The 57,031-nt window shown below is 72.8% G+C and carries 46 protein-coding genes; 26 read left to right on the top strand and 20 right to left on the bottom strand.

Annotated elements, in window-relative coordinates:
• The first annotated feature begins 21 nt into the window (after positions 1-21).
• From ACZ60Q_RS20000 to ACZ60Q_RS19955, 10 genes are all read left to right on the top strand, one after another.
• A complete protein-coding gene (locus ACZ60Q_RS20000) occupies positions 22-1,521 on the top strand; it encodes a sodium:solute symporter family protein (RefSeq protein WP_469636083.1) in 1,500 nt (499 codons plus the stop codon).
• 204 nt (positions 1,522-1,725) lie between these two features.
• On the top strand, positions 1,726-2,712 hold the full coding sequence (gene speB / locus ACZ60Q_RS19995; RefSeq protein ID WP_469636080.1) for an agmatinase: 987 nt from the start codon (positions 1,726-1,728) through the stop codon (positions 2,710-2,712).
• Positions 2,709-4,391: a thiamine pyrophosphate-binding protein gene (locus tag ACZ60Q_RS19990; RefSeq protein WP_469636077.1), complete on the top strand. Its 1,683-nt coding sequence runs from the start codon at positions 2,709-2,711 to the stop codon at positions 4,389-4,391. Before speB ends, ACZ60Q_RS19990 begins: the two co-directional genes overlap by 4 nt.
• Before the next feature lie 247 nt (positions 4,392-4,638).
• The gene (locus tag ACZ60Q_RS19985; RefSeq protein ID WP_469636074.1) at positions 4,639-8,370 is read left to right on the top strand and encodes an ABC transporter ATP-binding protein; all 3,732 of its coding nucleotides are present in this window, start codon (positions 4,639-4,641) and stop codon (positions 8,368-8,370) included.
• A 152-nt stretch (positions 8,371-8,522) separates the two neighbouring features.
• Positions 8,523-8,999 (top strand): hypothetical protein, encoded by a 477-nt coding sequence (locus ACZ60Q_RS19980; RefSeq protein WP_469636071.1) that lies wholly within the window; start codon positions 8,523-8,525, stop codon positions 8,997-8,999.
• 112 nt (positions 9,000-9,111) lie between these two features.
• Positions 9,112-10,596, top strand: a complete 1,485-nt coding sequence (locus tag ACZ60Q_RS19975) for a S28 family serine protease (protein WP_469636068.1) — start codon at positions 9,112-9,114, stop codon at positions 10,594-10,596.
• Positions 10,597-10,674: 78 nt separating this feature from the next.
• Positions 10,675-10,896 carry a helix-turn-helix domain-containing protein gene (locus ACZ60Q_RS19970; protein ID WP_469636065.1) on the top strand — a complete coding sequence of 74 codons (222 nt, stop codon included), beginning with the start codon at positions 10,675-10,677 and terminating at the stop codon, positions 10,894-10,896.
• Between the two features lie 33 nt (positions 10,897-10,929).
• Entirely contained in the window at positions 10,930-11,514 is a 585-nt protein-coding gene (locus tag ACZ60Q_RS19965) for a TetR/AcrR family transcriptional regulator (protein WP_469636062.1), read from the top strand.
• A gap of 79 nt (positions 11,515-11,593) precedes the next feature.
• Positions 11,594-12,940, top strand: a complete 1,347-nt coding sequence (locus tag ACZ60Q_RS19960) for an MFS transporter (RefSeq protein ID WP_469636059.1) — start codon at positions 11,594-11,596, stop codon at positions 12,938-12,940.
• A gap of 25 nt (positions 12,941-12,965) precedes the next feature.
• Entirely contained in the window at positions 12,966-13,724 is a 759-nt protein-coding gene (locus ACZ60Q_RS19955) for an SDR family NAD(P)-dependent oxidoreductase (protein WP_469636056.1), read from the top strand.
• A 314-nt stretch (positions 13,725-14,038) separates the two neighbouring features.
• Here ACZ60Q_RS19955 and ACZ60Q_RS19950 read toward each other — a convergent pair whose 3' ends face one another.
• The 8 genes from ACZ60Q_RS19950 to ACZ60Q_RS19915 form a co-directional block, all read right to left on the bottom strand.
• Positions 14,039-15,889, bottom strand: coding sequence for a glycoside hydrolase family 3 protein (locus tag ACZ60Q_RS19950; RefSeq protein WP_469636053.1), 1,851 nt, complete (start codon positions 15,887-15,889; stop codon positions 14,039-14,041).
• A 257-nt stretch (positions 15,890-16,146) separates the two neighbouring features.
• Positions 16,147-16,935 (bottom strand): sugar phosphate isomerase/epimerase family protein, encoded by a 789-nt coding sequence (locus ACZ60Q_RS19945; RefSeq protein ID WP_469636050.1) that lies wholly within the window; start codon positions 16,933-16,935, stop codon positions 16,147-16,149.
• Between the two features lie 130 nt (positions 16,936-17,065).
• Positions 17,066-17,695, bottom strand: coding sequence for a GAF domain-containing protein (locus ACZ60Q_RS19940; RefSeq protein ID WP_469636047.1), 630 nt, complete (start codon positions 17,693-17,695; stop codon positions 17,066-17,068).
• Positions 17,679-18,611: a S8 family peptidase gene (locus ACZ60Q_RS19935; RefSeq protein ID WP_469636046.1), complete on the bottom strand. Its 933-nt coding sequence runs from the start codon at positions 18,609-18,611 to the stop codon at positions 17,679-17,681. The genes ACZ60Q_RS19940 and ACZ60Q_RS19935 overlap by 17 nt, the downstream gene beginning before the upstream one ends.
• Positions 18,612-18,614: 3 nt before the next feature.
• Positions 18,615-21,917: an AAA family ATPase gene (locus ACZ60Q_RS19930; protein WP_469636044.1), complete on the bottom strand. Its 3,303-nt coding sequence runs from the start codon at positions 21,915-21,917 to the stop codon at positions 18,615-18,617.
• Between the two features lie 140 nt (positions 21,918-22,057).
• On the bottom strand, positions 22,058-22,276 hold the full coding sequence (locus tag ACZ60Q_RS19925) for an aroma-sacti cluster domain-containing protein (RefSeq protein ID WP_469636041.1): 219 nt from the start codon (positions 22,274-22,276) through the stop codon (positions 22,058-22,060).
• The gene (locus ACZ60Q_RS19920) at positions 22,273-23,028 is read right to left on the bottom strand and encodes an iron-containing redox enzyme family protein (RefSeq protein WP_469636038.1); all 756 of its coding nucleotides are present in this window, start codon (positions 23,026-23,028) and stop codon (positions 22,273-22,275) included. Before ACZ60Q_RS19920 ends, ACZ60Q_RS19925 begins: the two co-directional genes overlap by 4 nt.
• Positions 23,025-24,179 (bottom strand): radical SAM protein, encoded by a 1,155-nt coding sequence (locus ACZ60Q_RS19915; RefSeq protein WP_469636036.1) that lies wholly within the window; start codon positions 24,177-24,179, stop codon positions 23,025-23,027. The genes ACZ60Q_RS19920 and ACZ60Q_RS19915 overlap by 4 nt, the downstream gene beginning before the upstream one ends.
• A gap of 322 nt (positions 24,180-24,501) precedes the next feature.
• On the opposite strand from ACZ60Q_RS19915, the gene ACZ60Q_RS19910 reads away from it, so the two are divergent.
• From ACZ60Q_RS19910 to lanKC, 3 genes are all read left to right on the top strand, one after another.
• The gene (locus ACZ60Q_RS19910) at positions 24,502-24,657 is read left to right on the top strand and encodes a hypothetical protein (RefSeq protein ID WP_469636836.1); all 156 of its coding nucleotides are present in this window, start codon (positions 24,502-24,504) and stop codon (positions 24,655-24,657) included.
• Between the two features lie 144 nt (positions 24,658-24,801).
• Complete coding sequence (locus tag ACZ60Q_RS19905) at positions 24,802-26,217, top strand: MFS transporter (RefSeq protein WP_469636033.1); 1,416 nt, start codon at positions 24,802-24,804, stop codon at positions 26,215-26,217.
• An 11-nt stretch (positions 26,218-26,228) separates the two neighbouring features.
• A complete protein-coding gene (lanKC, locus tag ACZ60Q_RS19900) occupies positions 26,229-28,904 on the top strand; it encodes a class III lanthionine synthetase LanKC (RefSeq protein WP_469636030.1) in 2,676 nt (891 codons plus the stop codon).
• Here the strand turns inward: lanKC and ACZ60Q_RS19895 are convergent.
• The 4 genes from ACZ60Q_RS19895 to ACZ60Q_RS19880 all read right to left on the bottom strand — a co-directional run bounded on the left by ACZ60Q_RS19895 (position 28,891) and on the right by ACZ60Q_RS19880 (position 37,678).
• On the bottom strand, positions 28,891-30,852 hold the full coding sequence (locus tag ACZ60Q_RS19895) for an AfsR/SARP family transcriptional regulator (RefSeq protein ID WP_469636027.1): 1,962 nt from the start codon (positions 30,850-30,852) through the stop codon (positions 28,891-28,893). The two genes, lanKC and ACZ60Q_RS19895, sit on opposite strands and share 14 nt — an antisense overlap.
• 186 nt (positions 30,853-31,038) lie before the next feature.
• Positions 31,039-33,960 (bottom strand): helix-turn-helix transcriptional regulator, encoded by a 2,922-nt coding sequence (locus ACZ60Q_RS19890; RefSeq protein ID WP_469636024.1) that lies wholly within the window; start codon positions 33,958-33,960, stop codon positions 31,039-31,041.
• 79 nt (positions 33,961-34,039) lie between these two features.
• A complete protein-coding gene (locus tag ACZ60Q_RS19885) occupies positions 34,040-34,237 on the bottom strand; it encodes a hypothetical protein (protein WP_469636021.1) in 198 nt (65 codons plus the stop codon).
• A 135-nt stretch (positions 34,238-34,372) separates the two neighbouring features.
• Positions 34,373-37,678 carry a type 2 lanthipeptide synthetase LanM family protein gene (locus ACZ60Q_RS19880; RefSeq protein WP_469636018.1) on the bottom strand — a complete coding sequence of 1,102 codons (3,306 nt, stop codon included), beginning with the start codon at positions 37,676-37,678 and terminating at the stop codon, positions 34,373-34,375.
• Positions 37,679-38,055: 377 nt separating this feature from the next.
• Here ACZ60Q_RS19880 and ACZ60Q_RS19875 point away from each other — a divergent pair, with 377 nt between their 5' ends.
• Both ACZ60Q_RS19875 and ACZ60Q_RS19870 read left to right on the top strand, forming a co-directional pair.
• The gene (locus ACZ60Q_RS19875; RefSeq protein WP_469636797.1) at positions 38,056-38,517 is read left to right on the top strand and encodes a DUF6232 family protein; all 462 of its coding nucleotides are present in this window, start codon (positions 38,056-38,058) and stop codon (positions 38,515-38,517) included.
• Positions 38,514-38,858, top strand: a complete 345-nt coding sequence (locus tag ACZ60Q_RS19870) for a hypothetical protein (protein WP_469636015.1) — start codon at positions 38,514-38,516, stop codon at positions 38,856-38,858. Before ACZ60Q_RS19875 ends, ACZ60Q_RS19870 begins: the two co-directional genes overlap by 4 nt.
• A gap of 67 nt (positions 38,859-38,925) precedes the next feature.
• Here the strand turns inward: ACZ60Q_RS19870 and ACZ60Q_RS19865 are convergent, their stop codons facing one another.
• Positions 38,926-40,026, bottom strand: coding sequence for a LacI family DNA-binding transcriptional regulator (locus ACZ60Q_RS19865; protein WP_469636012.1), 1,101 nt, complete (start codon positions 40,024-40,026; stop codon positions 38,926-38,928).
• A gap of 109 nt (positions 40,027-40,135) precedes the next feature.
• Between ACZ60Q_RS19865 and ACZ60Q_RS19860 the strand changes: the two genes are divergently transcribed.
• Genes ACZ60Q_RS19860 through ACZ60Q_RS19850 form a run of 3 tightly spaced genes read left to right on the top strand, consistent with a single transcriptional unit; the run spans position 40,136 to position 43,309 of the window.
• Positions 40,136-41,287 (top strand): Gfo/Idh/MocA family protein, encoded by a 1,152-nt coding sequence (locus tag ACZ60Q_RS19860; RefSeq protein WP_469636009.1) that lies wholly within the window; start codon positions 40,136-40,138, stop codon positions 41,285-41,287.
• Positions 41,288-41,327: 40 nt separating this feature from the next.
• On the top strand, positions 41,328-42,476 hold the full coding sequence (locus tag ACZ60Q_RS19855; RefSeq protein ID WP_469636007.1) for a dihydrodipicolinate synthase family protein: 1,149 nt from the start codon (positions 41,328-41,330) through the stop codon (positions 42,474-42,476).
• On the top strand, positions 42,473-43,309 hold the full coding sequence (locus ACZ60Q_RS19850; protein WP_469636004.1) for a sugar phosphate isomerase/epimerase family protein: 837 nt from the start codon (positions 42,473-42,475) through the stop codon (positions 43,307-43,309). Before ACZ60Q_RS19855 ends, ACZ60Q_RS19850 begins: the two co-directional genes overlap by 4 nt.
• A 316-nt stretch (positions 43,310-43,625) precedes the next feature.
• Here the strand turns inward: ACZ60Q_RS19850 and ACZ60Q_RS19845 are convergent, their stop codons facing one another.
• Positions 43,626-44,333, bottom strand: coding sequence for a bleomycin resistance protein (locus ACZ60Q_RS19845; RefSeq protein ID WP_469636001.1), 708 nt, complete (start codon positions 44,331-44,333; stop codon positions 43,626-43,628).
• Positions 44,334-44,582: 249 nt separating this feature from the next.
• Between ACZ60Q_RS19845 and ACZ60Q_RS19840 the strand changes: the two genes are divergently transcribed.
• On the top strand, positions 44,583-45,464 hold the full coding sequence (locus ACZ60Q_RS19840; protein ID WP_469635999.1) for a lysozyme: 882 nt from the start codon (positions 44,583-44,585) through the stop codon (positions 45,462-45,464).
• A gap of 124 nt (positions 45,465-45,588) precedes the next feature.
• Positions 45,589-46,236, top strand: coding sequence for a peptidoglycan recognition protein family protein (locus ACZ60Q_RS19835; protein WP_469635996.1), 648 nt, complete (start codon positions 45,589-45,591; stop codon positions 46,234-46,236).
• Positions 46,237-46,364: 128 nt separating this feature from the next.
• Here ACZ60Q_RS19835 and ACZ60Q_RS19830 read toward each other — a convergent pair whose 3' ends face one another.
• The 3 genes from ACZ60Q_RS19830 to ACZ60Q_RS19820 are packed head-to-tail and all read right to left on the bottom strand — an operon-like array spanning position 46,365 to position 47,673.
• Positions 46,365-46,586, bottom strand: coding sequence for a DUF397 domain-containing protein (locus ACZ60Q_RS19830; protein WP_469635993.1), 222 nt, complete (start codon positions 46,584-46,586; stop codon positions 46,365-46,367).
• Between the two features lie 51 nt (positions 46,587-46,637).
• The gene (locus tag ACZ60Q_RS19825; protein WP_469635991.1) at positions 46,638-46,862 is read right to left on the bottom strand and encodes a DUF397 domain-containing protein; all 225 of its coding nucleotides are present in this window, start codon (positions 46,860-46,862) and stop codon (positions 46,638-46,640) included.
• The gene (locus tag ACZ60Q_RS19820) at positions 46,849-47,673 is read right to left on the bottom strand and encodes a helix-turn-helix domain-containing protein (RefSeq protein WP_469635988.1); all 825 of its coding nucleotides are present in this window, start codon (positions 47,671-47,673) and stop codon (positions 46,849-46,851) included. The genes ACZ60Q_RS19825 and ACZ60Q_RS19820 overlap by 14 nt, the downstream gene beginning before the upstream one ends.
• 143 nt (positions 47,674-47,816) lie before the next feature.
• Here ACZ60Q_RS19820 and ACZ60Q_RS19815 point away from each other — a divergent pair, with 143 nt between their 5' ends.
• Genes ACZ60Q_RS19815 through ACZ60Q_RS19805 form a run of 3 tightly spaced genes read left to right on the top strand, consistent with a single transcriptional unit; the run spans position 47,817 to position 48,905 of the window.
• Complete coding sequence (locus ACZ60Q_RS19815; protein ID WP_469635985.1) at positions 47,817-48,155, top strand: hypothetical protein; 339 nt, start codon at positions 47,817-47,819, stop codon at positions 48,153-48,155.
• Positions 48,152-48,505 carry a hypothetical protein gene (locus ACZ60Q_RS19810; RefSeq protein WP_469635983.1) on the top strand — a complete coding sequence of 118 codons (354 nt, stop codon included), beginning with the start codon at positions 48,152-48,154 and terminating at the stop codon, positions 48,503-48,505. Before ACZ60Q_RS19815 ends, ACZ60Q_RS19810 begins: the two co-directional genes overlap by 4 nt.
• 10 nt (positions 48,506-48,515) lie before the next feature.
• A complete protein-coding gene (locus ACZ60Q_RS19805) occupies positions 48,516-48,905 on the top strand; it encodes a hypothetical protein (protein WP_469635980.1) in 390 nt (129 codons plus the stop codon).
• Here ACZ60Q_RS19805 and ACZ60Q_RS19800 read toward each other — a convergent pair.
• Positions 48,878-49,384: a DUF6584 family protein gene (locus ACZ60Q_RS19800; RefSeq protein ID WP_469635978.1), complete on the bottom strand. Its 507-nt coding sequence runs from the start codon at positions 49,382-49,384 to the stop codon at positions 48,878-48,880. The two genes, ACZ60Q_RS19805 and ACZ60Q_RS19800, sit on opposite strands and share 28 nt — an antisense overlap.
• A 45-nt stretch (positions 49,385-49,429) precedes the next feature.
• Entirely contained in the window at positions 49,430-51,088 is a 1,659-nt protein-coding gene (locus tag ACZ60Q_RS19795) for an MFS transporter (protein WP_469635976.1), read from the bottom strand.
• A 148-nt stretch (positions 51,089-51,236) separates the two neighbouring features.
• Here ACZ60Q_RS19795 and ACZ60Q_RS19790 point away from each other — a divergent pair, with 148 nt between their 5' ends.
• The 3 genes from ACZ60Q_RS19790 to ACZ60Q_RS19780 all read left to right on the top strand — a co-directional run bounded on the left by ACZ60Q_RS19790 (position 51,237) and on the right by ACZ60Q_RS19780 (position 55,675).
• Positions 51,237-51,785: a MarR family winged helix-turn-helix transcriptional regulator gene (locus ACZ60Q_RS19790; RefSeq protein ID WP_469635973.1), complete on the top strand. Its 549-nt coding sequence runs from the start codon at positions 51,237-51,239 to the stop codon at positions 51,783-51,785.
• A gap of 150 nt (positions 51,786-51,935) precedes the next feature.
• Complete coding sequence (recD2, locus tag ACZ60Q_RS19785) at positions 51,936-54,161, top strand: SF1B family DNA helicase RecD2 (protein WP_469635970.1); 2,226 nt, start codon at positions 51,936-51,938, stop codon at positions 54,159-54,161.
• A gap of 215 nt (positions 54,162-54,376) precedes the next feature.
• Positions 54,377-55,675 (top strand): citrate synthase, encoded by a 1,299-nt coding sequence (locus ACZ60Q_RS19780; protein WP_469635967.1) that lies wholly within the window; start codon positions 54,377-54,379, stop codon positions 55,673-55,675.
• Between the two features lie 645 nt (positions 55,676-56,320).
• Here ACZ60Q_RS19780 and ACZ60Q_RS19775 read toward each other — a convergent pair.
• On the bottom strand, positions 56,321-57,031 hold a 711-nt coding region (locus ACZ60Q_RS19775; RefSeq protein WP_469635964.1), incomplete at its 5' end, for an HAD-IC family P-type ATPase.

Genomic DNA, 57,031 nt, shown 5'->3' with positions numbered 1-57,031 from the left:
GCGCGAGACGGAGGGAAGCCCATGGCTGTCGACTACGCCGTGATCGTCGTCTACCTGGCCGGCATGCTCGCCATGGGCTGGTGGGGCATGCGCCGCGCCAAGTCGAAGAGCGAGTTCCTGGTCGCGGGCCGCCGACTCGGGCCGGGCATGTACTCCGGCACCATGGCCGCGATCGTCCTCGGCGGCGCGTCCACCATCGGCGGCGTCGGCCTCGGCTACCAGTACGGTCTCTCCGGCGCCTGGATGGTCTTCACCATCGGACTCGGCCTGCTCGCGCTGTCGGTCTTCTTCTCCGCGCGGATCGCCCGGCTGAAGGTCTACACCGTCTCCGAGATGCTCGACCTGCGCTACGGCGGCCGGGCCGGGGTCATCTCGGGCGTCGTGATGTGGGCGTACACCCTGATGCTCGCGGTCACCTCGACCATCGCGTACGCCACCATCTTCGACGTCCTCTTCGACGTGGACCGCACCGTCTCGATCGTCCTCGGCGGCGCGATCGTCGTCGCGTACTCGACGCTCGGCGGCATGTGGTCGATCACGCTCACCGACATGGTCCAGTTCGTCGTCAAGACCATCGGGGTGCTGCTGCTCCTGCTGCCGATCGCCGTCGTCAAGGCGGGCGGCTTCAGCGAGATGAAGGCCCAACTGCCGACCGAGTACTTCGACCCGCTCGGCATCGGCGGCGAGACGATCTTCACGTATGTGCTGATCTACACGTTCGGCATGCTCATCGGGCAGGACATCTGGCAGCGCGTGTTCACCGCGCGCAGCGACACGACGGCCCGCTGGGGCGGCACGGTCGCCGGTACGTACTGTCTCGTCTACGCCATCGCCGGGGCCGTCATCGGCACCGCCGCCAAGGTGATGTACCCGAACCTGGCGAGCTCGGACGCCGCCTTCGCGACGATCGTCAAGGACGAGCTGCCGGTCGGCGTGCGCGGGCTGGTGCTCGCCGCCGCGCTGGCCGCCGTGATGTCGACCTCCTCCGGCGCGCTGATCGCCTGCGCGACGGTGGCCAACAACGACATCTGGTCCCGGCTGCGGGGCGTCGTCGGCCGGGGCGGGGGCGGCGAGGAGCCGCACGACGAGGTCAAGGGCAACCGGATCTTCATCCTGATCATGGGCATCGGCGTCATCCTCATCGCCATCGCGCTGAACGACGTGGTCGAGGCGCTGACCGTCGCCTACAACCTGCTGGTCGGCGGGCTGCTCGTGCCGATCATCGGCGGGCTGCTGTGGCGGCGCGGCACGGCGGCCGGGGCGCTGTCGGCGGTGTGCGTGGGTGGTGTCGCGGTGATCGGGCTGATGGCGCGCTACGGGATCCTCGCCAACCAGCCGATCTACTACGGGCTGCTGGCGTCGCTGGCCGTGTACGTCGTCGTCTCGCTGGCCACGCCGCCGACGGACGCGGCGGTGCTTGCCGCTTGGCGCGAGCGGTTGGCGGGGCGCGGTGGCCCGGACGCGGATGCGGATGCCGCCGCCGGGGCCCCGTCGGCCGCCCCCAGCCCGTCCGGCGCTTGAGGACGGAACCCTGTTGCCGGACCGGGGCGACCTCAAAGACGTCCTCAATCGCCGGACGGGCTGGGGTTGGCCGGTCGAGGCCGAAGACGTCCTCAATCGCCGGACGGGTCGCCCCACGGGCCGGACGTGGCCCGGCGGGCCGAGGTTGTCCGTCGGACCCCGCACACTTGACACCGTACGAAACCGAAGGAGAGGCACACCCCCATGAGCAGCACCGAATCGCCGCGCGGCCCCATCGACTCCTCCCGCGTCCCGCGGTACGCCGGGCCCGCGACGTTCGCCCGGCTGCCCCGGCTCGACGAGGTCGGCCGTACCGACGTCGCCGTGGTCGGCGTGCCCTTCGACACCGGGGTCTCCTACCGGCCCGGCGCCCGCTTCGGCGGCAACGCGATCCGTGAGGCGTCCCGGCTGCTGCGCCCGTACAACCCGGCGCAGGACGCCTCCCCGTTCGCCCTCGCGCAGGTCGCCGACGCCGGGGACATCGCGGCGAACCCGTTCGACATCAACGAGGCCGTCGAGACCATCGAGGCCGCGGCCGACGACCTGCTGGGCACCGGCGCACGCCTGATGACGCTCGGCGGCGACCACACCATCGCCCTGCCCCTCCTGCGCTCCGTCGCCAAGAAGCACGGGCCCGTCGCCCTGCTCCACTTCGACGCACACCTGGACACCTGGGACACCTACTTCGGTGCCGAGTACACCCACGGCACCCCGTTCCGCCGGGCCGTCGAGGAGGGCATCCTCGACACCTCCGCCCTCTCCCACGTCGGCACCCGGGGCCCGCTGTACGGCAAGCAGGACCTGACCGACGACGAGAAGATGGGCTTCGGCATCGTCACCTCCGCCGACGTCATGCGGCGCGGCGTCGACGAGATCGCCGACCAGCTGCGCCGGCGCATCGGGGACCGGCCGCTGTACATCTCCATCGACATCGACGTCCTGGACCCGGCGCACGCCCCCGGCACCGGCACCCCCGAGGCCGGCGGCCTCACCTCCCGCGAGCTGCTGGAGATCCTGCGCGGGCTCTCCTCCTGCCACCTGGTCTCCGCCGACCTGGTGGAGGTCGCCCCCGCCTACGACCACGCCGAGATCACCTCCGTGGCCGCCTCGCACGCCGCGTACGAGCTGACGACGATCATGTCCCGCCAGATCGCCGCGGCGAAGGAGACGAAGGAGGCCGCAGCCAAGTGAGCCACGACCACGACGACCGGCCGCGGCTCACCGCCGCCCAGGCCGCGGCAGTCCTGACCCCGCCGGCCGGCCGCAACGGCGGCGACCTCGTCGTCGAGTCCCTGCAGGGGCTCGGCGCGACCACCGTCTTCGGGCTGCCCGGCCAGCACGCGCTCGGCATGTTCGACGCGCTGCGCCGCTCCTCCCTCTCGTACGTCGGACTCCGCGTCGAGAACAACGCGGGCTTCGCCGCCGACGCGTACGGCCGGATCACCGGCGAGGTGGCCCCGCTCCTGCTCTCGACCGGACCCGGCGCGCTCACCTCGCTCGCCGCGCTCCAGGAGGCCGCCGCCGCCTCCGCGCCCGTCCTCGCCATCTCCAGCCAGATCCCCACGGCCGGGCTCGGCGGCGGGCGCCACGGCTACCTCCACGAGCTGCGCGACCAGCAGGCCTCCGTCCGCGACATCGTGAAGTCCGTCCACACCGTGCGGTCCGCCTCGCAGATTCCCTCCGCGATCGCCGCCGCCTGGGAGTCCGCGCTGACCGCCCCGCACGGGCCGGTCTGGGTGGAGATCCCGCAGGACGTGCTGCTGACCGAGACGGTCCTGCCGGTCGTCAGCGCCATGGACGCCACCCCGCGCGAGCTGTATCCGCGCCCCGAGCTGACGATCGCCGCCGCGCACCTGCTGTCGAACGCCGAGCGGCCCGTGATCATCGCGGGCGGCGGAGTCGTACGCTCCGACGCCTCCGGCAAGCTGCGCGCGCTGGCCGAGAAGCTCGACGCCCCTGTCGTCACCACCTTCGGGGGCAAGGGCGCCTTCCCCTGGGAGCACCCGCTCTCGCTCCGCTCCTGGCTGGAGGACCGGCACACCACCGACTTCCTGGAGGACGCGGACGTCCTGCTCGTCGTCGGCTCGGGGCTCGGCGAACTCTCCTCGAACTACCACACCTTCCGCCCGCGCGGCCGGGTGATCCAGATCGAGGCGGACGCCGGGAAGCTGGAGTCCAACCACCCCGCGCTCGGCATCCACTCCGACGCCCGCGAGGCCCTGGCCGACCTCCTGGAGACCGTCGAGCGGCGCGAGGACGCCGGTGCCGCCGAGCGGGTGGCCACGGTGCTGGAGAAGGTACGGGTCCGGATCGAGGCCCAGGGCCTCACCCTGGAGCAGCGGGTCCTCGCAGCCGTCCGCGAGGCACTGCCCGACGCCGCGCCCAGCTTCTGGGACATGACGATCCTGGCGTACTGGGCCTGGTCCGCGTTCGACGCCCGCCGCCCCAACACCATGCACTCCGCCCAGGGCGCGGGCGGCCTCGGCTACGGCTTCCCGGCGGCCATCGGCGCGGCGGCCGCCGACCCGACGAAGCCCGTGCTCGCGGTCTCCGGCGACGGCGGCGCGATGTACTCCATCGCGGAGCTGGCCACCGCCCGCCAGTACGATCTGCCGCTGACCTGGCTGATCGTCGACGACGGCGGCTACGGCATCCTGCGCGAGTACATGACGGGAACCTTCGGCGAGGCCACCGCCACCGAGCTGTCCCGCCCGGACTTCGTCGCGCTCGCCGAGTCCTTCGGCGTCCCCGCCGTCCGTACGACACCGGAGTCCCTCGCCGGGGATCTGGGCAAGGCGCTGGCTGCCCCGGGGCCGTCCGTCGTCGTGCTGCCGGCGCTGCTGCGGATGTTCGAGTCGACGCACCTGTAGGCCGCGCGTCCGTGGCGGCGGGCCCCTGGTCCCGGTTGGTGGCGGCGGCCGGATACCGGCCCGCACGCCCCCCGGCCACCGGCCCCGTTTCCCGCCCCCCTTTTGTTGCGGTGGGATGAAATCCGCGGCCCCGGGCGTTGGTGCCTTCCGGTAGCCCAGGTGGAACGGCTGGATCACAGGTGGATCACGGGTGGATCAGCTGGATCAGCGGACAGGCCGGGGAGAAGGCCGAAACGGGAGGCAACGCGTGACGGGCGCAGAGCGACAGGGGTGGGGCCGGCGGCTGACCGGGTACGCGTGGCGGTACCGGCGCAACGTCGTGCTCGCCCTCGGCTCGTCGCTCGCCGGAATGGCCGTCATGGCCCTCGTGCCGCTCATCACCAAGGTGATCATCGACGACGTGGTCACCGACCACACCCGCTCCCTCGAGCTCTGGACCGGACTGCTCATAGGCGCGGCGGTCCTCGTCTACATAGCCACCTACATCCGCCGGTACTACGGCGGCCGGCTCGCCCTGGACGTCCAGCACGACCTGCGTACGGACATGTACACGACGATCACCCGGCTCGACGGGAAGCGTCAGGACGAGCTGTCCACCGGGCAGGTCGTCGGCCGTGCCACCAGCGACCTCCAGCTGATCCAGGGGCTGCTGTTCATGCTCCCGATGACCATCGGGAACGTGCTGCTCTTCCTCATCTCCCTGGTGATCATGGCGTGGCTCTCGCTGCCCCTGACCCTGGTGGCCCTCGCCGTCGCCCCCGCCCTCTGGTTCATCGCCCGCCGCTCCCGCACCCGTCTCTTCCCCGCCACCTGGTACGCCCAGAGCCAGGCCGCCGCCGTCGCCGGAGTCGTCGACGGGGCCGTCTCCGGAGTCCGGGTCGTCAAGGGCTTCGGCCAGGAGGACCAGGAGACCGGCAAGCTCCGCGAGGTCGGGCGCCGGCTGTTCGCCGGGCGGCTGCGCACCATCCGCCTGAACTCCCGTTACACCCCCGCCCTCCAGGCCGTGCCCGCGCTCGGCCAGGTCGCCATGCTCGCCCTCGGCGGCTGGCTGGCCACCCGGGGCGAGATCACGCTGGGCACGTTCGTCGCCTTCTCCACCTACCTCGCCCAGCTCGTCGGCCCGGTCCGGATGCTCGCCATGGTCCTCACCGTCGGCCAGCAGGCCCGGGCCGGTGTGGAACGCGTCCTGGAGCTCATCGACACCGAGCCCTCCATGCGGGACGGCACCAAGGAGCTGCCCGCCGACGCCCCGGCCGGGATCGAGTTCGACGACGTACGGTTCGGGTACGACGACGAGCGCCCGGTCCTCGACGGGTTCTCGCTCACCGTCGAACCCGGCGAGACCGTCGCCGTCGTCGGTGCGTCCGGCAGCGGCAAGTCCACCGTCTCGCTCCTGCTGCCCCGCTTCTACGACGTGTCCCACGGGGCCGTCCTCATCGGCGGCCACGACGTCCGCGAGCTCACCCAGGCGTCCCTGCGCTCCGCCATCGGGCTCGTCCCCGAGGACAGCTTCCTCTTCTCCGACACCATCCGCGCCAACATCGCCTACGGCCACCCCGACGCCACCCGGGAACAGATCGAACAGGCCGCCCGCGCCGCCCAGGCCGACCGGTTCATCGCCGAACTGCCGAAGGGTTACGACACAGCCGTCGGCGAGCACGGGCTCACCCTCTCCGGAGGCCAGCGCCAACGCGTGGCCCTCGCCCGCGCCATCCTCACCGACCCCAGGCTCCTCCTCCTCGACGACGCGACCTCCGCCGTCGACGCCCGGGTCGAGCACGAGATCCACCAGGCCCTGAGGCAGGTGATGGCGGGACGCACCACCCTGCTCATCGCCCACCGCCGCTCCACCCTCCAGCTCGCCGACCGCATCGCCGTCCTGGACGGCGGGAAGCTCGCCGCGATCGGCACCCACGAGGAGCTGGAGCGCACCTCCCCGCTCTACCGCCGCCTGCTCACCGACCCCGACGAGCTCGGCGGCACCTCGCCCGGCCACCGGCCGCCGCGCACCGCGACGGACCCCGAGGGCGACCGCGCCCTCCAGGAGGAGCTGGACGCCGAGTTCGACGCGGAGCGCGGCATCACCCCCGCGCTGTGGATCCGCGAGGAGGAGGAGCGGGACACCGCCGTCGCGGGCATGCCCGCGACGCCCGAGCTGCTCGCCCAGGTCGAGGCCCTGCCACCCGCCACCGACACCCCCGAGGTCGACGAGGCCGCCGCCGTGCGGGCCGAGGACTCCTACGGGCTGCGCCGGCTGCTGCGCGGCTTCGGCCCGGTCCTGCTCATCAGCCTCGGGCTCGTCGCCGTCGACGCCGGCATGGGCCTGCTGCTGCCGGTCCTGATCCGGCACGGCATCGACGAGGGCGTCTCCCAGCTCTCGACCGGCGCGGTGTGGGCGGCCTCCGCGATCGCGTTGATCGCCGTGCTCGTCCAGTGGGTGGCCCAGACCGGCGAGATCCGGATGACCGGCCGGACCGGCGAGCGGGTCCTCTACTCGCTCCGCCTGAAGATCTTCGCCCAGCTCCAGCGCCTCGGCCTCGACTACTACGAGCGGGAACTGACCGGCCGGATCATGACCCGGATGACGACGGACGTGGACGCGCTCGCCACGTTCCTCCAGACCGGGCTCGTCACCGCGTTCGTCTCCGTGGTCACCTTCTTCGGCATCATGGTCGCGCTGCTGATCCTGGACGTCCAGCTCGCCCTGGTCGTCTTCGCCACCCTGCCCGTGCTGATCATCGGCACCGTCTTCTTCCGGCGCGGCAGCGTCAAGGCGTACGAGCTGGCCCGGACCCGGATCAGCGCCGTCAACGCCGACCTCCAGGAGTCCGTCTCCGGCCTCCGTATCGTCCAGGCCTTCGGCCGCGAGCACGACGGGGCCGCCCGCTTCGCCGAGCGCAGCGACCACTACCGCCAGGCCCGGGTACGCGGCCAGTGGCTGATCTCCGTCTACTTCCCGTTCGTCCAGCTGCTGGCCTCCGTCGCCGGCGCCGCCGTGATAATCGTCGGCGCGGGCCGGATCGACAACGGCACGCTGACCACCGGAGCCCTGGTCGCCTACCTCCTCTACATCGAACTGTTCTTCGCCCCCGTCCAGCAGCTCTCCCAGGTCTTCGACGGCTATCAGCAGGCGACCGTCTCCCTCGGCCGCATCCAGGAGCTGCTGCGCGAACCCACCTCGACCGCCGACCCGGACGAGCCGCTCGACGTGCTCTCGCTGCGCGGCGAGATCGCGTTCGAGGACGTCACCTTCGCGTACGGCTCGGACGAGGAGGCCCTGACCGGTGTCGACCTGCGCATACCGGCCGGCCAGACGGTGGCGTTCGTCGGGGAGACGGGGGCCGGGAAGTCGACCCTCGTCAAGCTCGTCGCCCGGTACTACGACCCCACGGGTGGGCGCGTCACCGCCGACGGAGCCGATCTGCGCACCCTCGACATGACCGCCTACCGGCACCGCCTCGGCGTCGTCCCGCAGGAGGCGTACCTCTTCGCCGGCACGGTCCGCGACGCCATCGCCTACGGGCTGCCCGACGCCACCGACGCCCGGGTGGAGGCAGCCGCGCGCGCGGTCGGCGCACACGAGATGATCGCCACGCTGGAGGACGGCTATCTCCACGAGGTCGCCGAGCGCGGCCGTAACCTCTCCGCCGGGCAGCGCCAGCTCATCGCGCTGGCCCGCGCCGAACTCGTCGACCCGGACATCCTGCTCCTGGACGAGGCCACCGCCGCCCTGGACCTCGCCACGGAGGCCCTGGTCAACCAGGCCACCGACCGCCTCGCCGGCCGCCGCACCACGCTGGTGGTGGCCCACCGGCTGACCACCGCCGCCCGCGCCGACCGCGTCGTGGTCATGGACCACGGGCGCGTCGTCGAGGACGGCACACACGACGAGTTGCTCGCCCGGGGCGGGCAGTACGCCCGGCTGTGGCGGACCTTCCTCGGCGAGGGCATCGGGGAGGACGAGCCGGCGGGCGTCTGAGCGGCCACCGGGGCTGCCCCGGTGGCCGCCGAGTCCGCCGGGTCCGCCCAGGGGTCACCGGGGCCGCCGGTGCTGCCGTGCAACCTCCCACCGGTCTGCTGCGTCGTAGCCGGAGACGCACGGGTACGCACAGACGTCAGGTGGGGGCGAAGGTGTTCGACAGAGCAGCGGGACCGGCGGGACCGGCGCAACCGGACGGGCCCGGGACGGCCGCCCGGCCGGGCGGACCGGGCGGACCGAGGACACGGCGCCTCCTCGTGCGCCTCCTGGTCCTTCCCCTCCTCGCCGGGCTCGTACCGCTGATCGCCGCGCCCACCACCGCGCAGGCGACCGCGCAGGCGGCCGCCGGCTGCTCCGGCCGCCCCGCGAAGACCGTCGAGTTCTCCACGGGAGAACTGCGCGTCTACAAGAGCCGCGCGCAGGCGTGCGCGGTGACCGTGGCCAAGAAGCCCGGAAAGCGGCGGACGATGAGCGTCACGCTCCAGGCGCGCGGCGGACACCCCGTCACCGACAAGGGCTCGTACACGAAGATGGCCGGGCCCGTCACGGTCAGCGCGCTGAACCGCTGCGTCCGGGCCACCGGCGCGATCGGCAGGAAGTCCGCATCCACCGGGTGGATTCTGTGCTGATTTGGCCCGCCACCTGACCGGTCTTCTCCACTGACACGGGCAACCAGGTCTGGCGTGGCGTGTCTTGCCCCGATAAGTTCACGGCGAATGTTGTGAATCAAGGGGAGGGTGCATGCGCAAGTCGCTCACAGGGGTTCTTTCGCTCGCTGTGCTCATAGGCACGGTCGGAGCCACGGGGGCCTCGGCCGGTGCGGCCACCGCCGCGGAGCCGGCCGCGAAGCGGAGCAGCGGCGCTGCCGGAGGCAGCGAAGCGAGCAACGAGGACATCAAGGACCGCATCCTGGCCATCCCGGGGATGAGCCTGATCCAGGAGAAGCCGTACGCGGGCTACCGCTACTTCGTCCTCAACTACACCCAGCCGGTGGACCACCGGCGCCCGTCCAAGGGCACGTTCCAGCAGCGCCTGACGCTGCTGCACAAGGACGTGAGCCGCCCGACGGTCTTCTTCACCAGCGGCTACAACGTCTCCACGAACCCCAGCCGCAGCGAGCCGACGCAGATCATCGACGGCAACCAGCTCTCGCTGGAGTACCGTTACTTCACCCCGTCCCGGCCGGCCCCCGCCGACTGGTCCAAGCTGGACATCTGGCAGGCCGCCAGCGACCAGCACCGGGCGTTCACGGCGCTGAAGAAGATCTACGACAAGAAGTGGCTGGCCACCGGCGGGTCCAAGGGCGGCATGACCGCCACGTACTTCGAGCGCTTCTACCCGAAGGACATGGACGGCGTCGTCGCCTACGTCGCGCCCAACGACGTCAACAACGACGAGGACTCGGCGTACGACCGGTTCTTCCGCAACGTCGGCACCGAGGAGTGCCGCGACCAGCTGGCCGGTGTGCAGCGCGAGGCGCTGATCCGCCGGGCCCCGCTCCAGAAGAAGTACAAGGAGCTGGCCGCCGCCAACGGCTGGACCTTCAACACCGTCGGCTCCCTCGACCGCGCCTACGAGGCCACGGTCATGGACTACGGGTGGGCGTTCTGGCAGTACAGCCTGGTCGCCGACTGCGTGGACATCCCGGCCGACGCCGAGAAGGCCACCGACGAGGACATCTGGAACTCCGTCGACGCCATCTCCGGCTTCTCCGCCTACGTCGACCAGGGCCTTCAGACGTACACCCCGTACTACTACCAGGCGGGCACCGAGCTCGGGTCGCCGGACATCAAGCAGCCCTGGCTCGGCAACCTGAGCCGCTACGGCTACCAGCCCCCGCGCAACTTCGTGCCCCGCTCCATCCCGATGACGTTCGACCGGGGCGCGATGCGGGACATCGACCGCTGGGTCAAGGGCAACGCCCGGCAGATGATGTACGTCAACGGCGAGAACGACCCGTGGAGCGCGGAGCCGTTCCGCCTCGGGCGCGGTGCGCAGGACAGCTACGTCTACACCGTTCCCGGCGGCAACCACGGCGCGAGGGTCTCCGGTCTCGTCGCCGACGAGAAGGCGAAGGCCACCGCCGCGATCCTGCGCTGGGCGGGCGTCGCCCCGGCGGCCGTCGAGGCCGACCCGGCCAAGGCGAAGCCGCTGGCGAAGTTCGACAAGAAGCTGGACAAGCGCAACGGCGAGATCGGGCGCGACGAGGCCACGCTGCGCCCGTAGCGGTCGCGCGGTTCTCCTGGCGGCGTCTGTGGTGTCTGCGGCGTCTCACGTGGGCCGCGTCCTTCGGTCACTCTCCCGGTGACCGGCGGGCGCGGCCCACCGGCCCCGTTCCGCGGCAAGCAGCCTAAACTCTCCGCCCGTCAGCAGGCCTACCTCGTCGAGCAGCACGCCACCGGCGAGCGCACCATCGCTGACCTCGCCGAACTACTCTCCGTCTCTCGCGCGACGGTGTACCGGGTTCTGGAGCGCGCGGGAAGTCAAGAGTCGTCACGGACCCGGCCACGGTGCGCAGTTATTTGACTGACCGTTCCAGATGCGTCTATGGTCTTCGACGTGGCCAGGACCAAGGAATTCGATCCGGACGCCGCGCTGCAGTCGGCCCTTGAGCTGTTCTGGCGGCGCGGCTACGAAGCGACGTCGATGACGGACCTCGTCGAGTACCTCGGCATCGGCCGCGCCAGCATCTACGCGACCTTTGGCAGTAAGCACGAGCTGTATCTGAAGGCCATGGACCGGTACGTCGAGACGCGCGACCCGGCTCTCCTCGCCGAGTTGTCCCAGCCGGGCCCCGCACTGCCCGCGGTGCGGGCGGTAGTGCGCCGCTTCGCCGCAGAGGCCGCCTCCCCGGAAGGCCGGCTGAGCGGCTGTTTCGTCACCAATACCGCGGCTGAGCTGGCCCCGCACGACCCTGCGGCGGCCCGCCGGGTCGAGATCAGCTGGGAGCACATCGAGACCCTGCTGCACTCCGCGCTCGTACGGGCCGAGGCTCAGGGCGAGCTGCCCGAGGGCCGCGATCCGCGTGCGCTGGCCCGCCTGCTGCTCGTCCTGCTGCAGGGGGTTCGGATCGTCGGCAAGGCGTCGAACGATCCCGCCCGGGTGCGGGATGCGGCCGAACAGGCCCTGGCCCTGCTGGACTGACTCACACCCACCGAAGCCACCGGGCTTCCTTCCGTATGCCCAAATAATGAACCGATCGGTCAAATATCAGGAGGAAGGCATGACCGCCACGGACGCTGCCCGCGTCGCCACTACGCAGCAGCGATACGCCTTCGTCCTCCTCGGTGGCGTCCAGACCACGCTGATCTTCACGCTCGCTGCGCTCGCCGTACCGCTGCCCCTCATCGGGCGCGAATTAGGCCTGGAGCGCGCCGACTTGATCCTGCTCAGCGCTGCCTACGGACTGACCTTCGCCGGGCTGCTGCTCTTCGGCGGACGCCTCGCGGACCGCTATGGCGGGCGGCGTGCCCTCACCGCGGGCCTGGTCCTCTTCGCCGCTGCCTCGGCCGCCGCCCCGCTCGCCCCCGGCATGGGGACATTGCTCGCAGCGCGCTTCGCGCAGGGCGTGGGGGCTGCTCTGATCGCGCCCGCCGCCATGGCCGTGCTGCGCGCCGTCTTCCCCTCCCCACCCGCGTACGGCAGGGCGATGGCCGCCTGGGGCGGGCTCTCGGTTCTCGGCGCGACCGCGGGCAATCTGCTCTCCGGCGTCATCTCGGCGCTGCTGTCCTGGCGTTGGACCTTCGCCGTACCGCTCGTGGTGGCCCTCGCAGCCCTCGCCCTCACGTTCCGGCTGCTGCCGGACACCACGCCGAGCCGGGGCGGGACTCTCGACCTGCCGGGTGCCCTGCTCGCCACCGCCGGGATCACCCTCGCCAGTTACGGACTCGTCGTCACCGACGCCCGCCCCTGGTCGTCGGCCGGCGTGCTCGTGCCGCTGCTCGGCGGGGCCGCGCTGCTCGCCGCGTTCTGGTACGCCGAGCGCCGCGCCCGCGACCCGCTGCTGCCGCCCAGCTTCCTGCTCGGCCGGCGGCGGGCCTTCGCCCTCGCGGCCATCGCACTGAGCGCCTGCGGGACCGCGATGACCTTCGTGGTCCTCTCGCTCCACCTCCAGCAGGTGCGCGACTGGTCACAGCTGCAGACCTCGGCGGCGTTCCTGCCGTTCGCTGTTGCGCTGATCGCCTCGGGCCGGGCGGCAGGACCGCTCATCGGCCGGTACGGGGCCCGAACCGTCACAGCGGCCGGGCTCTGCACCGGCGCGGCCGGGCTCGCCCTCCTCGCGCTCACCGGGATCGACGCACACATCTCATACGGGTATGGACTGCTGCCGGGCCTCGTGCTGCTGCCGGCCGGCGCGGCGGCCTCCTTCGCGGGAGCCGCCGTGCTCGCCACCGAAGGCGTGCCGCAGCAGCAAACGGGGCTCGCGGGCGGCGTGCTGAACACCGCGATGGAATTCGGCCCGACCGTCCTGTTCGCGATCCTGCTCACGCTCGGCAGCGACGCCTGGTCGCTCGCCGCGACGGGGGCCGGCCTGGCCCTCGTGGCCCTCCTGAACCACCGCACCAGGTAATCCATCACTCAAGGGAGCCACCGAAATGAACCGCTTTACGGGCAAGACCGTCCTCGTCACCGGTGCGGGCTCCGGCCTCGGCCGCGCGATCGCGCTCGCCTTCGCCGCTGAGGGCGCATCCGTGGTTGCCGCGGGACGCACCGCGGCCTCCCTGGACGAGACGGTCGGTCTCATCGAGGCCACCGGCGGCACGGCCACCGCCGTCACCGCCGATGTCACCGACTCCGGCCAGCTCCAGAACCTCGTGCGCGAGAGCGTCACCCGCTTCGGCGGACTGGACATCGCGGTCAACAACGCCGGAATACTCCGCGGCACCGGACCCGTCAGCGAGGTGAGTGAGGAGGACTGGGACGCGGTGCTGCGAACCAATGTCACCGGTATCTGGCTGGCCATGAAACACGAGATCGCGCACATGAGGGAGAACGGCGGCGGTGCCATCGTCAACATCTCCTCCAACCTCGGCGCGCACCTGCGGATCCCGAACGTCGCCGCCTACATCACCTCAAAGGCTGCAGTCTCCGCGCTGACCCGCGCCGCCGCTCTCGACCACATCCACCAGGGCATCCGCATCAACGCGGTCAGCCCGGGTCCCGCTGCCACGTCCATGTCGCTGCTGCCCGGTGAGACCGAGGCCGGCCGTACCGAGCGGATGAAGACGGCGACTCCGCTCGGCCGGGTCGCGGAAGCCGAAGAAGTGGCGGCCGCGGTGCTCTACCTCGCCTCGCCCGCGGCCGGCGCGGTGGTCGGCACCGACCTGGTCATCGACAGTGGATCCTCGGCCTGACGGTTCGTGGGCTTCGGCGGCACCCTTCCCCTACGAGGTCCGCTCCATCGAGGTCACGCCGCCGGTTCCCGCCCCTTGATAGGAAAACGATCACTTCCGCGCGGGACCGTACCAGGGTGACCGGCGACCCCCACCGACAGCCGACCCGGAGACACTGGTCACCCTCTCGAGATCGCGCTGCCATCCCTTTCGGCCGTATCTCGGCTGACCCTCACGAACGGATCCGCCGGTCCTGCCCTCCGGGCAGACGTCGCTACTTTCTGAACGCGGCTGAGGGCTTGCAGGGAAGCAACACCTTGATTCCCTGCAAGCCCTTAGTACGACAGCCCGTGGCCCACCGGATACAGCACCTGCGTCGGGTCGTCCGCGCGCCGCACCGGAACCGGCAGGGTGCCCTCCGGTTCCGCGTGGCCGGCGATCACCCGGGCGGCGGCGCGCAGTTCGACGTCGGTCCAGGAGTACGCGGCGAGGCACGCGGCGACTCCGGTCCCGGTGAGGTGGGCGACGTCGTGGGGGTTGCGGACGGCGACGGTGACCACCGGGACGCCGGTCGCCACGAGAGCGGTGACCAGGGTGCGCTGCGAGCTGGTCGCCGTGACGTTGTACGTCGCCACGACCACCGCGTCCCGGCCCTCGGCGGCGGCGACCGCTTCGGCGATCTTCGCCCGGTTCGGGGCCGTACCGGTGGACAACGCGCGTGCGGTGAAGCCCAGTTCGCCGAAAGCTTCGCTCAGGGTGCTGGTCGGTGGGCCCGTCGTCCCGGAGGGGGATGCCGGATCCGCTCCCACCACCAGCAGATTTCGGTGGCTGCGGCGGGAGAGCGGCAGCAGTGTGCCCGGGTCGGCGAGCAGGGTCGTCGTGCGCTCGGCGATCCGGTCGGCGGCGGCCCGGTGGGCGCGGCTGCCGACCGTGCGCTCGACGTCCCGCGGGCTGACGAACGGGTCCCGGAACAGGCCCAGTCGGCTCTTCAGCCGCAGGATCCGCAGGATCGATGCGTCGATCCTCGCCTCGCTGAGCTCGCCGCCCCGCACCGCCTCCAGCACGGCGTTCCAGGCGACGGAGAGGTGCGGCGGGTTCAGCAGCTGGTCCACGCCCGCCAGCAGCGCGAGGACCGGCACGCGGTCGTCGCCGTACTTCGTGCGCACCCCTTCCATGCCGAGCGAGTCGGTGACCACCACCCCGTCGTAGCCGAGCTCCTCGCGGAGGATGCCGGTGAGGATCGGCCGGGAGAGCGTGGCCGGGTCCTCGGACGGGTCGAGTGCGGGGACCACGATGTGCGCGGTCATGATCGAGTCGATCCGGGCCCGGATCGCGGCGCGGAACGGCGGGGCGTCCAGCTCCTCCCACTGCGCGCGGGTGTGGTTGATGACGGGCAGCCCGGTGTGGCTGTCGGTGCTGGTGTCGCCGTGGCCGGGGAAGTGCTTGGCGGTCGACGCGACGCCCGCGCCCTGGTAGCCCTTCACCTGCTCCGCGACCAGGGCGGCCACCGCGTCGGGGTCCGAGCCGAAGGACCGTACGCCGATGACGGGGTTGGCCGGGTTGACGTTGACGTCGGCGTCCGGCGCGTAGTTCTGGTTGACGCCGAGCGCGGCCAGTTCGGCGCCCGCGATCCAGGCCGCCCGGCGGGTGTCGGAGCGTGAGCCGCCCGCGCCGAGCGCCATCGCGCCCGGTAGCAGCGTGGCGGGTTCGCCGACCCGGCAGACGATGCCGTGCTCCTGGTCGGTGGAGACGAGCAGGGGCAGTCGGGAGCGCCCGGCGAGCGCGGCGCGCTGGAGGCCGTTGGAGAGGTCGGCGATCTGGTGCGGGTCGCGGGTGTTGTGCGCCCAGGTGAAGTAGATGATCCCGCCGACGTGGTACGTGGAGATCAGCTCGGCGGCGGTGCGGACCCCGATCTCGGTGAGGTTCGCGTCGATGTCGGCCTGGTCGGGTTCGGTGGCGGAGTGCCCGTAGACCCGCATCACGAAGAGCTGGCCGACCTTCTCCTCCAGGCTCATCCCGGCGATGATCCGTCGCAGCCGGCGGTCGGTGGAGGCGTTCGCGTTCGCTTTCGTGGAGTGTGCGGATGCGGATGCGGCGGAGGAGGTGGCGAGGGCGCCGGTGGCAGCCGCCGCGGTGGCTGCCGCGGTGACGGTGAGGAGGGTGCGTCGTGAGGTGCGGTGGGGCATGTGAGCTCCTTCCCGGGGTGAAAGAAACTTCCAAGTAAGTACGCTTATAGGGAAAGTAACTTCCGGTCAAGAGGCCGGGCCGCTCGCGTCACACCCCGCACGCGAACGGAGGGACGCGAACGGGACGACACGGGTATGCGGGGCACGCCGCCCCGCACCGACGCGGAAGCCGTACGGGCACGCCGCCCCGCACGGACGGGAAAGCGCGGGGGCACGCCGCCTCGCACCGGCCCCCGCGCCCTCGTACCGCCCCGCCGTTACTGCTTCGGCGCTCCGATCCGCAGCAGGTACTCGCGCCCCGCGTCCAGCAGACCCGGCAGCTCCGCCGCCCCCGGGTGCCAGCGCTTCTCGTACTCCCAGCACACCCACGTATCCGGATCGAGCCCGTCCAGGCAGTCCGCCAGCCCCAGCACCCCGGAGCCCAGCGCCACCGGAGTGAGGTCGTCCGCCGAGGCGACGTCCTTCACCTGGACGTATCCCAGGTGCGGAGCGAGCACCGCATGACTCGCGGCCGGCTCCTCACCGGCGAGCCAGGTGTGCAGCACGTCCCAGATCGCGCCGACCCGGGGGTGCCCGACCGTGGCGAGCACCCGGGCGGCGTCGAGGCCCGCCCGGTGCGAGTCATGGGTCTCCAGCAGGATGCTCACGCCCATGTCGGCGGCGGCCGGTGCGGCCGCACCGAGCCGCCGGGCCGCCGTCGCGTCGGCCTCCCCCCGCTCCTGGCCGCCGCCGCCGGGGAAGACCCGGACGGAGGACGCGCCCAGGTCCCGTGCGAGCTTCACCAGCTCGGACAGCTCCGCCAGGACCGGTTCGTCGTCGCCCTCGGCAGCCACCTTCACATACCCGGCGAGAGCCAGGATCTCCACCCCGCCGGCCTTGAACGCCTCGACCACATCGGCCCGTTCCAGTGACGAGAGCCCCAGGTGCACCGGCTCCTCGGGGTGGACGCGCAGCTCCACTCCCTGGTAGCCGTTCCCGGCGGCGAGCCGGACGACCTCGGAGACCGGCGTTCCCGGCACTCCGAGGGTGGAGAATGCGAGCTTCATCGTGCGTGTCCTTCCCTTGTGCCGACGCCCCGCTCCTGCCCGCCGGGCCAGTGGCTACTCCCGGGTGCCGGGCCTCGGCCACCTGCCCGGACCCGGCCGCCGGGCCGGCGGCCATCCCGGGTGCCGCTCCTCAGCCGGTGCCCCGCAGCAGTCGCTCCAGGCTACCCAGCAGCTTCAGCGCGTCCTCGCGCCGCGCGCCCTCCAGCGCGCCCGCGTCGGACACCGCGTGCCGCTCGGCCTCCGGCACCCGCTCCGGGGTGATCACCCGCAGGGCGGCGGCGGCCTGCCGGGCGAACATCGCGAGCAGATCCAGCTCCCGGACGCCCGACCGGGCCTGCGGGGAGGGGTCCAGCACCTCCAGCACGCCCAGGATCCGGGAGTCGCTGATGAGCGGGGCCGCCATCAGGGAGTTCGGCACGTACGCGGTCGACTCCGCCAGCGAGCGGTCGAAGGACGGATCGTCGCTCAGGTCGTCCACCACCATCGGCTCGCCCGAGGTCGCCACCCACCCGGCGATCCCCCGGCCGGCCGGGAAGCGGCGGCCCACGAGGAACTCCTCGCCCTGCCCGGACACGGCCTGGAAGACCAGCTCGTCCGCCTCCTCGTCGAGCAGGAAGACCGAACTGGCCTCGGCCCCGAAGATGGCTCGGGCCACGTCGACGACCGACTGGAGCAGCTCGCTGCGCGGCGCGTCGGCGACCGTCGCGGCGGCGGTGGGGGAGAGGGACGGGGACGAGGCGGAATCAGTTCTCGGAGTCATCACGGATATCTCCTGCCGCAGGGGAAGGGCGCGGCACGTGGCGCACATTGGCCGCGGACAGATAGAGGGCGTTCTTGAGCTGGAAGGCCGTCATCCGCGGATGCGCGGACAGGACGCGGGCGCACAGCCCGGCGACGTACGGCGTGGCGAAGCTGTTCCCCGTGGTGCGGATCGTCCGGCCGCCCAGCCACGGCACGGTCACGTTCTGGCCAGGACCGAAGAACTCCACCGGGGGATCCGGGTTGTACAGGTGCAGTTCGGGGTCGTCCTCCTGGTGGCTGCCCACCGAGATCACCGACGCGAACCGCCAGGGGAAGCTCTCCACCGGGGTGTTGTGGGCCGAGGCGACGATCACCGTACGGGCGAAGTAGGCGTTGTCGGCCAGGCTGTGCAGCTCCTGCGCGAACCGTGTGCGGGTCGTCGACAGGCTGAGGTTGACCACGTCGAAGCCCTGCTCCACCGCCCAGCGCAGCCCGGCCATCAGGATGTCGCCGGTGCCGGAGAACCGCTCCCCGAGCACCCGAACACTGTGGATCTCGCACTCCGGGGCGGTCCGGCGGACGATGCCCGCGCACGCGGTGCCGTGCCCGCAGGTGTCCCCGGTGGTCGTCGGCTCGACCGTGATCTCCCCGCTCTCCCCGTCCTTGACGACCACCCAGGAACCGGCCAGCGGGCCGATCAGCGGATGGTCCCGCTCCACACCCGAATCCACCACGCACACACGTACGCCGCGCCCGGTGGCGGGCCCGGCGGGGCGGCCGTCCGGCGGTCCGGCGTCCGCCAGTACCGGTACGTCCTCGGGGCCGCGCCCGCGCAGACTCCAGGTCAGCCCCTGCCCCGGGGCCCTGCCCGCTCCCGGCCCGGTCCGCGGCTGCCCCGGTTCCGCCCGTGTCCGTTCCGGTTCCGTGGTCGTCATCGGTCAGCTCCTCTCCCTCGTCGTGGCCATGGGCCGGGGCGGGTGCGCGAGGAACCGGGCGACCCGGCGCGCCCCCGGCAGATGCCCCTTGCCCGTGAAGTGCGCCCCGGCCGCACGGGCCGAGGCCCCGGCCTCCGGCCACCGGCCCAGGGCGGCGAGCGCCTGCGCCCGGTCCAGCTCGGCCGTCGCCTGCACCAGCGGGGAGTCCGTGAGCAGCGAGGCCCGGACCGCCCGGTCCGCGTGTTCCGCCGCCTCTTCGGGGCGGTCCCGCACCGCCAGCCGGGCCCGCAACCCCGCCAGGTCCACCGCGTCCGCACGGCTCAGCCCCGACGTGTCGCCGACGCCCGCCAGCCGGGCGGCCGCCGGGTCCTCACGGCCCGCGTCCAGTTCGAGGCGGGCCGCGTCCAAGGCCACCGCCGTCCGCATCCCGGCCGCCCCCGTGCGCCGGGCCGCCGCGTCCGCCCGGCCCAGCAGGTCCACGGCCTCCGTGCCGTTGCCGAGCAGCGCCTCCACCGTCGCCCGGAACACCGGAAGGAAGACCTCCGCCTCGGCGAACCCCAGCTTCCCGGCCAGCCGTTCCGCCTCGGCCAGGCAGCGGTACGCCTCATCGGGCCGCTCCTGGAGCGCGTACAGCACCGCCAGCGGGCAGTTGAGGGTGACCCGGACCGTGGGCCGGCCCGCCCCGTGCGCCGCCAGCAGCGTCCGGCAGCGGACCACCGCGGCGGGCACCGGAACAGGCCCCCGCCACAGGGAGACGCCGATCGCGCCGAGCGCCCCGGCCCGTTCCGGCTCCGCACCGGCCAGCACCGCGTGCTCCAGGGCCCGCGCCTGGTCCCGCTCCGCCTCCTCGTGCCGCCCGGACCGCTGGAACTGCTGGGCGAGCCGCAGATGGGCCCGCGCCCGGCCGGCCGAGTCCCCGGCCGCCTCGAACACCGGGAGCACGGCCCGGGCCACGGCGGCGGGGCCGGGGCCCGGGCCGCCCGGATCCAGCACCGCGAGTGCGAGGCGGGCATGCGCGGCCTCCACCGGGTCGGCCCCCGAGTCCCGCACCTGGCGCAGCAGTTCGGCCCCCTCCCCGGTGCGGCCCAGCGCCACCCGTACCTCGCCGAGCCGCCGCGTCGCCGCCGGATCCCCGGGGTGCAGGTCGACCGCCCGCTCCAGCAGGCCGTGCGCCCAGTGCAGATCGGACCGGGCGGCGGCCTGTGCCCCGGCCCGGCCCAGCGCGGCGGCGGCCCGCTCGCGCAGCCGCCGGGCCGGATCGTCCAGCAGGCCCAGCTCCGCGCGGTAGCGGTAGGCGCGCTCGAGATGGCCGCCTACCGCACCGTCGCCGCTCCGCAGCACACTGGGCAGCTCCGCCGCCCAGGCATGGCGTTCCGCCTTGGCCCGCTTGGACAGCGACGCGTACGCGACCTCGTGCACCAGTCCGCTGCTGAACCGGTACGGCGCCGCCTCGCGACCCCCCGGGACCCCCGACTCCACCAGCCGGCGACGGCCCAGCACCGCCAACGCCTCCTCGACGCGTCGGCGGTGTTCCGGGGCGGCCCCGGTCGCCCCGGCGAGCCGCCCGGCGTCGTGGCCCTCCCCGGCCCGTACGGACAGCTCCAGCCGGACCAGCTCCGGCGCGGTGAACTCCCGGCCGATCACCGCGGCCAGGTCCACCACTCCGCGCTCCGCCCGGGCCAGGGCCCCGATGCGCGCGCCCAGCAGGGCCTGGAGCGTGGGCGGCAGATCCTCCTGGGCGGCGGGTTCGCCCGGGCGGGAGGAGACGGCCGGGTCCGCCCGGTCGCCGACCAGGAGCTGTTCCAGGTAGAGCGGATTGCCTCCGGCCCGCGCCAGGAGCCGGTCGTCCACCGGGGCCGGCGCTCCGTCCGGACCCGCGAGACCGGCGGCGAGCCGCGCCGCCTCCTCGGGCGGCAGGCCGGTGACCTGGAGGCGCCCCGTACCGGCGGAGGGCCCGGCCCCCTCCGCTCCCTCGTCCGGCCCGTCCGGACCCTCCGGTCCGTCGGGCCGTCCGGCGCAGAGCACCAGCACCCCGGCGCAGCCCGAGCCGTCCGCCAACCGGTGCACCGTGCGGACCAGCAACGGGGCCGCCGCGTGCCAGTCGTCCAGCACCAGCACGACCGGGCGGGCCCGGGCGGCCCGTTCCAGGACCGCCGTCAGGGCCGCGCACATGTCCTCGAAGGGAGCGTTCGGTGTGCCGTCGCGCAGGAGGCCCCCGGACAGCAGGGCCATCGCGTCCTCGACCGCGAGACCGCCGGCCGTGTCCTTCGCGTCGTCCCCGGTACCGGACGCCGGCCCGGGTTCGGCCGCGGGCCCGGGGCCGGACGTGGTCGCGGGCCCGGCCGCCACCAGCGAACGCACCGCCTCGGCCAACGGGGCGAGCGTGCCCTGGTCCCCGTAACTGCGGCACCGCCCCGCACCGTACGTGAGCGACCCGGACGCCGACCGCCGCGCCAGCCACTCCCGTACCAGCCGGGTCTTGCCGATGCCCGCCTCCCCGGTGACCCGGAGCAACCCCGCCCCGCCACCGTGGGCAGCCCGCTCCAAGGCGGCGTCCAGCGCCTGCCGCTCGGCGTCGCGGCCGACGAAGGGGACGTCGAAACGGCGCAGCAGCTCGGGGTCGTCCGCGCCCAGCGCCAGCAGCCGGTAGGCCTCCACACTGTCCCGCTTGCCCTTCAGCCGCAGCGGCCCGGTGGGCTCGGCGCTCACCGTCGGGCCGGCGGCGAGCAGGGTCCCCGCGCCGATCAGGATCTCGCCGCGGCCCGCGTTCTGCTCCAGCCGGGCGGCGATGTTGACGGTCTCCCCGGAGACCAGGGCCTGCCGGGCGGTCGTATCCGAACCCGCCACCACCTGACCGGTGTTGACGCCGATCCGGGTGGCCAGCTCGATGCCCAGGGTGGCGTCCAGCTCCTCGTTCAGCCGGGTCAGCGCCCGACGCATCCCGAGCGCCGCCGCCAGCGCCCGGCGGGCGTCGTCGTCACGGACCACCGGTACGCCGAACACCGCCATCACCGCGTCCCCGATGAACTTCTCCGGAGTGCCGCCCCGCGCCACGATCTCCGCGCTCATCGCCTCGAAGTACCGCAGGGTCACCGTGCGCAGCGTCTCCGGGTCGAGCACCCCCGACAGCGCGGTGGACCCGACGAGGTCGCAGAACAGCACGGTCACCGGCTTGCGTTCGTCACCGGGAGGTGCGGCGGGGGCCGGCCCGGCCCCGGCGGTACCGGTGGTCGCGCACGGCGTCCCGCAGGACGAACAGAACCGGGCCGTCGGCGGCAGATCCTGCTGGCACGAGGAGCAGTTCATGGCGGACCTTCTCTCCCGGGGGTCGTGCGGTCAAGGGGTGTCGGGCGGGTTCACCGGGCGCTCGCACCCCGGCGGGGACGGGCCCGGCGGCGGTGAACCCGGCGCCGGGCCCGTAGCGGTGACCGGTCACCGGCCGCCGGTCAGAACAGGGCGCCGCCGGCTATCTCGCCGTGCGCCTGGACCTCCGGCCCCACGGCGTCCAGCCGGCCCTTGACGTCCAGCAGCACCGCCAGCTCCTGCGGGGTCAGCCCGCTCAGCACCTCGCGCTGCTCCTCGGTGAGCAGGTCCACGGGGAAGCCCGCCTCGTACAACGCGTCGGGCAGCCCCGGCCGTCGGCCGTTCTCGGGTGGTCCGGTCATGGTGTGACTCCCATCGGTGGGACAGATCCGGCTCTCCGCAGCGACGGTGCCGGTGCGGAGCGCCCGAGCCGGACGAACAGCCTGGTGAGCGCGTCGAGGGAGTGCAGTGCGCTGACCGCCACGGCCGCTTCCGGCCCCCGGCCGAGCGGCAGCCGGTCCAGCAGCGCGTACAGCTCGTCCAGGTGCTCCGTGTCGATCACCGAGTGCTCCCGTACGGTCCGCAGCGCGGCGGCGGGCAGTCCGGTCAGCCGGGCGATGCGGCCGGTGAGACCGGGGGCGGGCGCGTAGCCCTCCAGTACGGCGATGTAGCCGAGCAGGGCGACCGGGTGGTGGTGCTCGATCCAGTAGTACTGGGACCCGACGAGCGAGGCGACCAGGGGAGGGGGCAGCGGACCGAGCGCGTCCCCGGGGTCGCCGCCCGCCGCCCGGAGGTCCTGAAGCAGCCAGGCGTCATGGCCCTCCTCCTCCTGGATGTGCTGCTCCAGGTACGCGGAGAGCGGCGCCGCCAGCGGATCGCCGGACGCGGCCAGACAGCGGGCGCGGCCGAGGGCCAGCTCCATCAGCGGGACGGAGGCGCGGATGACGGCGTGCATGGTGCACAGATACGTCCGGTAGCGCGTCAACAGCCCATCGGAACGCCACATGTGGTGCGTGGCGTCCCGGAACTCGGGCTCCAGCAGCAGGAGTTTGACCCGGAGCCGCGCGGAGGCCCCCGCGTATCCGGACCGCGTACCGCCGGTCGCCGTGCTCATCGGACATCCTGCGCGTCGCTCGAAGGCGGTGGCGGCCCGCCCGTGACCACCAGCGGCGCGTACGCCGCACAGCCGTGGCGGCGCACGACGCCCTGCGCGCCCTCCCGGGAGCCGCGCACCGCGGCAGTGAGGTCCAGCAGGGCTCCGGCCGCCCCGCCCGCCACGGCACGGGCCCCGGCCGCCGCCGCCTCGTCGCCGCCGAGCGCCCGGCAGCCGTCGCAGTAGGAGCCCGTCCCGGGGCCGGAGCCGTACCGGGCGGCCAGATGCGTGGGCCCGACCGTGCGGAGCATGCGCAGCACCGGGGACTCCAGTGCCCGGCGGCGTACGGTCGCCCAGTCGTCGACGCCGATGTGCCCGAGATCCAGATGGGCGGGTACGGGCCGCTTGTCGACGGTGTCCTGGTTGCAGCAGGCCAGCACGCGGCCGTCGAAGGCGACCACCGGCCAGGCGGCCATCGAGCACGGCGACGCCGCCGTCGGGTCGGGGCCGGTGCGGGCGGGCCTGGCCCAGGACGCGGCCCGGCCGAACGGCCGCACCTCGTTGACCAGGCAGGGGACTGCGCCGCCGAACTCCTGCTCCACCGCCCGGGTGATGTCGGCGAGATACGGGTCGGACGCGCCGGTCCCGGTGAGGTGGAAGCTCACGGCCACACCCTCGTCCCGGATCCGGTGCAGGGCGCGGAACACGTCGGCGCGCGGAACCTCGCGCTCGTGGTGGATGTCGAGGGAGGCCGAGAAATGGTCGACGGAGCGGATCGCGCGCAGGATCGCGGGGGGAATCGCCCTCCCGCCCCGACCGCTTCGCCCCGCCCGCCCGCCGAGCCCGCCCCGGGGGCTCCCGGACCGGGCGAAGAACATGCCGCTGAGCAGCGCGGTACGGGACCCGGCGCGGCGCGCCAGCGTGCTCAGCCGTTCGGCGAGCGCGGGCAGCAGCAGGGGCTCCCCGCCGGTGAGCATGACGACGTCGGGCCGGTCCTCCTCGCTGAACGAGCCGACGAAGCGCTCCAGTTGACCGCCGTCCGGTCCCTCCCGGGTGAACAGGTCCGATCCGGTCGAGCAGTGCGCGCAGCGCAGCGGGCAGCGTCGGGTGAGGCCGAGGAGCAGACCGGCGGCCGGGAAGGGCCGCCGTGCGACGAGTTCGGCGAGTTCCATGCGGGCCGCCTCCTTCGGGGCCGGGGCGCGTCGGGCGCGTACCCAGGCTGCGCGCCATCGGTTCACGGACGGTCCGGCGGTGCTTCGGCGGCGGTATGGGCCCAGGTCGGGGCGGTCCGCGGGCCGCCGGCCAGGCCCGCGGACCGGGTTCCGTACGCCTTCAACTGGCCCGATACCGGACCCATACCGCCGCCGAAGCGATCGCCAGGCCCGGCTTCCTAACGTTCTCGGCAACGGCAGGCATCGGCCGGCCGCACCGGAGACCGGGGGGCGATCCCCGACGGAACCCGGGCCCCGCTGTGACGAGTGGATGGAGATCACCATGTCCGAGAACACCCAGCCCGCGGCCGGCGACGCCGAGGAGACCCCCGAGGTCGAGGCCCACTCCGTCCTGGACCTCCAGGAGACGGCCAACAACCACGACATCATCGATGTCCCGGGCAACTGCGTCAGCACCGTGAGCCTCGTCCTCGGCTGATCGGACGGACCATCCGGTCGTAGCCACGTCCGACGGGGCCGGGCCCCGCAGTCGTGGCGCCGGCCGAAGCCGGGGCGGCCTTCGCGCACCACGGAGGCCGCCCCGTCCCGCGCTGCCGACGACCACGGACAACAGGAGCCCCCGATGGCCGAGCCGCTCCGTTCCAACCGGGATTTCCGGCTGCTCTGGTTGAGCGGCCTCTTCGCCGTTCTGGGCAGTCAGATGAGCGCCATCGCGCTGCCCCTGCTGATCCTCAAGGAGACCGGCTCCGCCGTGCAGGCCGGCGCTGTGGGCACGGTGGCCGTCTGCGCCGTGCTGATCACGATGCTGCCGGGCGGGGTCATGGCCGACCGGGTCGAACGCCGCCGGCTGATGCGGGTGTGCGACGTGGGCAGTCTGGCGGCCGTCACCGCCCTGGCCGTCGCCGTATGGAACGGGCACGCCCCGATGGCCCTCGTCCTGCTGGTCGCGACCTCCGGCGCCGTACTGAACAGCGTCTACGCCCCCGCCGCCTTCGGTCTGATGCGCGCGGTCGTGCCGCCGGACCGGATGAGCGCGGCGACCGCCCGGCTCCAGGCGCGCACCTCCACGGCCCGGCTGGTCGGCCCGCTCGTCGGCGGGGCGCTGTTCGGCGTGCACCAGGCCCTGCCCTTCACCGCTCAGTTCCTCGGGCTGTTCCTCTCCACCGTCTGTGTGGCGCTCGTGCGGACCCGCTCGGAGGCCAGGACCAAGGCGGGTTCGGTGTTCAGCCGCCGGGAACTCACCGCAGGGCTCAACTTCCTGTGGCAACTGCCTTATTTGCGCACGGTGTTGCTCGTCTTCGGGCTGGGGATGAACTTCTCCTTCGGTGCCCTCACCTTCACGGCGCTCGCGGTCTTCTCCGACAGTGGGCGCTCCGGCCTCGGCGGCGGCTTCGTCATCACCTGCGTCTCGGCGGGTGCCCTCGCCGGTGCGCTGATCGCGCCCCGGTTCGCGGCGGAGCGTCATGTCCGGGCGCTCATCGTCATCACCTGCTGGAGCTGCGTGGGGACGGCCGCCGTGCTCGCCTGGCTCAGCAGCCCGCTGGTGGCCGGCCTGCTCTGCGCGCTCTGCATGTGCCTCTCGACGGTCGCCAGCATCGGCTTCCTCTCGACCCTGCTGGTCGTCACTCCCGAGGAGCGGATCGGGCGGGTGCAGAGCGCCGCGGGCTTCCTCTCCTCGATCGTCCAGCCGTTCGGACCGCTCGTCGGCGGCTTCCTGCTCACCACGCTGGGCAGCGGCGCCGCCTTCGGCGTGATCGGCTGCGTGCTGGCCGTCTCGGCGGCCGTCGTCACGCTCGCCCCCTCCGTCCGCGCCGGGGCGGGCGGGTCCCGGGAGAAGCCGGAGGCGGCCGGGGAGCGGGAGAGGACCGGGGCACCGGAACCGGCGCGGGAGACGGCGGGGCCGCGGACGCCCGAAGGGCCGGACCCGGAACCGGCCGGAACCGTATCCACCGGAACCGTGTCCACCCGCCCGGCGGTCGCCCCGGAGCGGACCGCGGCCGGGCCGGTCCCCGACGCCGCGGGTCCCGGCGCACCCTGAGGAGGAACCCCGTGCCCGGTCTCCAGGAGACCCAGCTCTACTGCCTCGCCGACGTGACGTACTACGAGACCCCCGCCCGGCTCCAGGACGAGAGCACCCGCTACCCGCTGGACTCCGACCCGCCGCCCGAGGGCTGGCGCCGGGTCGCCGGCGGCCTGTGGACCTCCCTGCTCCCCGAGGACCGTGAACCGGCCGGGCAGGGCTGGAAGATCCATGTCTCCACCGTCCCGGAGGAGGCCGAGGAGACCCTGCTCGACACCGCCCGGATCTGCCGGGCCCACGGGGTGCCGTTCAAGTTCCTCCGCAGCGAGCGGGCGCTCCTGCTGATGTCCGGCAAGTACATGTCCCGTGCGGGCGCCGGGAAGTTCATCACGCTCTACCCGCCGGACGAGCGTGTCTTCCTGCGGGTGCTGGAGGAGTTGACCCGCGCCCTCGCCGGCCGCCGCGGCCCGTACATCCTCAGCGACCTGCGGATCGGCGACGCCCCGGTGTACGTCCGGTACGGGGCGTTCGTCTCCCACTGGTGCCTCGACAGGGACGGTGAACGGGTGCTGGCCCTGCGCCATCCCTCGGGCGAACTGGTGCCCGACGAGCGGGGGGTGGTGTTCCGGGTACCGCCGTGGGTCACCGTGCCCGACGAGCTGCGCCCGCACCTGGCGGCCCGCGCCGCCGCCGGGGACGCCGCCTTCCCCTACGACGTCTCCGAGGCCCTCCAGTTCTCCAACGCGGGCGGCATCTACCTGGCCCGGCACCGGGAGACCGGCCGGCAGGTGGTGCTCCGCGAGGCCCGGCCGCACAGCGGGCTGGACGAGGCGGGCGACGACGCGGTGACGCGACTGCACCGCGAGCACCGGGCCCTGACCGCGCTGGCCGGGCTGGACTGCGTTCCCGAGGTGTACGGCGTACGCACCGTGTGGGAGCACCACTTCCTGATCGAGGAGCACATCGAGGGGGCCACCCTCCTGGAGGAGATCGTCGGCCGCTTCGCCCTGCTCCACAGCACCGGCACGGCCGACGAACTCGCCCCGTACACCGCCTGGGTGGACACGGTGACCGAGCGGCTGACCGAGGCGCTGGCCGCCGTCCACGGGCGCGGTCTGCGCTTCGGCGACCTCCACCCCTCCAACATCATCATCCGCCCCGACGGCCGTGTGGCCCTGATCGACTTCGAGTACGCCACGGCCCTCGACGACCGGAAGACCCCGGTGGCGGGCGCCCCGGGACTCCAGGCGCCCGCCGGGACCACCGGTTCGGAGGCCGACACCTACGCGCTCTGGGCGACCTGGCTCTACATGCTGATGCCCATCATGGAGATGGCCGGCCACGACCGGGCCAAGGCCCTGACCCTGGAGCGGTGGGCCCGCCGGAGGTACGGCCTCGACGCCGGAACGGGACCGCGCCGGCCCGCGGCGCTGCGCGCCGCGGAGCGCGCCGACGGCCGCGAGAGGGAGACCGCCGCGCTGCTCGACGGTCCCGAACCGGACTGGGCCGGGCTGCGGGACCGGCTGTTGCGGGGCATCCACGCGGGGGCGACGCCCGAGCGCACCGACCGCCTCTTCCCCGGGGACCCCAACGTCTTCTCGACCGGCGGGAGCGACGTCGCGCACGGGGCGGCCGGGGTGCTCCACGCCCTGCACCGCACCGGGGCCCCGGTGCCGCGCGAGTGGACCGACTGGCTTGCCGAGGTGGCCCGGCGACGGGACCCCGCGGCGCCGGGCGGCCTCTACGGAGGGCTGCCGGGCACGGCGGTGGTGCTGTCCGCGCTGGGCCGCCGGGACGAGGGCCGGGAGCTCTACGAACGGTCCGCCGCCGCGCCCCTGTCCGCCTCGGCCGACCTGATGAACGGCCGCGCGGGCATCGCGCTCGCCGCGCTGCGCCTGGCCCGGCCGGACCGCGCGGGGGACGGGCCGGCCGACGCCAGGACCGACCACGAACTCGTCGACGCCGCGGCCCGCACCGCCCGCGACCTGGACCGGCTGGTGCGGGGCGAGCCCGTGCCGGGGCTGCGCGCGCCCGCGTCGGCGGGGCTGCTGCGCGGGCTGAGCGGTGCGGCCCTGCTCCACCTCGAACTGCACGCCCTGACCGGCGACGAGCAGTTCCTGGCGGCCGCGGGCCGGGCCTTGGAGGCGGAGGCGGCCCACTGCGTGACCATGCCGGACGGCACCGTCCAGGTGAAGGACGGCCGACGCCACCTGCTCTACCTGGACCAGGGGAGCGGCGGGTTCGCCCTGGTGGCCCGGGCCTATCTGGCCCGCCGCGCCTGCCCGGAGCCAGTGCCGCGTCAGCCTGGGTCCGCCCCGTCGCGAACCTCGCCCGACGCGGCACTGGCCGCCCTGCTGCCCGGGGTGGCCAAGGGCTGCGCCTTCGAATTCGTCCGCGAGCCGGGCCTGTTCACCGGCCGGGCGGGGCTCATGGCCGTGGCGGGCACCCTGTCGCCGGACGGCCGTACGGCCCCCGGGGTCCTGGCCTCCGTACGCAACCTGTCCTGGCATCTGGTCGCCGACGAGGACCGGCTGCTCGTCCCGGGGGCGGGGCTGCTGCGCTGCTCCGCCGACCTGGCCACCGGAGCGGCCGGGTTGCTGATGTCCCTGCACTTCCTGGCCGGTGCGGAAGCCGGCGGACCCTCCCGCGGGACCCCCGCCGGCGACCGGCCGCACGAACTGCTGGAGCTGCTCACCCTGGGCTGAAAGCGGCGCAGACCGGTACGCCGGGGTGGTCTGGAGCCTCCTGCTCGGCCGCTATGCCGGGGTGTTCGGGGGCCTCCTGCTCGGCCGGTACGCCGGGGCGGTCGGGAAGCTCCCGCTCACGGGCGTACAGGCCGAGCAGCCTCGGCACCTCGTACAGGGCGGCGTGCGCGGTGACCTCCCCGGCGGGCGAGGTCACCGCCCCGGCGTCGATCAGCGACTCGACGGCCCGGATCGCCGCCCGCTCCCCGCAGCCCAGCGCCGCCGTGGCCCGGTCCAGGGTGAAGCCCCCGTCATCGGCGAGCCCCGCCAGCCGCCCCAGCACCCGCCGGTCGCCGTCCGCGAGATCCCGCCAGCCGGACGCGATCCGATCCCGTACGGAGACGTCCCCGGCGACCAGTTCGTCCAGTGCGGCCGACGGGTCGCCGAGCCGGGCCGCGTACTCCGTCAGCGGCAGATGCCGCAGTACCGCCAGCCGCATCCCGCTCACCTCCACCGCGAGCGGCAGCGCCCCGCAGGCCCGGACGATCCGCAACGCCGCCCCCGGGTCCGTCCGCAGCCGCCCGGCCCCGATCAGCTTCCCCAGCAGATCCAGGGCCTCGCCGTCCGCCAGCGCGGGCAACGCGATCCGGTGCACCGGGGCGAGACCGGCCAACTGGCTCCGGGCGGTGACCAGTACGGAACACCTCCCGGACCGGGGCAGCAGCCCCCGGACGGCCGCCTCGCCCGGCACGTCGTCCAGGACGACCAGCGCCCGGTGCCGGGCCAGCCACCCCTGCCAGGCGTCCGCCAGGGCGGCTGTCGCCCCGGGCCCGTCCGCCGGCCCGCCCTCCGGCTCCCGAGGGGCCGCGCCCACCACCCCGCACAGCCGCCCCAGCTCCGCCAGGACCTCCGCCCGGCCGCGCGCCGTACCGTCCTCCCGGCGCACCCGCACATGGACGCGGCCGTCGGGGAAGCGGTCGGCGAGCAGATGCGCCGCCCGCACCGCGAGCGCCGACTTCCCCGCCCCGGCCGGACCCGAGACGACCACCACACGCTCCTCGCCGCCGCCCAGCACGTCGAGCAGGTCCCGCAGTTCCTCGCGGCGGCCGGTGAAGGCCCCCGTACAGGCGGGCAGCGCCACCGAGCTCCTCGCCTCGCGGGCGGCGGCGGGCCGCCGGGCCTCGCGCCCCCGGCCGAGCATCGAGCGGTACTGCGCCGCCATGGCCGGGCTCGGCTCCAGGCCCAGTTCCCGCGCCATCAACTGCCGGTAGTCGTCGTACACCGCCAGCGCCTCGGCCTGCCGGCCCGACTGGTGGAGGGAGTTCATCCAGGCGGTCCGGAGCCGCTCCCGCAGCGGATGGCGCTCCACCAGATCCCGCAGCCCGTCCACCGCGACGGCGGCCCGGCCCAGCTCGATCTCGGTCTCCGCCCAGTCCTCGAACACCGTCAGACAGCGGGCCTCCAGCCGGCCGGCCTCCTCGGCGATCTCGGCGGAGTCCCGCAGGTCGTTCAGCGGCGGCCCCTCCCACAGGTCCAGTGCCTCACGCAGCAGCCGGGCCGCACCGGGCAGATCGCCCCGCCCGGCCGCCGCCCGCCCCGCGCGGGCCAGCGCCCCGAACCGCAGGGTGTCCAGCTCGCCCTCCGCGATACGCAGGAGGTAGCCGCCGCAGCCGTGCACCACCCGGTCCCGGCCCCCGTCCCCGGCAGGCCCCAGGAGGGCGCGGGCGGCACTGACGTAGACCTGGAGGTTCTTGCGGGCGGTACGCGGCGGGTCGTCCGGCCACACCGCGTCGGTCAGCACCCCCACCGGTACGGGGGTGTTGGGGCGGGCCAGCAGTGTGGCGAGGACCAAGCGCTGCTTTCGCGGGCCGAGCGGCAGCTCACGGCCGTCCAGCCGGGCCGTGAGCGGGCCGAGCAGGGAGACGTACACCGCACCGGAGGAGCCGGTACGGGCGGGAGGTCGGGTCATCAGCGGGCCTCCGGAAACGGGGACGGGCGGCGGAGTGGGCCGTACGTACGCCCCGATCCTGCTGCCGCCCCGGCCCCCGCACATCGGTGCCCCGCACGCATTTTCCGCCCGGCCACCCGACCGAAACCGCCCGGCGCCCCCATGTTGCCCGCCCCGCCCCCCATGGGCCCCGCGGCGGACCCCGCCTCAGGCCGGTTCGACGGTGCACTCGGCGGCGAACTCGCACAGCGCGGCCCGGTCCGCGCGCCCGGTCTTGCTCAGCAGACTGGCCATGTGCTTCTCCACCGTGCGGGGCGAGATGGACAGCCGCCGGGCGATCTGCTGGTTCCCGGGCCGCTCGGGCAGCAGCACGAACACCTCGTACTCGCGCGGGGTCACCCCGCTGGACCGCAGCGGCGACGGGATCCGGTCCCAGCCGCCCCGGTGCTGGCCCACGCTCGCCCCGGCCTGCCGCAGCGCCGCCCGGCACGCGGAGGCCACCGGCTGCACCCCGGCCCCGTAGAAGAACTCCTCGGCGGACCGCAGCCACGCCACCGGCTCGCCCCACCCGTCCGTGTGGGCCGCCTCCGCGACCAGCCGCAGGCCCAGGTGCCGGGCGACCGGGAAGGGCGCGGAACACCCATCGAACGACGCCATCAGGCGGGCGGCCCCGGCGGGGTCCCCCTCCCGGCCCAGCAGCACCGCGTCGGCCAGGTCCAGGAACTGCCGGTTCCAGGCGAGGGCGCCCCCGGGAGTCGCCCGCGCCCTCGCCAGCTCCGTCCGGTCCGCCTCGCCCGCCAGTACCCGCAGCAGCGGGCGCAGCCCGTACCGCCCGCTCAGGTAGTAGTAGCTCGGGTGGTCCGACTCCCAGGCCAGCGCCTCGTCCAGACCCGCCGCCGCCCGCTCCCGGTCCTCCTCCAGGAGCGCCCCGAACGCCCGGCACAGCCCCGACCGGAGCGGCACCAGCAAGGACTGCTCGCCACCGGCCCGCCGGAACGCGGCCAGCGCCCGGTCCATGTCCCGCCGCCGCCCCCGGTGCGCGGCCATCGTCGCCCCGGTCAGCAGCAGATACCGGTGGGCGGACAGATCGCCGACCCGGGCGCTGGCCTCCGCCGAGCGGTCGATGACCTCCTGCGCCTCTTCCCACCGGGCGCACATCACCGCGTTCATCGCGAGCAGCCCGTCGACCGTACGGGTCAGCAGCAGCGCGCCCAGCTCGGTGGCCGCCGCCCGCGCGGAGAGCAGCCGGGTCGCGTCCCCGGTCCGCATGAAGGCGTTCGCCCCGAGCCGCACCAGCGCCTCCACCCGCCAGACCGGCAGGGCGTGTTCGGTGGAGATCGACAGCATCCGCTCCAGTGCGGCGTCCGCGGCGTCGAAGCCCTCCTCGCGCCGCAGCAGCGCCAGCAACTGCCAGGCCTGGCAGGCCACCACGGGCAGCCCCTCGGCCTCGGCCCTCTCCGCGGCCTCCCGCACGGCCCGCTCGGAGTCCGCCGGATCCCGGGGCTTTCGCCCATGCCCGGGAAGCAGCGCCAGATACCCGTCGACCACCACCAGCGCGGCCCGGCGGCCCGGTGGCGGCGACGGGCCCAGCAGGACACGGGCCGCTTCGACCTGGAGCGCGGCGTCGGCGGTGCGCTCCGCCATGACCGCCGCCCAGGCGAGTTCGATATGGATCAGACCGCGCCGTTCGGCGGCCTCGGAACGTGCCGGAACCGGCGGCAGCGCGTCCGCCAGCGCCAGTGCGCCGTCCAGATCGCCGCCCTCGGCACGGGCGACCGCCAACGACTCGGCGACGGCGGCCCGGTCGGTCTCGGCGGCCAGCGGGTGCGCCCGCTCCAGCAGCACCACGGCGGAGCCGTGCGCCCCCGAAGCGAGCATCCGTCTTCCCGCCTCCGCGAACTGGCGCGCCGCCACCGCCCGGTTGCCCGCGGCCAGTTGCAGCGAGGCGACGAGCTGGCGGCCGTCCTCGTCCAGCGGCTGCCCGGAACGCTCGATGGTCTCGGCGGCGCGGCGGGCGAGCGAGGCGCGCTCGGCCGGTGCCAGTGAGGAGATCAGGGCCTCGGCGGTGAGCGAGTGCCGGAACGTGTAGCGGTCGGGGGCCGCGCCGTCCGGGGCGATGACACCGGCCTCCACCGCGGAGCGCAGATGCGTGAACAGGGCCCGGTCCTCGAAACCGGTGACGGTCTGGAGCACGGTCACCGAGAACTGGCTGCCCAGGGTGGCCGCCGCCAGTAAGAGGTCCCGCACCGGCTCGTCCAGCCGCTCCATCCGGCGGGCCCAGCTGCGGACGATGTCGGAGGGGACCGAACCGCCCGGCTGCTCCACCGCCTCCCACCCGTCGTCCGTCCGCCGGAGCCGGCCGGTGTCCAGCAGGTCCGCCAGCAGCACTTCCAGCAAGTACGGGTTGCCGGAGGCCCGTTCGGCCAGCCGTCGGTGCACCGACTCGGGTATCTCCTGCGGCGGCGCCTCCAGACACGCGCCGGTCAGCTCCCGCACCCGGTCGTCGCGGAGCGGCCCCATCTCCCGCACCGCCGCGGCGTGCCGGCGCTCCGCGGAGCGGACGAGGTCCAGTGCGGCGCCGGGCTCGGGACGCAGGGTGCCCAGGAACAGGATGGGCAGATCGGAGAGGTTGTCGATGATGTACTCGACGACCGCGACGGTCTCCGTGTCGCAGTCGTGCAGATCCTCCAGCAGGATCGTGCAGCCTGTCTCCCGGCCCAGTACGGACAGCAGCCGCAGCAGCGCCTCGGCCAGCTCCACGACCGTCTCCGGATAGCCGGGGGAACCGCCCCTGCGCCACTCCGGGACCAGCCGGGCCAGCGCCGGGTGGTAGGGCGCGAGCTCCGGATCGGTCGGGGTGCCTGCGGCCCGGAACCGGGAGGCCAGCGCCTCCGCGAGCGGGCGGAAGGGGACGACGAGCCCGGTCGAGGTGGCCCGGCCGCGCAGCACCGGCATGCCGAGTCCGTAGGCCCGGTAGGCGCATTCGCCCACCAGCCGGGACTTGCCGATCCCGGCCTCCCCGAGGAGGAACAGCGCGCGCCCCGAACGCCGTCGTACGGCGTCCAGGGCGCTGCTCAGCAGTCCGATCTCGTCGTCCCGCCCGACGATGACCGGCGAAGTGGCTCGCATGGCCGCAGATTACTGGAGGCCCAACCCCTACGGCAGCGGGCTATTTCGGCTTATTTACGGTTGAGTTGGCCGGAACCGTTCACCACGGGGCCGTCATGGTGGTCCATGGCAGGTCGTGGCTGTAGCCGCTCTCGCCCTCCGACGCGCTGAGAAGTCTGGCGCGCGCACCGAGGCCTCCGGTGGACCCCAAGGAGATCTGCCCGGCCGGGTGCTCGGAGCCGCCCTCGTGCGCGATCTCGCCGGACGCCTGCAGGGCCGATTCGCCGAACTGCTTCATCTCTGCCTCATCCTCTGGGTGGTGGTGGTGGTGGTGGTGGTGGTGGTGGTGGTGGTGGTGGTGGTGGTGGTGGTGATGATGATGGTGATGGTGGTCGTCGTGGTCGTGATGGTCGTCGTCGGAGCCGTGGTTCGGTCAGTGAGCTGGGCTCGGGAGCTCGGGAGCCCGGGAGGGGCGCAGGAGCAGGGCGGACCCGATCCGGTCGGGGAACCCGGCCCGCAGCAGCCCGTGCCCGATCCCCGAGAGCCCGGTGAGCAGCCCCGGGTGCGGTACGCGGCCGGGCGTCCCGCACTGGGGGCCCGCCCGGTCCGCCGAGGCGAGCAGCGTCCCGGCCCGGCGCATCCACGCGGGCCGCGCGGCGGGCAGCGCGCTGTGGCCGAGGAGTTCGAGCAGCCCCGACTCCCCGTGGCACAGGCTGTCGTCGGCGAGCGGGCCGATACCCGCCAGCTCCTCGGAGCGTGCCGCGAGCCAGCCGGACAGCTCCGGGTCCGCCAGCGCGTCGGGGCTGTCCGCGATCGCCAGCGCGATTCCGGCCACCCCACCGCACCAGGCCGGCCCGGCGGCCGTCTCGTCCGTCCGCCCGGCGCTCGCTCGGTGCGATGCTCCGGCGGTCGCGTGGGTGGCTCCGGCCGTCGCCCGGCGAAGGGCCTCCAGTCCGGCGCTCCGGTGGCGGGCTTCGCCCCCGGCCCCGGCGAGGCGCAGCAGCGCCCAGCCGATCCCCGCCGCCCCGTCGGCGAAGCCCCCGGCGTCGGGGAGCGGGGCGGCGGCGATCCGCTCGGCGCAGCGCTCGGCGCCACGCCAAGCCTCGGGGCGGCCCGTGGCACGGTGCACCGCGAGCAGCGAGACGAGCCCGCCCGCCGCACCGCCACGTACCCCGTACCCGTCCTCGGCCGCGCTCGCCGCGCAGCTCAGCCGCACGGCCGGCCCGGCCTGGTCCAGCACCTCCCGGTCGCCCAGGAGCGTTCCCACCTCGGTCAGCGCGTACGCGATGCCGCCGAGGCCCGCGAAGGCGCCGGAGCCCAGGGATCCGAGTTCGTCGGCCCGCCCGTGCAGCGCGTCCAGCAGCCCCGGGACCGGGGTGAGCGCCTCGCGGGCCGCCTCCGCGTACCGGGAGGCGCCGGTGAGCGCGGCCAGCTGCGCCAGGAAGAGGGCGGGCCCCGTGTAACCGCCCGCGAGATCCGCCGCCATCGGTGTGAGCCGCCAGTAGCGTTCGCCGAGGAGCTCAAGCCCGATCCAGTTGGTGCGGCGCTCGTGCCGGTAGGCGAGGGAGACGAGCTGGTCGCCCACCGACCGTGCGGCGGACAGCAGTTGCTCGGGCTCCGGCGCCCTCGCCGCGCTCCGCGACCGGCCGCCCGGTCCTGCCCGGTGCGGCGGCTCGGGCGAGGTGCTCACCATGGCGGCCCGGATGATCCGTTCCTGGTCCTGGCGGTCCACGGTGTCCATCGCGCGCACCTTCGCCTCGACGCGAGCCAGCCCGGTGAGGCCGGCGGGGACGGTGGGGCCGGCGTCGGCCGGGCCGCGCGGGTCCCGGCCGTGCGGGGGGCGGTCGTGCGGGGGGCGGTCGGGCGTCGCGGTCCGGTCGCGGGAGGGGCGGTCGGGCGTCGCGGTCCGGGCGGGCGAGGGCAGGTCGTGAGCCGGCCCCGGGACCGTACGGCCGGTGCCGCTCCACAGCTCCGTGCCGCCCGGCCGGGTGGCGAACACCGGCACGTCACCGCACCACAGCTCCGCGACCTCCTCGTCCTCCACTCCGGGCAGCGCGGGTACGCCCAGGAGCGGGGTGCGCAGCAGCGAGAGGACCTGGTGCCGTTCGGTGGCGTCCCGCATCAGGTCGGGGTGGGTCGACTCGTCCAGCAGCGTCGTGTACGTCCAGGTCGGCCGGGGCACGACACGCACCTCGTCCCGCGCGAAGAGCCGCAACAACCCGCCCTCGCCCAGGAGTTCGCTCCGATGCTCGCTGATCGCGGTGTATCCGGCGCGGAAGCCGCCGCACAGGGCCTCGGTGTACGCGGAGGGGTCGGCCGCCACTTTGCCCAGCCGGGGCCGGTTGGCGGATTCGGTGAACCGGCCCGCCCGCCGCACCAGCCGCATGTGATCGGTTCCGGCCTCCGCCCAGTCGGCGGTCTCGATCGGCGACGACGCGGCCCGGCCCCCGCCGATGGCGGACATGTCGAGCGCGGTGGTGTCCCCGACGAGCAACTGGGGCAGCAGGCCCACCCGGTGGACCGAGTCGTGCAGGGCCCGGGCGGCCGGGTCGGCGGACCGGGCGGGCCCCAGTGGCGGGTGGAACAGGGTCTCCACATCGACCAGCACCGGGTGCGGGCCGCAGGCGATCAGGTTCTCATGGTGCAGATCCGTACCGTCCACTGTGTGCAGCAGGGCCAGCAGCGCACCCTGGCGCCGGTAGAACTGCCGGGTCTCCGCCGCCGAGGCGCAGGGCCGCTCCTCGACGAACTCGGCCCAGCCGTACTCCCCCCGGTCCAGGACCCGCAGCACCCGCAGCTCCGGGGCGCCGGGCAGCGAACCGAACCACTCGGCCAGGGTGTTGAAGTGCCGGTGCGCCGCGAGCGGACGCGGCTTGTAGACCAGGCGGGTCCCGTCGGTGAACCGCAGCAGCATCACCGAGCGGCCCCCACGATGGCTGTCGCCCGCCCCGGCCTCGACACCGGTGAGCGCCCCGGGCCCCATGCTCCCGCCGAGCCCGCCCTCCGGGGAACCGGTCCGGTCGCCGAGCACCCCCGACGGGGCCAGCAGGTGCCGGTCGGCGGAGAGCCGCGCGGCCATCTCCGCGAAGGCGTCCCCCGCGTTCAGGCAGGCCGTCGCGAGGAGGCGGGCCAGCACGGGGTAGCCGGTGACGAGCAGGGTGAGGCCGTCGCGGCGGGCGGTCCGCCGGACGAAGTCCCGGAAGCGCTCCTTCGGCCCCTCACCGCTCAACCGGCCCAGCCGCCGGGCCTCGTGCAGTTCCGTGACGAGGGTGCGTGCCGCGATCCGGGACAGCCGACGCGTCAGCTGCCGCCGGAAGTCAGCCAGGACGGGCGAGGAGCCCTCCGCCGTCGCGTCGGCCGGTGCCGGGCCGTCCGCCGCCGGGCCGGCCGTTCGGCCGTTCCCCGGACCGCTGACCGCCGGGCCGTCCTTCGCGAGCGCGTCCCGGAGCCGCTCTGCCGCGGCCTCGACGAACGGCGCGACGACCGGCCCGAAGCCGCTGAGCCCGGGGTACGCCAGTTCGGCGACCACCACGTCACGAGGCGCCGAGTCGACGGCCTCCCGGGCGAAGACCGCCCAGTCGGGTTCGCCGGAGGGGCCGCCCCCGACGACACCGGCCAGCCACCACGGCTCTCCGGCCGCACCCACGAAGGGGGCCGGGGAGAGCGAAGAGGGGGCGGCGGAAGTAGCAGGGGCGGGGCGACGGGTCGTCCCTCTGTCGATCAGATCCTTCTCCGCCAACGCTCCGCACCTCCCCGGTCCCGGCCGGCCCCGGTCGGGCCGCCCGCGTCCATCGTGGCGGGGAGCGGGGGCGGGCACATGGGGGAGTCGCCCCCATCTTTCGCCCCCCGGCCCGCAGAAGCGGGTAACACGCGCTCCCGGAGCGCGGATTGGCGGTTTCTCATCTGCCGCTCGGAGCTGGGTTGATGCTTAATGGGGCTCCCGCGCGTGCGGGGTGAGTGACGAGTGCACGGGGGTAGCACATGGGCGCCACAGGGAACTTCGGACCGCCGTCGACACCAAATCCACCATCCGGACCACCGGCCTCGCCGCCACCGCCGCCGGTCCCTCCGTCCGGGTCGCCCTCGCAGCCCTCGCAGCCGCCGCCGCTACCGCCGCTGCCGCGTCCGGGAGGCGTCCTGGAGATCTCGGTCAGGCGCCGGATGCTCTGGATCGGAGCGGCGGCCCTGCCGCTGCACAACCTCACCCGGGTCGAGGCCATCAAGATCAAGCCCGAGCGGAACGTGATCCGCTTCCTGGTGGGCCTGGGGATCGTCGCCTTCCTCTACTCGGTGACCGACTGGGTGCCGGTTCTCCTCCTGTTGATCGGTCTGATCGTCCTTTTCGTCAAGGCGCTGATCGCACCGGAGAGGCCGGTCCTGGCCGTGGAGACGGCCGGCGGTTCCCTGGTGCTCGTGACGCTGCCGAGCGTGGACGAGCTGCGGGCGATCGCCGGGAAGATCGTCCACGCCATCGACCGGCCGGAGGCCGATTTCACGGCTCACGTGCACCAGTTGAACAACTACAACGGCCCGGTCTTCAACCAGAACGGCGCTCAGAACACAGGGATCAGGCTATGACCGAACCGACGCACCACTCGACCTACAACGGCCCCGTCTTCCACCAGAACGGCGGCCAGAACATCGGCATCAACCACGGCTATGTCGGCGCCGCACAGGACCCCGAACTCCGTGCGGCAGTGCAGGAGTTGAAGTCCCAGCTCCGCGTTCTCACCGCCCACCTCACCCCGGACCAGGCCCGCACGGTCGAGGAGACCCTGCCCGTGCTCGCCCTGGACCGCGCGGCCATGACCGAGCGCGGCCTCACCCTGGCACGGCTCGGCCAGATCACCACCGCCGTCGGCCCGGTGGCCCAGCCCGTCGCGGACGCGCTGGGGCGGTTGCTCGGCCTGCTGGGCTGAGGGCGTCGGCCCACAGGGCTCGCGGGCCCCGTGGCGCTGTCCCCGAGGGGCGGCGCCACGGGCCGGCTCACCGCCGCGGTGCCGCCGTGGACCCCCGGATCATCAGCTCGGCCGCGATGGACGCGATGCCGCCGGGCGGCGGGTTCTCCTTGCCCATCGCGAGCCGCCCGGCCCGGGCCCCCGCCTCGAAGAGCGGCAGCCGCACCGTCGTGAGGGACGGCACCGCGTCCACCGAGAACGGCAGATCGTCGAAGCCCGCGACCGAGATGTCCTCGGGGATCCGCATCCCCTGGTCCCGCACGGCCGCGCACGCGCCCAGCGCCACGGTGTCGTTGGCGGCGACGATCGCGGTCACATCCGGTGCCCTGCGCAGGAGTTCGAGGGTGGCCTCGTAGCCGGAACGCCGGTCGTAGGGGCCGTGCACGGTGAGCAGGTCCTGATCGTCCGAGCCCCGGCCCCCGTCGGCCCCGGCCCCGCCGGCCTCCAGCCCGGCGGCGCGCAGCGCCTCCCGGTGGCCCTCCAGCCGGTGCCGGGTGGTGGTGCGCTCCGGGGGCCCGGCGACGTAGCCGATCCTGCGGTGGCCGAGCGAGATCAGGTGCTCGGCGAGCCGGCGTCCGCCGCCCCGGTTGTCGAACGCGAGAGCGGCGACGAGGGCGTCCCCCTCGGGCAGCGGGGGCCGCCCGCAGAAGACGATCCGGGTGCCCGCGTCCGCGAGCTTCGTCAACTTCGCGGACATCGCGGCCTGGTGAGCGGGATCCTCCACCGCGCCGCCGGTGAGGACGACGGCGGCGGCGCGCTGGCGCTGGAGGAGCGTGAGATAGGTGAGTTCGCGCTCCGGGGAGCCCCCGGTGTTGCAGATGACGGCCAGCTTCTCGCCGCCCGCCCGTCCGGAGCCGTCCCCGGGGCCGCCGATCTGTGTCTGGGCCGCTCCCGCCATGATCCCGAAGAACGGGTCGGCGATGTCGTTGACCAGGATGCCGACCAGGTCCGAGGTGGCCGCGGCGAGCGAGCTCGCGGGCCCGTTGAGCACGTAGTCGAGGTCGTCCACCGCGCGCAGGACCCGCTCCCGGGTCGACGCCGCCACCGGGTAGTTGCCGTTCAGCACACGGGAGACGGTGGCCGGGGACACCCGGGCGCGGGCCGCCACATCCGCCAGGGTGACTGTCATCGCTGTCCTCCGTGAGATCACGTGCGGCCCCCTCTTGTCCGGCCGCTGTCGGCAGGCTAGCGTCATCTTCGATAGAAAGCGCTTGCTACGGCTGTATGGAGGGACCTTCGTGACACGCAGGACAGTGCGCATCGCCATGAACGGCGTCACGGGGCGCATGGGATACCGGCAGCACCTGGTGCGCTCGATCCTCGCGATCCGCGAGCGGGGAGGCCTGGATCTCGGCGACGGCGAGGTGCTCTGGCCCGAGCCCGTGCTCGTCGGCCGCCGCGCCCACGCCCTCAAGGAGCTCGCCGAACGGCACGGCCTGACCGAGTGGTCGACCGACCTGGACGCGGTCCTGGCGGACGACACGATCGACATCTACTTCGACGCCCAGGTCACCTCGGCCCGGGTGGAGGCGATCAAGAAGGCGATCGCGGCGGGCAAGCACGTCTACACCGAGAAGCCGACCGCCACGGACGTCGAGGGCGCCCTCGACCTGGCCCGGCTCGCCCGGGACGCGGGCATCAAGCACGGCGTCGTCCAGGACAAGATCTTCCTGCCGGGCCTGCTGAAGCTGAAGCGCCTGATCGACGGCGGCTTCTTCGGCGAGATCCTGTCCGTGCGCGGCGAGTTCGGCTACTGGGTCTTCGAGGGGGACTGGCAGGAGGCCCAGCGCCCCTCGTGGAACTACCGCGCCGAGGACGGCGGCGGCATCGTCGTCGACATGTTCCCGCACTGGGAGTACGTGCTCCACGAGCTGTTCGGCCAGGTCACCTCCGTAACGGCCCATGTACAGACCCACGTTCCGCGGCGCTGGGACGAGCGGGGAAAGCCGTACGAGGCGACCGCCGACGACGCCGCGTACGGCATCTTCCAACTGGCGGGCGGGGCCGTCGCGCAGATCAACTCCTCCTGGACGGTCCGGGTCAACCGTGACGAACTGGTCGAGTTCCAGGTCGACGGCACTCACGGTTCCGCCGTCGCCGGGCTGCGCAACTGCCGTGTCCAGCACCGCTCGTCGACTCCCAAGCCGGTCTGGAATCCGGACCTCCCGGTCACCGAGTCGTTCCGCGACCAGTGGCAGGAGATCCCGGACAACCAGGAGTTCGACAACGGCTTCAAGGCGCAGTGGGAGCTGTTCCTGCGCCATGTGGCCCTGGACGAGCCGTACGCCTGGGACCTGCTGGCCGGTGCCCGGGGCGTCCAACTGGCCGAGCTGGGGCTGAAGTCGTCCGCCGAGGGCCGCCGCTTCGACATCCCGGAGCTGACCCTGTGACCCCCGCGGCCGGTTCGCGGCACCGCAGGGAGCCGCTGACATGACGATCCACCTCCCGCAGGGCCCCTACACACCCCGCGCCACCCCCCTCGACCTCGCTCCGGGAGCGGCGGCGCCCACCTCCCGTACGGTCTTCTCGGCGGCGCACGTGGTCGCGGACCCGTTCGCGGACATCGGCCCGGACGGCCCGGCGGCCGTCGACTGGGAGTCCACGCTCGCCTTCCGCCGCCACCTGTGGGCGCACGGCCTGGGCGTCGCGGAGGCCATGGACACCGCGCAGCGCGGCATGGGCCTGGACTGGGTGGCCGCCGCCGAACTGATCCGCCGCTCGGCCGCCGAGGCGAAGGCGGTGGGCGGCAGGATCGCCTGCGGCGTGGGCACCGACCAACTGCCCGACGGCGGGTCGCCCACCCTGGCCGAGGTCACGGCGGCGTATGAACAGCAACTGGCCCTGGCCGAGGAGAACGGCGTCCAGCCGATCCTCATGGCCTCCCGCGCGCTGGCCCGCGCCGCGCGGGGCCCGGAGGACTACCTCGCCACCTACGCCCATCTCCTGCGCCAGGCCTCGGAGCCGGTGATCCTGCACTGGCTGGGCCCGATGTTCGACCCGGCCCTGGAGGGTTACTGGGGCAGCGACGGCCTCGACGAGGCCACGGACATCTTCCTCGAGGTCATCGCCGAACACCCCGACAAGGTCGACGGCATCAAGATCTCCCTCTTGGACGCGGCCCGCGAGATCGACGTCCGCCGCCGCCTCCCGGGCGGGGTGCGCTGCTACACGGGCGACGACTTCAACTACCCGGAACTCATCGCGGGCGACGAACGTGGCTTCAGTCACGCCCTGTTGGGCATCTTCGACCCGCTGGGCCCACTGGCGGCGCACGCGGTAAGGGTGCTGGACACGGGGGACGTGGACGGCTTCCGGGCCCTTCTGGACCCCACGGTCGAGCTCTCCCGCCACCTCTTCCGGCCGCCGACCCGCTTCTACAAGACGGGCGTGGTGTTCCTGGCCTGGCTCTCCGGCCATCAGGACCACTTCACGATGGTGGGCGGACTCCAGTCGGCGCGCTCGCTCCCGCATCTGGCCAAGGCGTACGAACTGGCCGACGGGCTGGGCCTGTTCCCGGACCCGGAGCTGGCAGAACACCGGATGAGCTCCCTGCTCGCGGTCCACGGAGGCGCACGATGAGCGACCACGACCTCTCCCGCCTCTCGCTCAACCAGGAGACCATCAAGCAGTGGTCGCTGCCCGAGCTGGCCGAGGGCTGCGTCAAGGCGGGCATCGGCATGGTCGGCCTGTGGCGGGCCCCGGTCCAGGAGTACGGCGTCGAGCGCACGGCGCGGCTCCTGTCGGATGCCGGGCTCACCGTCACCAGCCTCTGCCGGGGCGGCTTCTTCACCGCACTCGACCCGGCGGCCCGCGCCCGCGCCCTGGACGACAACCGGGCCGCGATCGACGAGGCGGCGGCCCTCGCCACCGACACCCTGGTCCTGGTCTCCGGCGGCCTCCCGCCCGGCAGCCGCGATCTGCACGGGGCCCGGGAGCGGGTCGCCGAGGCGCTGGCGGAACTGGCCCCGTACGCGGCGACGCGCGGCGTACGCCTGGCGATCGAGCCACTGCACCCGATGTACGCGTCCGACCGCTGCGTCGTCTCCACGCTCGGCCAGGCCCTGGACCTCGCAGAACGCTTCCCGGCCGAGCAGGTCGGCGTGGTCGTCGACACGTACCACCTCTGGTGGGACGACCGGGCGCCCGCCCAGATCGCCCGCGCGGGTGCGGGCGGGCGCATCCACTCCTTCCAGCTGGCCGACTGGATCACCCCGCTCCCGGCGGGCGTCCTGCTGGGCCGGGGCCAACTGGGCGACGGAAGCGTGGACTTCCGTGCGTTCCGCCGCCACGTGGAAGCGGCCGGCTTCGGTGGGCCGATCGAGGTGGAGATCTTCAACGAGGCGTTGTGGGCCCGTGACGGGGCGGAGGCGCTGGCGGAAGTGGCGGACCGCTACGTACGACATGCCTGCTGAGAGACCTGCGCCAAGGCTTGAGTAAAGAGATCGTAAAGGGCTGCAACCTTTGCGTACCCTCTCGTGTCACACAGGGCGTCGGGACTTCCGGGGAGGGGTCCGGGGGGAGCGGGAAGCCCGACGGGAGGGGAAAGCGAGGGGGGTCCGGCCGCGATTGGGCCGGGCCCCATTCCGCCTTTCCGGCTCCGCTGCCGTTGTCGCCATGACGGAGAGCGCGGCGGCAACCTGGCCCGAATCCCCCTGGCCGGCCCCGGGGCGGCAGCCGTCCCCGGTGCCCTGCACCGCCGGTGGGCCTCGCCCGACCGGGCGAGGGGGATCAGCTCCGCAGTTCGGCGAGCCTGGACAGGGTGTCGGTGGCGGCGTCTCGTTCCTCGGCCCCGAGGCGGACCGCCGCAGCCTCTTCGAGCAGCGCCGCCGCCCGCTCCACGTCTCCCGTCCGCTGGGCGATGTCACCGCGCAGGACGAGCAGCCGCAGCTTCTGCACCGGAGTCGGGTGCTCGTCCGCCAGCCCCAGCGCCCGGTCGATGATCTTCGCGGCGCCCGGCAGGTCCTGCTTGGAGTCCGCGAAGAGGTCCGCCATGTGCAGCGCGCGGGCGAAGGTCTCCTTCGGTGCGGGCCGGTGGCTCTGGTCCTCGCTGATCGGCTGTCCGATCCGGACCGTGTTCCCGGTCGGGTCGGTCATCAGGAACTGCCGTACCCCGTACGACATGTCCTTCAGCGGACCGATGCGCGGCAACCCCCGGGCCGGGATGCGCCCGTACGCGGCCTTGAGCCCCGCCCGGAACGCCGTATGCAGGCCGTCGACGTCCTCGGTGAGGACGTAGCACCCGGAGTGGGAGGACGCGGGGTCGTAGTCCTTCATGCCGTACAGCTGGAGCTCGACCGACCCCCGCTCGACGACCGCGTACGCGTACGGGCTCTTCTGCAGGTACGTCGTCTCGAAGCCCAGGGCGGAGTAGAAGTCGACGGTGGTCTCGATCAGCGAGGTCCGGCAGGGCAGCATCGGAATGGTCGTCTCGGTCATCCGATCAGCGTAGTCAAATTTGAATACTATGGCTAGCGCGCTGCGCTGATCGCCCGTGGTCGCGACCCCCAAGGGGTGAAAATTCTCGCCGCGGCGACGTGTTCGCGCAGGTGAGGCGTAGCGTCACAGGTCTAGACCGAATGTCCTCTTTACGCCCCTCCCTGTCCGTGCGTTACTCATGACATGTTCATGGCGTCCGTTTATCGGATGCCAGGGAACTCTTCCCCGTCAACGTGCCCGGAGGTGGCCATGCCCGCGTACCGTTCTCCGTTCCGTCGGCTCAAGAGATCCGGACGGGCTCTGCCGGCGGCAGCTCTCGGCAGTGCCGCGGCGCTGATCCTGACCGGCACGGGCACGGCCGCCGCCGCGCCACCCGCACCCGACGAGCCGGTCCGGTCCGGACAGGCGTGGATGGGGGCGGGCACCCGCATCGAGCAGGGCCCCGCTTCCTCGGCGGCGGGCGGCGTGAAACCGATGGACACCAGCGGCGTCCAGGGCATCGACGTCTCCCATTGGCAGGGGGCCATCAACTGGGGCTCGGTGAAGGCCGCGGGCATCGACTTCGCCTACATGAAGGCCACCGAGGGCACGTCCTTCAAGGACAGCGGCTTCAGCGCGAACTACACCGGCTCCTACAACGCCGGTCTGATCCGGGGGGCCTACCACTTCGCCCGCCCCGACGTCTCCAACGGGGCCACGCAGGCAGGCTACTTCGCGAGCAACGGCGGAGGATGGTCCAAGGACGGCAAGACCCTGCCCGGGGTGCTGGACATCGAGCACAATCCGTACGGCGCCATGTGCTACGGCCTGTCCACGACGCAGATGCGCACCTGGGTCAACGAGTTCCACGCCACGTACAAGGCGCGTACCACCCGGGACGTCGTGATCTACACGACGGCGAGCTGGTGGAACACCTGCACCGGCGGCTGGACCGGCATGGCCGCCAAGTCGCCCCTCTGGGTAGCACATTGGGGAACCAGCAGCCCGACCATCCCCAGCGGCTTCCCCACCTGGACGATCTGGCAGTACTCGGCCACGGGGCGGGTCGCCGGAGTCACCGGTGACGTGGACCGCAACAAGTTCAACGGCTCCGTGGCCCGCCTCCAGGCGCTCGCCAACAACACGGCCTAGCGGCTCCGCCCTTCGTGGTGGCCGGGTGAGCCCGTCAGCGACCCACCCGGCCCCCCGCGACCACCAGCCTCATGCACCACCACCACAACCGGCGCCGCGCGTCCCCCCACACCAGGAGTTCGCTGTGAACCATCCGCAGCCGTCCCGTCGCCACGTCCTCCTCGCCGGTGCCGGCGGTCTGGCCGCCGTCGCCCTACCGGGCACGGCCCACGCTCTCGACGTCGTCGAACCGGACATCGACGACACGTCCCGGTGGAAGGCCCGGCCGCCGCGGAGCCCGGTCGGGCTGGTGGGGAAGCGGCCGACGATGATCGTCGTGCACCACACGGTCAGCGCCAACACCTCCGACATCTCCCGCACCCAGGCCCACCGCCACGCCCACTGGGTCCAGGAACTGCACCTGGACAAGAACGGCTGGACCGACACCGGCTACCACTTCCTCGTCAGCCGGGGCGGCTGGATCACCGAGGGCCGCCACCAGAGCCTGAGCACGCTGCGGAGCGGCAGGGACTTCGTGCTGGGCGCGCACACCTCCGGTCAGAACGGGGCGGCCATCGGCATCGCCAACGAGGGTGCGTACCACGACGGCGCACAGCCGCCGCGCGCCCAGTGGGAGGTCCTGGTGGCGCTCTGTGCGTACACCTGCCGCCAGTACGGCATCGCGCCGAGCCGCATCTACGGGCACAAGGACTTCGGCGACACCCTCTGCCCGGGAGTACTGCACGACAAGCTGCCGCAGCTGCGCAGCGAGGTCGCGGCGAGCACGGGCTGAGCGCGGGGCGACTCGGCAGGTCGTAGCGATGTGCCGACGAGGTGCGGCGCCCGGGGACGGCGGGGGCGATCATGACAGCGGCCCCGTCAGGTCGGGGACCGTGACGGGGCCGCCGGGGGAGCGGTGTGTCAGGCGGAGAGCGCGCCGGCCTTCACAGCGGCGACGAAGGACGACCAGCCGTGTGCGGAGAAGACGACGGCGGGGCCCCCGGGGGCCTTGCTGTCGCGGACGGGGACGGCGGGGTGGCCGTCCGCGACTTCAAGGCAGTCGGCGTTGGCCCCGCCGCTGTAGCTGGACTTGCGCCATGCGGTGAGGGACACGCCGTCATGGGTGGGCTCGGTGGTGTGCATGTTCATGCTCCTTCGCGATGCTTCGGCGTACGCTGACGGGTTTTCCGTGGGTCAGGCGGAGAGATCGCCGTGCTTGAGGGCTGTGACGAACTGAGCCCAGTCCTGGTGGGTGAAGGACAGTGCGGGGCCGCCCGCCGCCTTGCTGTCGCGTACGGGGACGGAGGCGTGGCCGCGAGCGACTTCAAGGCACTCGCCCTGGTCCCCGCCGCTGTGGCTGGACTTGAACCAGCCCGCGAGGGTGGACGCGTCCCTGATCCTCCGCCTACTGCTGACCATGTTCGTGCTCCTCCGCTGCGGCCCGCACACGGGCCACCGATTCTTGATGCGACAATGCATCGCCCAGGGCGAGATCGTAGGCCGTGCGGCTGGACGTCACCAAGCGCGGATCATCCATCAAGTTGCCTGTCTGAAAGCCCTCGACATACGCCACCGGTGCCGAGTCCGCGAAGCTCATCAGCGTCAGCAGGCTCTGCTGGAGGGAGTGGGCCCCAGCCTCGAACGGCAGCACGTGCAACCGCAGTCGTCCCACCTCCGCCATGTCCGCGATCTTCCGCAGCTGTCGGGCCATCACCTGCGGGCCGCCGACCCGTCGCCGCAGCACCGCTTCGTCCAGCAGTGTCCACATCACCGGGTTCATCGGACCGTCCAGGAGACGAGCGCGTTCTGTTCGAATGACAACGTCCTGGTCAACCTCCTCCTGGCGATGGTTGGGTCGGTAGGCCTGGAACAGGGCCCGTGCGTAGTCGTCCGTCTGCAACAGGCCCGGAACGAGTGTCAGCGCGAACTGCTGGATGAGCACCGCCTGCTGCTCCAACTCCGCCACGGCCGCGAAGTGATCGTTGTACTTCGTCTCCAGGTCCTCCAGCCACCGGGCAAAGAACCCGTCCGTCCCCAGAGCCCGGTCGATCCGCTGGGCGTCATCCGGACTAGGCAGCCGCCGCCCCGCTTCCCAGTGGCTGATGAGCGTCGGCGAACAGACGACCTGCTCGGCCAGCGCCTCCTGTGTCATTTCGGCGGCAAGGCGGCGCAGCCGCAGCTCGTCGCCGTACTTCTGCCGTGCCGTACGCGGCTTGCCGTTCGCTTTCATCCGTACCCAACTCCTCGACCTGACCAGCGTGCTGTCATGCCCGACCCCCTGGAAGCGTAGCGACTTGCGACCTCACTCTGTGATGGATTCGCTACGGAAAGAAGCGAAGCCCGAACGTCGACGCACTCCGGAAGGCAGGCCCCATGAAGCACGCCCTGGCCCGGCTCCTGAAGCCGCTCCTGCGCTTGCTGATCCCCGCACCGCGCCAACGGCACCCGCTGGACACGTACGCGTACGTCCACCCCTACTCCTGCGACTACGTCGGCGGCCCGACCGGCTACCGCACCGGTGAACGGCCTCCGCGCGGTGAGGACAGCCCGCTGGTGCGCCCGTACTTCGTGGCGCACGAACGGCAGGTGGCCGAGGAGCACGCGGCCCAGGAGCGTGCCGTCGAGGCGAGGCGACGGCGTATCCGTCGCGGGGGACTGCTGGTCGCCGTGCGCGGCGTGGACGTCGCTCAGGTGCGGGGGGCCGTGGCGTGAGCACGGACAGCGAACTCACCGAGGCCCGGACGGTGCGGCTGCTGCCGTGGACGGGCGCCGACGGGAAACCCTGCTACGTCCTGGGGGACGGCACCGGGCGTGTGTCGCGGATGGCCGACGACGTGGAGGACATCCAGCTCGACATGGCGGAGGAACTGCTCGGCCACGCCGCCGATCTGCTGGCCGACGACGGGACCACCGGGCCGCAGATCCGCTTTCTCGCCGACCGGCTGACCGAGTCGCTGCGCCAGGTCGTGCGCGTCGCGGAGAGCCGTGGCGCACGGCTCGACGCGACGCACGACGGACGCGAGGAGCACGGCGGCCTACTCCGCGCCGACGGCCCGGAGTAGGCTCCTGGAGATGCATGCGCTGCTGCCGTATCTGATCATGACCGGCTGCCTCGCGGTGGTGGTGAGCGCCTTCGCGTGGCTGGCTTCACGCATCCGCCGACGGGGTCTCGCGGGCAGTGCCATGAGCGCTGCTCTGGCCTCCTACGAGGAGGCGTTCCGCATCACGGCTCACGAGTCGCACGTCGAGGTCCAGGAACAGGCACGACGCAAGGCGCCGCTCCTGTCGCCCGACGATCACTGGGAGCGGAGGCCAGGAGCGGCCGGACAGGCCCGGGGAGCGAAGACCGGGCCGGTACGGCGACGTCCACGGCGGGGAGTTCGTCGCTGGGCCGACCGGATCAGGACCCGTCGGAGCCGGCCGCCCGGTCCGCCTCAGTCGAACAGCGCCACCAGCCCGTAGACCCACACCGCGAGGAAGGCGACCGCGACCAGGAGGGCGCCGGCGTCCGCCAGGACGTCGCGGAGCCCGCCGCGCTCCGGCAGGTCTCCCCGTATCCCCACCAGTTCGTCCCAGCCGACCGGTCGGCGCAGGTAGTCCGACGCGGCTGCGCGTACGTCGGCCAGTCGCTCGGCGGCGAACGGCGTCGGGGCGTCTGCCTCCGTGCCTCGCCAGGCGACGGCCCGCATCCGGCGCACGGAATTGACGTACCGCTCCTCGAAGGCCGCCGTCTCGTCCGGGGCACGGTCCTCCTCCAGGTACATCCAGCGGCCGGCCTCCGCCGCGTCGCCGTACAGGCGGTAGACGGCGGCCAGTCGGCGGCGGGGTTCCGGTTCGTGCGGGTAGGAGGAGACCAGTCCGCGCAGACGCTGCCTCGCCACCGGTATACGTCCGGCGGCGAGGTCCGCGTCCACGCGGGCCAGGGTGTCGTTCAGGGGCATGCGGTCATCATGGGGGCGGGGGAGTGGTGTCGGCGACCGAGTTGTTCATACCGGACGGGTACTCGAGCGCGCAGGGGTGCCGGTGGGCGAACCCGGTTGTGTATCCGACCGGTTCGGGCCCGGCCGGCCCTTCGTCCTCGGCGACATGAACAACGTCGCCGCCAGCGCCAGGAGCAGCAGCCCCGCGCAGACGTACCCGGAGACCTGGACGCCGACCGCCATCGCCTCGCGGGCCGCCTCCGCCGCCGATGCCGTACGGGGCTCCGATGCGAGGGTCTCGATCACCGATCCGGCACTGTCCGTCACGACCCCGCCGATCCGTTCCGCTTCGTCCGTCGCGACGCCGTCCCGGGTGAGCCGGTCGGTCATCCCGGAGGCCAGGGTGCTGAAGAACAGGGTGGTCAGGAGGGCGATGCCGAGGGCGGACCCCAGCTCGCGGGCGGCGCTCTGGATGCCCGACGCCTGGCCTCCGCTCCGTTCCGGTATGTCCACGAGGACGATGTTGGTGACCTGCGCCGTGGCGAAGCCGACGCCGATCCCGTAGACGAACAGCGCGATGACGATGAGCCACCAGGAGCTGTCCGTGGACGCGATCAGGGCCAGCATCGTCAGCCCGGCGGCCTCCAGCACCAGGCCGATCCTGACCTGGGCGAGCGCGGAGACGGTCGAGGCCATCGGGAAGCTCGCCCCGGAGGCGGCGAAGCTTCCGACGGCCAGGGCGACGAGGGCGAGACCGGCCTCGAACGCGGTGTACCCGAGGGCGAACTGGAGCCAGAGCGGCAGCACCGCGATGATGCCGAACTCGCCGAGGCCCACCATCAGCGTGACGAAGTTGCCGTTGCGGAACGAGCGGATGGAGAACAGCCCCACGTCCATCAGCGGCTCGTCGCCCGCTCGGCTCAGCACCGTCTGCCTGCGCCAGAACGCGCCCAGCGCCAGAACGGACAGGAGCAGGGCGGCGAACACGGGTGAGAGCCCGCCGGACCAGGAGAAGCCGCCGATCTCCAGCGGCTCCGTCGTCATCAGCCAGCCATGGGTACGCCCCTCGATCAGGACGAAGGAGGCAAGGCCCAGGCCCGTCGCCGACAGCACCGCGCCGACGCCGTCGATACGGCCCCGGGTGCGGGGCGACGCGTCCAGGTACCGCAGCACCCCCACCACGATGAGGGCGACCAGCGGGATGTTGATGCCGAAGGCCCACCGCCAGGAGATGTCGGCGAGCCGGCCGCCCAGCAGCGGGCCCACGGCCGCCGCCGCCCCGATGGTCGAGCCCCACACGGCGAACGCCTGGCCGCGCGCCCGGCCCGTGAACGTGGCGTTCAGCAGGGCCAGCGAGGTGGGCAGCATCATCGCCCCGCCGACGCCCTGGGCGAACCGGGCGAGGATCAGGAGGCCGCCGCTGGAGGCCAGTGCGGCCAGCAGGCTCGTCACGCCGAAGACGGCGAGCCCCAGCAGGAAGATCCGGCGTGCGCCGTACAGGTCGCTGAAGCGCCCGGTGACCAGGAGGAGCGCCGCGAACGTGATCGCGTACGACTCCTGGATCCACTGGGCCTCGGATGAACCGATGGAGAGGTCCTCGATGATCGGCGCGAGGATCACGTTGACGATCGTCAGGTCGACGACGATCAGCGCCACGCCGAGCGCCACGGCGACGAGGCCGAGCCACTGGCGTGTTGTGGGTGGGGTTTCCGCTGGTTCGGGCACAGTGTTCGACTCCCGTGATTGCTTTGCGGCAAAGGTAGATAGCTTTGCCGCAAAGGTAAATGTGACGGGGTAGGTTGTCAAAGCAGGTGGTGGGAGACGTGGCCGGAGGCCTCGCGGCGGATCCGGCGGAGAAAGAGGGGCAGCACCGATGACGAACGGGAACGGGGCCAGGGGGAACGGCACGGCGGACGCGGACTCCGGGGCCGGCCGCGAAGCCGTGCGCGTCGACCGCGTGATGGACGGGCTGCGCGCCTTCGGGGCCGACTACACCGAGTTCACCCGCCGCTTCGCGACCTGGCTCGGGCTGCACTCCACCGATGCCGTCGCCCTCGTCGAGATCCTCTACGCCGAGGACCAGGGCAAACCGCTGTCACCGGCCAGGCTCAGCGAGCGCGTCTCGCTCTCCTCCGGCGCGACCGCCATCCTCCTCAAGCGGCTCGAACAGGCGGGGCATGTCGTCCGCACCCGCGAGAGCGCCGACCGCCGGGTGGTGACCCTGCGCAGCAGCCCCGACATCCGGCCGAGGGCCATCGCGTTCTTCGGTCCCTACTCCGAGCGGATGGCCGAGGCGATGGCGGCCTACTCGCCGCAGGAGATCCAGCACTTCGAGGAGTTCCTCGGCAGGCTGACCTCGACCATGGACACCCTGCTGGCGAACGAGTACCGGGACGGCGGGCCCGGCCCCCGCACCCCCTGACGGGATCCGGCCGACGGGATCCGGACCGGCCGCTGCCCTGGGCTGTACCCCGCACCCCGCACCCCGCACCCCGCACCCCGCACTTCGCACACCGCAGCGAGGTGTGGGGGTGTGAATTGCCCTGTCAGTGCCACCCGGTAGCGTCGGGTCATGTCCAACATGGCCGTCCTCGAAGGGGTCCTGGAGCGGATCACCTACGCCAACGAGGAGAACGGGTACACGGTCGCCCGCGTCGACACCGGACGCGGAGCCGGGGACCTCCTCACCGTCGTCGGCGCGCTGCTCGGCGCGCAGGTCGGCGAGTCGCTGCGGATGGAGGGCCGTTGGGGCTCGCACTCCCAGTACGGCAAGCAGTTCACGGTGGAGAACTACACCACCGTGCTGCCCGCCACCATCCAGGGCATCCGCCGCTATCTCGGCTCCGGGCTGATCAAGGGCATCGGGCCGGTGATGGCCGACCGGATCACCATCCACTTCGGCGTCGACACCCTCGACATCATCGAGCAGGAGCCGAAGCGCCTCGTCGAGGTCCCCGGCCTCGGCCCCAAGCGCACGAAGATGATCGCGGCCGCCTGGGAGGAACAGAAGGCGATCAAGGAGGTCATGGTCTTCCTCCAGGGCGTCGGCGTCTCCACCTCCATCGCCGTCCGCATCTACAAGAAGTACGAGGACGCCTCGATCTCCGTCGTCAGGAACCAGCCCTACCGGCTGGCCGCCGACGTCTGGGGCATCGGCTTCCTCACCGCCGACAGGATCGCCCAGGCCGTCGGCATCCCGCACGACAGCCCCGAGCGGGTCAAGGCCGGCCTCCAGTACGCCCTGTCCCAGTCCTCCGACCAAGGGCACTGCTACCTCCCCGAGGAGCGGCTCATCGCGGACGGCGTCAAGCTGCTCCAGGTCGACACCGGGCTGGTCATCGAGTGCCTGGCCGAGCTGGCAGCCGACCCGGAGGGCGTCGTGCGGGAGAAGGTGCCGTCCCCCGAGGGCGGCGAACCGGTCACGGCCATCTACCTGGTCCCCTTCCACCGGGCCGAGCTGTCCCTCGCCGGGCAGGTGCGCCGCCTGCTGAACACCGGTGAGGACCGCATGCCGGCCTTCGGGGACGTGGACTGGGACAAGGCCCTGGCCTGGCTCGCCACCCGCACGGGGACCGTTCTGGCGCCCGAGCAGGAGCAGGCCGTACGGCTCGCGCTCAGCCGGAAGGTGGCCGTTCTGACCGGGGGCCCCGGCTGCGGGAAGTCGTTCACCGTACGGTCCATCGTCGAGCTGGCCCGGGCCAAGCGGGCCAAGGTCGTGCTGGCCGCGCCCACCGGCCGGGCCGCCAAACGGCTCGCCGAGCTGACCGGGGCCGAGGCGTCCACCGTGCACCGGCTCCTGGAGCTGAGGCCGGGCGGGGACGCGGCCTACGACCGCGACCGCCCGCTGGACGCGGATCTGGTCGTCGTGGACGAGGCGTCGATGCTCGATCTGCTGCTCGCCAACAAGCTCGTGAAGGCGGTGGCACCCGGTGCCCATCTCCTCCTCGTGGGTGACGTCGACCAACTTCCCTCGGTCGGCGCGGGGGAGGTGCTGAGCGATCTGCTCGCTGAGGGCGGCCCGGTCCCCGCCGTCCGGCTCACCCGGATCTTCCGCCAGGCCCAGCAGTCCGGCGTCGTGACCAACGCGCACCGGATCAATGCGGGCAAAACCCCACTCACCGAGGGGATGAGCGACTTCTTCCTCTTCGTCGAGGAGGAGACGGAGGACGCCGGTAAGCTCGCCGTCGATGTGGCGGCCCGTCGCATTCCGGCCAAGTTCGGCCTCGATCCACGCCGGGACGTGCAGGTTCTCGCCCCGATGCACCGAGGCCCCGCCGGTGCGGGCCATCTGAACGGACTGCTCCAGCAGGCCATCACCCCGGCCCGCCCCGACCTCCCCGAGAAGCGGTTCGGCGGCCGGGTCTTCCGGGTCGGCGACAAGGTCACCCAGATCCGCAATAACTACGACAAGGGCGAGAACGGCGTCTTCAACGGCACGGTCGGCGTCGTCACCGGCCTTGACCTGGACGAACAGAAGCTCACGGTCCGCACCGACGAGGACGAGGAGATCGGCTACGACTTCGACGAGCTGGACGAGCTGGCCCACGCGTACGCCATGACCATCCACCGCTCCCAGGGCAGCGAGTATCCGGCCGTCGTCATCCCCGTCACCACCAGCGCCTGGATGATGCTCCAGCGCAACCTGCTCTACACGGCCGTGACGAGGGCCAAGAAGCTGGTGGTCCTGGTCGGGTCCCGTAAGGCGATCGGCCAGGCGGTCCGCACGGTTTCCGCAGGAAGACGCTGTACAGCGCTGGATTTCCGGCTCCGGGGCGGCTCCGGAGAAGACTTCGCGTGACCCGTGCGCAAAAATGATCGATCAAACCGGTGGCAAACATCACGGAGGTCTTCCGGAACCGTAGCCAAGGGGGCAGGATGAGTAAATTGGCGGCACTCAGTGCCGCCAGTAGGTCCAATGGACGACCCCGAGTGCACTCTCCTGAGCCGAATGGGGGAGGGTGGAAGACAGTCAGGGCACCTCGAAGAAGAGGCACTACGTCGGTGAGGGATGACGTGAGCGAGCACACCAACAACGCTGTAGTACTGCGGTACGGCGACGACGAGTACACCTATCCGGTGATCGACAGCGCCGTCGGCGACAAGGGCTTCGACATCGGGAAGCTCCGGGCCAATACCGGCCTGGTGACGCTGGACAGCGGATACGGCAACACCGCCGCCTATAAATCCGCCGTCACGTACCTCGACGGTGAGCAGGGCATTCTGCGCTACCGCGGATACCCGATCGAGCAGCTCGCCGAGCGCTCGTCGTTCCTCGAGGTCGCGTACACGCTGATCAACGGCGATCTGCCGAAGGTCGACGAGCTGGCGACCTTCAAGAACGAGATCACCCAGCACACGCTGCTGCACGAGGACGTCAAGCGGTTCTTCGACGGCTTCCCGCGCGACGCCCACCCGATGGCCATGCTGTCCTCGGTCGTCAGCGCGCTGTCCACGTTCTACCAGGACAGCCACAACCCGTTCGACGAGCAGCAGCGTCACCTCTCGACGATCCGCCTCCTGGCGAAGCTCCCGACGATCGCGGCGTACGCCTACAAGAAGTCGATCGGGCACCCCTTCGTCTACCCGCGCAACGACCTCGGGTACGTCGAGAACTTCCTGCGCATGACCTTCTCGGTCCCCGCCCAGGAGTACGAGCTGGACCCGGTCGTCGTCTCGGCGCTGGACAAGCTGCTCATCCTGCACGCGGACCACGAGCAGAACTGTTCGACCTCCACCGTGCGTCTGGTCGGCTCCTCGCAGGCGAACATGTTCGCCTCGATCTCCGCCGGCATCTCGGCGCTCTGGGGCCCCCTGCACGGTGGCGCCAACCAGTCGGTGCTGGAGATGCTGGAAGGCATCCAGGCCAACGGCGGCGACGTCGACTCCTTCATCCGCAAGGTGAAGAACAAGGAGGACGGCGTCCGCCTGATGGGCTTCGGCCACCGGGTGTACAAGTCGTTCGACCCGCGCGCCAAGATCATCAAGGCCGCGGCCCACGATGTGCTGTCCGCGCTCGGCAAGTCCGACGAGCTGCTCGACATCGCGCTCAAGCTGGAGGACCACGCGCTCTCCGACGAGTACTTCGTCTCGCGCAACCTCTACCCCAACGTGGACTTCTACACCGGTCTGATCTACCGGGCCATGGGCTTCCCGACCGAGATGTTCACCGTGCTCTTCGCGCTCGGCCGCCTTCCCGGCTGGATCGCCCAGTGGCACGAGATGATCAAGGAGCCGGGTTCCCGCATCGGCCGCCCGCGTCAGATCTACACCGGCGAGGTCCTGCGCGACTTCGTCCCGGTCGAGGGCCGCTGACCCGGATCCGGTACCGCTGGATCCCGCGCGGAGGTCGCTGAACCGGACCTCGTACCGCCGGATCTGGTACCGCCGGACCTCGTACCACCGGATCCGGTGCCACTGGATCCCGTACCGCCCGTAGTGCCCGGCCTCTTCGGCCGACTGCCTTCGCCCCGCGTACCGCGCTTCGCACAGAGCGCGGTGTCCGGGGCGATTCGGCGTTGTACGGGGCGCTCATGGCCCAGGTGGACCGGTGCCGGTGCCGGTGCTGGGCTCGTGCGCCGATGGGACGGGCCGCTGATCGAACGGGCCGGAAAGCGAGAAACACCCCGCCGCCGATCCCCCCACGGGTCGACGGTCGGGGCGTTTCCCATATCCCGGAGCGGATTCCCCCCACGGGATCCGGCCGGGCGTCTGTAGGGAGCCAGGGCTCCCGTTGTTCTGTTGTGTTCCCTTGTGCTGCGGTCCGCCGGGGTACGTACGCACGGGAGGGCCGCTCAAAGCTCCCCGGTGCACGTGCCCCGGCAAACGCTTGCCACAGGAGCGTCCCCCAAGACACTCCATCGGACGTCCCCCAAGACATCCTTGGCTCGCACTCTAAGACTCGTGAACCCACCGGATGGTTACCCTGAAACCGGTGTGATCTAAATCTCTTTGTGGAAGTTACGTGAAGGCACGCAACCGTAGACTGTTCGTGACGACGAACACGGACGAAAACGCCATGGCGGCGCCCGCGATCATAGGGTTGAGCAGGCCACTTGCAGCCAGGGGCAAGGCCGCGACGTTGTACCCGAAGGCCCAGAAGAGGTTGCCCCTGATGGTGGCCAGCGTACGCCTGGAGAGGCGGATTGCGTCAGCCGTCACCTTGAGATCTCCACGAACCAGTGTGAGGTCGCTCGCTTCGATCGCCGCGTCCGTCCCGGTGCCCATCGCCAGTCCCAGGTCTGCCGTGGCGAGGGCGGCGGCGTCGTTGACCCCGTCGCCGACCATGGCGACGACCCGACCCTCGGCCTGAAGGCGCTTCACGACGTTCACCTTGTCCTCGGGAAGCACCTCCGCGTGGACCTCGTCGATGCCCACCTCACGGGCCACGGCCTCCGCCACCGCCCGGTTGTCGCCGGTCAGCAGCACGGGCTTCAACCCCAGGGCACGCAACTCGCTCACGGCGGCCGCACTGCTGTCCTTGACCGCGTCCGCCACCCCGAACACGCCCCGCGCCTGGCCGTCCCAGGCGACGGTGATCGCGGTGCGTCCGGCGGTCTCGGCGGCTTTCTTCGCTTCGGCGAGGTGGGTGGGGAGGTGGATCTCCCACTCGGCCAGGAGTTGTTCGCGTCCGACGAGGACGGCGTGGCCTTCGACGATGCCCTGGACGCC

The organism is Streptomyces sp. NPDC104313, assembly GCF_055583985.1.
This window is presented reverse-complemented; position numbering and strand designations above follow the sequence as displayed.

What these genes read in the sequence shown, in the direction of transcription:
- ACZ60Q_RS19820 (WP_469635988.1), bottom strand. Translation starts at nt 47,673, where the DNA reads ATGAAAGCGAACGGCAAGCCGCGTACGGCACGGCAGAAGTACGGCGAC.
- ACZ60Q_RS19910 (WP_469636836.1), top strand. Translation starts at nt 24,502, where the DNA reads ATGTCCGAGAACACCCAGCCCGCGGCCGGCGACGCCGAGGAGACCCCC.
- ACZ60Q_RS19850 (WP_469636004.1), top strand. Translation starts at nt 42,473, where the DNA reads ATGAGCGACCACGACCTCTCCCGCCTCTCGCTCAACCAGGAGACCATC.
- ACZ60Q_RS19825 (WP_469635991.1), bottom strand. Translation starts at nt 46,862, where the DNA reads ATGGTCAGCAGTAGGCGGAGGATCAGGGACGCGTCCACCCTCGCGGGC.
- ACZ60Q_RS19925 (WP_469636041.1), bottom strand. Translation starts at nt 22,276, where the DNA reads ATGACCGGACCACCCGAGAACGGCCGACGGCCGGGGCTGCCCGACGCG.
- ACZ60Q_RS19960 (WP_469636059.1), top strand. Translation starts at nt 11,594, where the DNA reads ATGACCGCCACGGACGCTGCCCGCGTCGCCACTACGCAGCAGCGATAC.
- ACZ60Q_RS19855 (WP_469636007.1), top strand. Translation starts at nt 41,328, where the DNA reads ATGACGATCCACCTCCCGCAGGGCCCCTACACACCCCGCGCCACCCCC.
- ACZ60Q_RS19800 (WP_469635978.1), bottom strand. Translation starts at nt 49,384, where the DNA reads ATGCCCCTGAACGACACCCTGGCCCGCGTGGACGCGGACCTCGCCGCC.
- ACZ60Q_RS20000 (WP_469636083.1), top strand. Translation starts at nt 22, where the DNA reads ATGGCTGTCGACTACGCCGTGATCGTCGTCTACCTGGCCGGCATGCTC.
- ACZ60Q_RS19975 (WP_469636068.1), top strand. Translation starts at nt 9,112, where the DNA reads ATGCGCAAGTCGCTCACAGGGGTTCTTTCGCTCGCTGTGCTCATAGGC.
- ACZ60Q_RS19950 (WP_469636053.1), bottom strand. Translation starts at nt 15,889, where the DNA reads ATGCCCCACCGCACCTCACGACGCACCCTCCTCACCGTCACCGCGGCA.
- ACZ60Q_RS19885 (WP_469636021.1), bottom strand. Translation starts at nt 34,237, where the DNA reads ATGAAGCAGTTCGGCGAATCGGCCCTGCAGGCGTCCGGCGAGATCGCG.
- ACZ60Q_RS19845 (WP_469636001.1), bottom strand. Translation starts at nt 44,333, where the DNA reads ATGACCGAGACGACCATTCCGATGCTGCCCTGCCGGACCTCGCTGATC.
- ACZ60Q_RS19920 (WP_469636038.1), bottom strand. Translation starts at nt 23,028, where the DNA reads ATGAGCACGGCGACCGGCGGTACGCGGTCCGGATACGCGGGGGCCTCC.
- ACZ60Q_RS19940 (WP_469636047.1), bottom strand. Translation starts at nt 17,695, where the DNA reads ATGACTCCGAGAACTGATTCCGCCTCGTCCCCGTCCCTCTCCCCCACC.
- ACZ60Q_RS19830 (WP_469635993.1), bottom strand. Translation starts at nt 46,586, where the DNA reads ATGCACACCACCGAGCCCACCCATGACGGCGTGTCCCTCACCGCATGG.
- ACZ60Q_RS19955 (WP_469636056.1), top strand. Translation starts at nt 12,966, where the DNA reads ATGAACCGCTTTACGGGCAAGACCGTCCTCGTCACCGGTGCGGGCTCC.
- ACZ60Q_RS19945 (WP_469636050.1), bottom strand. Translation starts at nt 16,935, where the DNA reads ATGAAGCTCGCATTCTCCACCCTCGGAGTGCCGGGAACGCCGGTCTCC.
- ACZ60Q_RS19935 (WP_469636046.1), bottom strand. Translation starts at nt 18,611, where the DNA reads ATGACGACCACGGAACCGGAACGGACACGGGCGGAACCGGGGCAGCCG.
- ACZ60Q_RS19790 (WP_469635973.1), top strand. Translation starts at nt 51,237, where the DNA reads ATGACGAACGGGAACGGGGCCAGGGGGAACGGCACGGCGGACGCGGAC.
- ACZ60Q_RS19805 (WP_469635980.1), top strand. Translation starts at nt 48,516, where the DNA reads ATGCATGCGCTGCTGCCGTATCTGATCATGACCGGCTGCCTCGCGGTG.
- ACZ60Q_RS19895 (WP_469636027.1), bottom strand. Translation starts at nt 30,852, where the DNA reads ATGACCCGACCTCCCGCCCGTACCGGCTCCTCCGGTGCGGTGTACGTC.
- ACZ60Q_RS19905 (WP_469636033.1), top strand. Translation starts at nt 24,802, where the DNA reads ATGGCCGAGCCGCTCCGTTCCAACCGGGATTTCCGGCTGCTCTGGTTG.
- ACZ60Q_RS19890 (WP_469636024.1), bottom strand. Translation starts at nt 33,960, where the DNA reads ATGCGAGCCACTTCGCCGGTCATCGTCGGGCGGGACGACGAGATCGGA.
- ACZ60Q_RS19815 (WP_469635985.1), top strand. Translation starts at nt 47,817, where the DNA reads ATGAAGCACGCCCTGGCCCGGCTCCTGAAGCCGCTCCTGCGCTTGCTG.
- speB (WP_469636080.1), top strand. Translation starts at nt 1,726, where the DNA reads ATGAGCAGCACCGAATCGCCGCGCGGCCCCATCGACTCCTCCCGCGTC.
- ACZ60Q_RS19840 (WP_469635999.1), top strand. Translation starts at nt 44,583, where the DNA reads ATGCCCGCGTACCGTTCTCCGTTCCGTCGGCTCAAGAGATCCGGACGG.
- ACZ60Q_RS19870 (WP_469636015.1), top strand. Translation starts at nt 38,514, where the DNA reads ATGACCGAACCGACGCACCACTCGACCTACAACGGCCCCGTCTTCCAC.
- ACZ60Q_RS19930 (WP_469636044.1), bottom strand. Translation starts at nt 21,917, where the DNA reads ATGAACTGCTCCTCGTGCCAGCAGGATCTGCCGCCGACGGCCCGGTTC.
- ACZ60Q_RS19915 (WP_469636036.1), bottom strand. Translation starts at nt 24,179, where the DNA reads ATGGAACTCGCCGAACTCGTCGCACGGCGGCCCTTCCCGGCCGCCGGT.
- ACZ60Q_RS19865 (WP_469636012.1), bottom strand. Translation starts at nt 40,026, where the DNA reads ATGACAGTCACCCTGGCGGATGTGGCGGCCCGCGCCCGGGTGTCCCCG.
- recD2 (WP_469635970.1), top strand. Translation starts at nt 51,936, where the DNA reads ATGTCCAACATGGCCGTCCTCGAAGGGGTCCTGGAGCGGATCACCTAC.